Source organism: Olsenella intestinalis (genome assembly GCF_023276655.1).
GTDB lineage: Bacteria > Actinomycetota > Coriobacteriia > Coriobacteriales > Atopobiaceae > Olsenella_J > Olsenella_J intestinalis.
This window is the reverse complement of record NZ_JALGRK010000001.1, coordinates 173014-230412: the sequence shown is the minus strand read 5'-3', so window position 1 is coordinate 230412 and position 57399 is coordinate 173014. Positions and strand designations below refer to the sequence as shown.

General features: G+C 68.0%; 47 protein-coding genes (2 of these 47 cut by a window edge). 33 read left to right on the top strand and 14 right to left on the bottom strand.

Translation table 11 applies throughout. The annotated features are described in order from the left end of the window. From M5D76_RS00865 to M5D76_RS00785, 17 genes are all read left to right on the top strand, one after another. Positions 1 to 1612 carry the 3' portion of an NAD(P)H-hydrate dehydratase gene (locus M5D76_RS00865; protein ID WP_248921527.1) on the top strand. 2 nt of this gene lie to the left of the window's left edge, so only the last 1612 of its 1614 coding nucleotides appear in the window; the start codon is cut by the window's left edge — 1 of its three bases falls inside, at position 1; the stop codon is at positions 1610 to 1612. Positions 1613 to 1651: 39 nt separating this feature from the next. Beyond that, complete coding sequence (gene alr, locus M5D76_RS00860) at positions 1652 to 2812, top strand: alanine racemase (RefSeq protein WP_248921526.1); 1161 nt, start codon at positions 1652 to 1654, stop codon at positions 2810 to 2812. Positions 2813 to 2819: 7 nt separating this feature from the next. Next, complete coding sequence (locus tag M5D76_RS00855; protein WP_248921525.1) at positions 2820 to 3449, top strand: uracil-DNA glycosylase; 630 nt, start codon at positions 2820 to 2822, stop codon at positions 3447 to 3449. Positions 3450 to 3461: 12 nt separating this feature from the next. Then, positions 3462 to 3977, top strand: a complete 516-nt coding sequence (gene tsaE / locus M5D76_RS00850; protein ID WP_248921524.1) for a tRNA (adenosine(37)-N6)-threonylcarbamoyltransferase complex ATPase subunit type 1 TsaE — start codon at positions 3462 to 3464, stop codon at positions 3975 to 3977. A gap of 64 nt (positions 3978 to 4041) precedes the next feature. Continuing rightward, complete coding sequence (locus tag M5D76_RS00845; protein ID WP_248921523.1) at positions 4042 to 4695, top strand: hypothetical protein; 654 nt, start codon at positions 4042 to 4044, stop codon at positions 4693 to 4695. Between the two features lie 141 nt (positions 4696 to 4836). Continuing rightward, the gene (tsaD, locus tag M5D76_RS00840; RefSeq protein WP_248921522.1) at positions 4837 to 7329 is read left to right on the top strand and encodes a tRNA (adenosine(37)-N6)-threonylcarbamoyltransferase complex transferase subunit TsaD; all 2493 of its coding nucleotides are present in this window, start codon (positions 4837 to 4839) and stop codon (positions 7327 to 7329) included. A gap of 259 nt (positions 7330 to 7588) precedes the next feature. Next, entirely contained in the window at positions 7589 to 8551 is a 963-nt protein-coding gene (locus M5D76_RS00835; protein ID WP_248921521.1) for a transporter substrate-binding domain-containing protein, read from the top strand. Between the two features lie 125 nt (positions 8552 to 8676). Beyond that, complete coding sequence (locus M5D76_RS00830; protein ID WP_248921520.1) at positions 8677 to 9939, top strand: amino acid ABC transporter permease; 1263 nt, start codon at positions 8677 to 8679, stop codon at positions 9937 to 9939. 9 nt (positions 9940 to 9948) lie between these two features. Continuing rightward, positions 9949 to 10725 (top strand): amino acid ABC transporter ATP-binding protein, encoded by a 777-nt coding sequence (locus M5D76_RS00825; RefSeq protein ID WP_248921519.1) that lies wholly within the window; start codon positions 9949 to 9951, stop codon positions 10723 to 10725. A gap of 85 nt (positions 10726 to 10810) precedes the next feature. Further along, complete coding sequence (locus M5D76_RS00820; protein WP_248921518.1) at positions 10811 to 12436, top strand: amidohydrolase; 1626 nt, start codon at positions 10811 to 10813, stop codon at positions 12434 to 12436. A 75-nt stretch (positions 12437 to 12511) separates the two neighbouring features. Beyond that, positions 12512 to 13462: a choloylglycine hydrolase gene (gene bsh, locus M5D76_RS00815; RefSeq protein WP_248921517.1), complete on the top strand. Its 951-nt coding sequence runs from the start codon at positions 12512 to 12514 to the stop codon at positions 13460 to 13462. A gap of 107 nt (positions 13463 to 13569) precedes the next feature. Beyond that, entirely contained in the window at positions 13570 to 15501 is a 1932-nt protein-coding gene (locus tag M5D76_RS00810; protein WP_248921516.1) for an NAD(+) synthase, read from the top strand. A gap of 329 nt (positions 15502 to 15830) precedes the next feature. Further along, positions 15831 to 16121 carry a co-chaperone GroES gene (groES, locus tag M5D76_RS00805; protein ID WP_248921515.1) on the top strand — a complete coding sequence of 97 codons (291 nt, stop codon included), beginning with the start codon at positions 15831 to 15833 and terminating at the stop codon, positions 16119 to 16121. 62 nt (positions 16122 to 16183) lie between these two features. Further along, positions 16184 to 17821, top strand: coding sequence for a chaperonin GroEL (gene groL, locus M5D76_RS00800; protein WP_248921514.1), 1638 nt, complete (start codon positions 16184 to 16186; stop codon positions 17819 to 17821). A gap of 128 nt (positions 17822 to 17949) precedes the next feature. After that, complete coding sequence (locus M5D76_RS00795; protein ID WP_248921513.1) at positions 17950 to 19230, top strand: 4Fe-4S binding protein; 1281 nt, start codon at positions 17950 to 17952, stop codon at positions 19228 to 19230. Positions 19231 to 19265: 35 nt separating this feature from the next. Further along, positions 19266 to 20327 (top strand): redox-regulated ATPase YchF, encoded by a 1062-nt coding sequence (gene ychF, locus M5D76_RS00790; protein ID WP_248921512.1) that lies wholly within the window; start codon positions 19266 to 19268, stop codon positions 20325 to 20327. Between the two features lie 171 nt (positions 20328 to 20498). Next, the gene (locus tag M5D76_RS00785) at positions 20499 to 20765 is read left to right on the top strand and encodes a type II toxin-antitoxin system Phd/YefM family antitoxin (protein WP_248921511.1); all 267 of its coding nucleotides are present in this window, start codon (positions 20499 to 20501) and stop codon (positions 20763 to 20765) included. 124 nt (positions 20766 to 20889) lie between these two features. On the opposite strand, the gene M5D76_RS00780 is transcribed toward M5D76_RS00785, so the two are convergent. Beyond that, positions 20890 to 22356, bottom strand: coding sequence for an LCP family protein (locus M5D76_RS00780; protein ID WP_248921510.1), 1467 nt, complete (start codon positions 22354 to 22356; stop codon positions 20890 to 20892). Positions 22357 to 22730: 374 nt separating this feature from the next. Between M5D76_RS00780 and guaA the strand changes: the two genes are divergently transcribed. The 4 genes from guaA to M5D76_RS00760 all read left to right on the top strand — a co-directional run bounded on the left by guaA (position 22731) and on the right by M5D76_RS00760 (position 27223). Further along, positions 22731 to 24320, top strand: a complete 1590-nt coding sequence (guaA, locus tag M5D76_RS00775; RefSeq protein WP_248921509.1) for a glutamine-hydrolyzing GMP synthase — start codon at positions 22731 to 22733, stop codon at positions 24318 to 24320. A 323-nt stretch (positions 24321 to 24643) separates the two neighbouring features. Next, positions 24644 to 24853 carry an AbrB/MazE/SpoVT family DNA-binding domain-containing protein gene (locus M5D76_RS00770; RefSeq protein ID WP_248921508.1) on the top strand — a complete coding sequence of 70 codons (210 nt, stop codon included), beginning with the start codon at positions 24644 to 24646 and terminating at the stop codon, positions 24851 to 24853. Beyond that, positions 24850 to 26040 carry a macrolide family glycosyltransferase gene (locus M5D76_RS00765; protein WP_248921507.1) on the top strand — a complete coding sequence of 397 codons (1191 nt, stop codon included), beginning with the start codon at positions 24850 to 24852 and terminating at the stop codon, positions 26038 to 26040. Before M5D76_RS00770 ends, M5D76_RS00765 begins: the two co-directional genes overlap by 4 nt. A gap of 445 nt (positions 26041 to 26485) precedes the next feature. Further along, positions 26486 to 27223, top strand: a complete 738-nt coding sequence (locus M5D76_RS00760; protein WP_248921506.1) for a MerR family transcriptional regulator — start codon at positions 26486 to 26488, stop codon at positions 27221 to 27223. Positions 27224 to 27400: 177 nt separating this feature from the next. Here the strand turns inward: M5D76_RS00760 and M5D76_RS00755 are convergent, their stop codons facing one another. Further along, a complete protein-coding gene (locus M5D76_RS00755; protein ID WP_248921505.1) occupies positions 27401 to 27595 on the bottom strand; it encodes a Nif11-like leader peptide family natural product precursor in 195 nt (64 codons plus the stop codon). 367 nt (positions 27596 to 27962) lie between these two features. Between M5D76_RS00755 and M5D76_RS00750 the strand changes: the two genes are divergently transcribed. Genes M5D76_RS00750 through M5D76_RS00740 form a run of 3 tightly spaced genes read left to right on the top strand, consistent with a single transcriptional unit; the run spans position 27963 to position 31143 of the window. Continuing rightward, entirely contained in the window at positions 27963 to 29327 is a 1365-nt protein-coding gene (locus tag M5D76_RS00750; protein WP_248921504.1) for a condensation domain-containing protein, read from the top strand. Beyond that, positions 29312 to 29530, top strand: a complete 219-nt coding sequence (locus tag M5D76_RS00745; RefSeq protein WP_248921503.1) for an acyl carrier protein — start codon at positions 29312 to 29314, stop codon at positions 29528 to 29530. Before M5D76_RS00750 ends, M5D76_RS00745 begins: the two co-directional genes overlap by 16 nt. 59 nt (positions 29531 to 29589) lie before the next feature. After that, positions 29590 to 31143 (top strand): AMP-binding protein, encoded by a 1554-nt coding sequence (locus tag M5D76_RS00740; protein WP_248921502.1) that lies wholly within the window; start codon positions 29590 to 29592, stop codon positions 31141 to 31143. Positions 31144 to 31266: 123 nt separating this feature from the next. Here M5D76_RS00740 and M5D76_RS00735 read toward each other — a convergent pair whose 3' ends face one another. Next, positions 31267 to 32415, bottom strand: coding sequence for an aldo/keto reductase (locus M5D76_RS00735; RefSeq protein WP_248921501.1), 1149 nt, complete (start codon positions 32413 to 32415; stop codon positions 31267 to 31269). 183 nt (positions 32416 to 32598) lie between these two features. Between M5D76_RS00735 and M5D76_RS09080 the strand changes: the two genes are divergently transcribed. Beyond that, positions 32599 to 32901, top strand: coding sequence for a helix-turn-helix domain-containing protein (locus tag M5D76_RS09080; RefSeq protein WP_346348390.1), 303 nt, complete (start codon positions 32599 to 32601; stop codon positions 32899 to 32901). A gap of 523 nt (positions 32902 to 33424) precedes the next feature. On the opposite strand, the gene M5D76_RS00730 is transcribed toward M5D76_RS09080, so the two are convergent. Both M5D76_RS00730 and M5D76_RS00725 read right to left on the bottom strand, forming a co-directional pair. Further along, positions 33425 to 34198 carry a carboxymuconolactone decarboxylase family protein gene (locus M5D76_RS00730; RefSeq protein WP_248921500.1) on the bottom strand — a complete coding sequence of 258 codons (774 nt, stop codon included), beginning with the start codon at positions 34196 to 34198 and terminating at the stop codon, positions 33425 to 33427. 52 nt (positions 34199 to 34250) lie between these two features. After that, positions 34251 to 35231 carry an alpha/beta hydrolase gene (locus M5D76_RS00725; RefSeq protein WP_248921499.1) on the bottom strand — a complete coding sequence of 327 codons (981 nt, stop codon included), beginning with the start codon at positions 35229 to 35231 and terminating at the stop codon, positions 34251 to 34253. A gap of 99 nt (positions 35232 to 35330) precedes the next feature. Here M5D76_RS00725 and M5D76_RS00720 point away from each other — a divergent pair, with 99 nt between their 5' ends. Together M5D76_RS00720 and M5D76_RS00715 are read left to right on the top strand one after the other, a co-directional pair. After that, positions 35331 to 35801, top strand: a complete 471-nt coding sequence (locus M5D76_RS00720) for a MerR family transcriptional regulator (RefSeq protein WP_248921498.1) — start codon at positions 35331 to 35333, stop codon at positions 35799 to 35801. Positions 35802 to 35992: 191 nt separating this feature from the next. Continuing rightward, positions 35993 to 37843 (top strand): HD-GYP domain-containing protein, encoded by a 1851-nt coding sequence (locus M5D76_RS00715; RefSeq protein ID WP_248921497.1) that lies wholly within the window; start codon positions 35993 to 35995, stop codon positions 37841 to 37843. A gap of 82 nt (positions 37844 to 37925) precedes the next feature. On the opposite strand, the gene M5D76_RS00710 is transcribed toward M5D76_RS00715, so the two are convergent. From M5D76_RS00710 to M5D76_RS00690, 5 genes are all read right to left on the bottom strand, one after another. Continuing rightward, positions 37926 to 40355: a BspA family leucine-rich repeat surface protein gene (locus M5D76_RS00710; protein WP_248921496.1), complete on the bottom strand. Its 2430-nt coding sequence runs from the start codon at positions 40353 to 40355 to the stop codon at positions 37926 to 37928. 414 nt (positions 40356 to 40769) lie between these two features. Continuing rightward, positions 40770 to 42899 (bottom strand): FtsX-like permease family protein, encoded by a 2130-nt coding sequence (locus M5D76_RS00705; protein ID WP_248921495.1) that lies wholly within the window; start codon positions 42897 to 42899, stop codon positions 40770 to 40772. Further along, the gene (locus tag M5D76_RS00700) at positions 42889 to 43692 is read right to left on the bottom strand and encodes an ABC transporter ATP-binding protein (protein ID WP_248921494.1); all 804 of its coding nucleotides are present in this window, start codon (positions 43690 to 43692) and stop codon (positions 42889 to 42891) included. Before M5D76_RS00700 ends, M5D76_RS00705 begins: the two co-directional genes overlap by 11 nt. Before the next feature lie 103 nt (positions 43693 to 43795). Then, positions 43796 to 44842, bottom strand: coding sequence for a sensor histidine kinase (locus M5D76_RS00695; RefSeq protein ID WP_248921493.1), 1047 nt, complete (start codon positions 44840 to 44842; stop codon positions 43796 to 43798). Continuing rightward, positions 44839 to 45504, bottom strand: coding sequence for a response regulator transcription factor (locus M5D76_RS00690; protein ID WP_248921492.1), 666 nt, complete (start codon positions 45502 to 45504; stop codon positions 44839 to 44841). Before M5D76_RS00690 ends, M5D76_RS00695 begins: the two co-directional genes overlap by 4 nt. A gap of 156 nt (positions 45505 to 45660) precedes the next feature. Here M5D76_RS00690 and M5D76_RS00685 point away from each other — a divergent pair, with 156 nt between their 5' ends. After that, positions 45661 to 46575 carry a YecA family protein gene (locus M5D76_RS00685; protein WP_248921491.1) on the top strand — a complete coding sequence of 305 codons (915 nt, stop codon included), beginning with the start codon at positions 45661 to 45663 and terminating at the stop codon, positions 46573 to 46575. A gap of 41 nt (positions 46576 to 46616) precedes the next feature. Then, positions 46617 to 48239: a hypothetical protein gene (locus M5D76_RS00680; RefSeq protein WP_248921490.1), complete on the top strand. Its 1623-nt coding sequence runs from the start codon at positions 46617 to 46619 to the stop codon at positions 48237 to 48239. Between the two features lie 146 nt (positions 48240 to 48385). Here the strand turns inward: M5D76_RS00680 and M5D76_RS00675 are convergent, their stop codons facing one another. Next, positions 48386 to 50140, bottom strand: a complete 1755-nt coding sequence (locus M5D76_RS00675; RefSeq protein WP_248921489.1) for an ABC transporter ATP-binding protein — start codon at positions 50138 to 50140, stop codon at positions 48386 to 48388. Next, positions 50140 to 52053, bottom strand: coding sequence for an ABC transporter ATP-binding protein (locus M5D76_RS00670; protein WP_248921488.1), 1914 nt, complete (start codon positions 52051 to 52053; stop codon positions 50140 to 50142). Before M5D76_RS00670 ends, M5D76_RS00675 begins: the two co-directional genes overlap by 1 nt. A gap of 579 nt (positions 52054 to 52632) precedes the next feature. On the opposite strand from M5D76_RS00670, the gene M5D76_RS00665 reads away from it, so the two are divergent. The 3 genes from M5D76_RS00665 (at position 52633) to M5D76_RS00655 (ending at position 55214) form a co-directional block, all read left to right on the top strand. Further along, a complete protein-coding gene (locus M5D76_RS00665; protein ID WP_248921487.1) occupies positions 52633 to 54066 on the top strand; it encodes a TrpB-like pyridoxal phosphate-dependent enzyme in 1434 nt (477 codons plus the stop codon). A 148-nt stretch (positions 54067 to 54214) separates the two neighbouring features. Further along, the gene (locus M5D76_RS00660) at positions 54215 to 54631 is read left to right on the top strand and encodes a potassium channel family protein (protein ID WP_248921486.1); all 417 of its coding nucleotides are present in this window, start codon (positions 54215 to 54217) and stop codon (positions 54629 to 54631) included. 280 nt (positions 54632 to 54911) lie between these two features. After that, entirely contained in the window at positions 54912 to 55214 is a 303-nt protein-coding gene (locus M5D76_RS00655; protein WP_248921485.1) for an STAS domain-containing protein, read from the top strand. A gap of 114 nt (positions 55215 to 55328) precedes the next feature. Here M5D76_RS00655 and M5D76_RS00650 read toward each other — a convergent pair whose 3' ends face one another. After that, on the bottom strand, positions 55329 to 56324 hold the full coding sequence (locus tag M5D76_RS00650; RefSeq protein ID WP_248921484.1) for a Gfo/Idh/MocA family protein: 996 nt from the start codon (positions 56322 to 56324) through the stop codon (positions 55329 to 55331). Positions 56325 to 56419: 95 nt separating this feature from the next. Between M5D76_RS00650 and M5D76_RS00645 the strand changes: the two genes are divergently transcribed. After that, positions 56420 to 56908, top strand: a complete 489-nt coding sequence (locus tag M5D76_RS00645) for a SixA phosphatase family protein (protein ID WP_248921483.1) — start codon at positions 56420 to 56422, stop codon at positions 56906 to 56908. Positions 56909 to 57020: 112 nt separating this feature from the next. Here M5D76_RS00645 and M5D76_RS00640 read toward each other — a convergent pair whose 3' ends face one another. Beyond that, a protein-coding gene (locus M5D76_RS00640) for a CobW family GTP-binding protein (protein WP_248921482.1) crosses the window boundary here: on the bottom strand, positions 57021 to 57399 show its 3' portion. Its footprint extends 770 nt past the window's final position; 379 of the gene's 1149 nt are visible here — the last part of the coding sequence; its start codon lies off the right edge, out of view; its stop codon occupies positions 57021 to 57023.

Here is a 57399-nt window from a genome sequence, read left to right as displayed (position 1 = left end):
GCAACCAGTTCTCAACGTGGAGGACGTCAAGAGGGTCGAGGCCGGGCTGACCGAGGTCGGCGTGAGCATCTCGGAGCTCATGCACCGCGCGGGCACCGCCGCGGCCAACGAGGTCGTGCGCATGGGCGACGCGTCGCACGTCGCCATCTTCTGCGGACTGGGCAACAACGGGGGCGACGGCTGGGTCGCCGCGGAGGCGCTGCATGGCCGCGGCGTCGACGTGTGCGTCGTCACGCCGGTCGCGCCCGACGACATCCAGGGCGACCTCGCCCGCGTGGTCGCCAAGCGCGCGCAGGCCGCAGGCGTGCGCATGCTCGTGGCGCCCCACAAGGACGACGTGGACGCTCTTCTCGGCGAGAGCGACATCGTGCTCGACGCGCTTTTGGGCACGGGCTTCCACGGTGAGCCGCGCGCTCCCTTTGACATCTGGATCGACAGCATCAACGCGTCGGCGGCGCGCGTCATCTCGATCGACGTGCCGAGCGGCCTGTCCGCGCAGACCGGCCTTGCCGCCGGCGGGTGCGTGATCGCCGACATGACCGTGACGATGCTCACGCTCAAGCCGGGCCTGCTGGCCGACATGGGCCGCGACGCCTGCGGCGCGATCATCGTGGCGCCGCTCGCGGAGCAGACCGAGCGCCTCGTGCTCGACGCGGACCCCGTCGCGTGGCGCGCCGACCTGGACGACTACGTGGACGTGCTCGAGCCGCCGTCGAACGCGGTCGACAAGTTCACGCGCGGGTCGGTGCTCGTGGTGGGCGGCTCGCTGCGCTTCCCGGGCGCGCCGATGATGGCGGCCATGGCGGCAGCGCGCTCCGGTGCCGGCTACGTCACGCTCGCCGTGCCCGAGCCCGTCGCGCCGATCATCCAGTCGCAGCTGGCCGAGATCCCCGTCATGGGGCTGCCCGCCGACTCCGACGGCACGTTCTCGTCGGCTGCCGCCGACGCCGTGGCGAAGCTCGCCGCGAAGCGCACGACGACCCTCGTGGGCCCGGGCATGCGCGTGAGCGGCGGCACCGTGGGCGTGGTGTCGCGCCTGATCAACACCGACGCGCCGCTCGTGGTGGACGCCGACGGCCTGAACTGCCTGGCGCGCCTGACCTCGAACAAGCTCGACGAGTTCCCCGAGGTGCTGCGCAGGAAGGCGCCGCTCGTGCTCACGCCGCACCGTCGCGAGCTCGGCCGCCTCACGGGCCTGCAGGACCGCCCGCCCGCGTCGCTCACCGCGGCCATGGACGCCGCGCGCCGCATCGTGTGGAGCGAGGGCGGCAGCGAGATCTGCGTGGTGGCCAAGGGCTCGGCGACCGCCTGCGTCAACGTGGACGCGGCCGTGCTGCCCAAGCCCGGCCCCGCGGCACTGGCGACGGCCGGTTCCGGGGACGTGCTCGCGGGCGTGATCGCGGCTCTTCTCGCCCGCTCGAACGTGGGCAACGAGGACCTGCCGATCCTTGCGGCGCTCGCCTGCGAGGTGCACGGCTACGCGGGGTCGATCGCGGCCGAGCGGTTCGGCTCGCACGGGGTCATGGCCCGCGACATCATTGACGCGCTGGGGCTTGCCGAGGACGCGCTCGAGGAGCAGATCGCCTTCCCCGACTCCGGCGACATGAACTAGCGGACGAGAAGAGCAAGACACAAGAGAAGGAAGAGGGAGATGGCGAGCGTAGTCTATCCCGAGAGGCGATGGGCGTGGGTCGAGGTCGACCTGAACGCCATTCGCAAGAACACGCGCGCGTTCAAGTCGCTGCTGTCGCGCGGGACGAAGATGATGTGCGCGGTGAAGGCCGACGCCTACGGGCACGGCGCCGTGGAGTGCGCCAAGGCCATGGCGACCTCCGGCGCCGACCAGTTCGCGGTCGCGACCGTGGACGAGGGCATCGAGCTGCGCGAGGGAGGCGTCACCCAGCCCATCCTCATGCTCAACGAGTCGCCCGTCGAGAGCGTCGCCGCCCTTCTCGAGTACGACATCATGCCGGCCATCTACACGACCGACTTCGCGTTCGCCTACGGCGAGCAGGCCGTCCGCATGGACAAGGTCGGCAAGTACCACCTGGCCGTCGACACGGGCATGACGCGCATCGGCGTGCTGCCCGAGGAGGCCGTGGAGTTCCGCCACAGCATCGACTTCCACCGCGGGCTCGAGTGCGCAGGCACCTTCACGCACTTCGCGACCGCCGACGTCATCGGCGACTGGGACTTCAAGCAGCAGGCGAAACGCTTCGAGGACACCGTGTGCGCGCTGCGCGACGCGGGCTTCGACCCCGGCCTCGCGCACTGCGACAACACGCCAGGCACCGTGCTGCACCCCGAGTTCCACTATGACATGTGCCGCGTGGGCATCGGCCTCTACGGCCTGCAGCCCGCCGACACCACGGCGCCGCGCATCCAGCTGACGCCCGCGATGAGCGTGCGCGCCCGCGTGACGCGCGTGATCAACCCGGCCGTGGGCGAGGGCGTGGGCTACGGCCTCACCTACCGCGTGCCGAAGCCCAACATCCAGATCGCGACCGTGCCCGTGGGATATGCCGACGGCCTCGCCCGCACGCTCTCGAACAACATGGACGTCATCGTGGGCGGCGTGCGCGCCCGCCAGGTGGGTCGCATCTGCATGGACCAGTTCATGTTCGCGGTCGACGTCAACAACATTCGCGCCTACCACCCCGCCGAGCGCGTCGAGCGCGGCGACGTGGTGACGATCATCGGCCGCGACGGCGACGAGGAGATCACCGCCGACGAGATGGCCGAGCGCCGCGGAACCATCAACTACGAGGTCGTCTGCAACTTCTCGCAGCGCCTCGACCGCGTGTTCGTGTAGGCGTCTCATGGGGCGCCTGCGCATCCCCGGCCACGACCGCCCGCGTCCGCGCGAGGTGGAGCTGGGGGAGATCCGCGACGTGTTGGGCGACTGCGGCCTCTGTCCGCTCGCCCAGTCGCGCGAGCGGATCGTGTTCGGGCGCGGGAGCGCCCATGCGCGCCTGATGCTCATCGGCGAGGCGCCCTCGGCCTCCGACGAGGCGTGCGGCGAGCCCCTCTCGGGCGCGAGCGGCCGCGTGCTCGCCCGTGCGCTCGAGCAGGCCGGCATCGACGAGGCCGACGTGTACGTCACGAACGTGACCAAGTGCCGCGTGCCCTCGAACCGCCCGCCCGCGCCCGGCGAGATCTCGGCCTGCGCGCCGTTTCTTCGCGAGCAGATCCGCAGCGTCTGGCCGGACGTGATCGTGTGCCTGGGCAACGTCGCGGCCCAGTTCGTGCTCAGGTGCGACAATGGCGTCACCAAGCTGCGCGGCCGCATGCACGAGGCGGGCCACTTCCACGTGGTGGCGACCTTCCACCCGGCGGCGACGATCTACAACGAGGACTGGGCCCCGCTTCTCGTCGAGGACCTGCGGATGGCGGCCGCATGGCTGGCCGACCACCCCGCGGGGGACGATGGCGCGAGCCCGGGCGCGTGAGAGGGGACTGACATGAGCGACGTGGAGGAGAAGAGCGTGGCCTGCGAGGTCGTGACCCACTCGACGGAGGAGACCATAGCCTGCGGGCGCACGGTCGGAGGGCTTCTCGAGGAGGGCGACGTGCTCGTGCTGACGGGCGACCTCGGTGCGGGCAAGACCCAGTTCACCAAGGGCATCGCGGCGGCGCTGGGCGTCGTGGACGACGTGTGCAGCCCGACCTTCAACATCCAGATGGTCTACGAGGGCGAGCGCATGCCGCTCTACCACTTCGACCTCTACCGCCTCGACGGCGCCGACGAGCTTGAGGACACCGGGCTCTTCGACGCGCTCGACGGTGACGGCGCCTGCGTGATCGAGTGGGGCGAGCAGTTCCTCGACCAGCTGGGGGACGACCTCGTGCGCGTCACGATCACGAGGCTCGACGACGAGGTCGCGCCCGGCGAGGAGCCGCCCCGCAGGGTCGCGTTCGCGGCCTGTGGCAACCGCGCAGCCCGTCTGGTGCGCACGCTCGCAGATGATATTTCTTAGGTAACTTATTTATGGGATAGACTGAAGTCCGCACAGGTATATGCCGCAACGGACGGAGGCCATCATGCCCCTGCCACGTGTCAAGCTCGCTTGCGTGCTCTTCTCGTCCGCCCTTGTCCTGTCGCCGGTCGCGCTCGCCGGGTGCGACCGCCTTGCCGCGACGGACCCGGCCCAGGCCGCCCAGGTCGCGGCCTCGGCCTCGGCCGAGCTGGGGGTCCTCGCCGAGAAGGGCGCGGACTCCGTGGTCGTGGCCCCCACCGCTGCCGAGACGCCCCAGGCGGCCCCCGGCGAGCAGACGGTGATCCCGCCCGCCGCGAGTGCCGACGTCGCGGCCGAGGCGGCGGCGCTGTCACCCGCGGACTTCACGAACAGCATCCTCTTCGACGCCACGCGCGCCCCCAACGACAAGGTCTTCGAGGTCGACGCCCTCGGCTCGTGGAAGCTGCTCGGCGTGCTCGACGCAAACGGCACCGTCACGACCGCCGCCGAGCGCGGGGCCATGGCCCTCACGTTCAGGGGCAAGGGCGGCACGGTCGAGACCGAGCGCGAGAAGCTGCCGCTCACCTGGAGCCAGGACGACGAGACGCCGCAGCTTGCGCACGGCGACCTTGGCGACGACGTGGCCGACGTCGTGTCGATGGACCTCAACGACGACGGCCGTCTCGTGGTCAGGCAGGGCGCCATGGGGCGCGTGCTCCTGTTCGCCAAGGTGGGGTAGGGCGACGCGCGAGGCGTTCGCACGACGCGCGCAAGGCGCCCGCACTTTGCAGGTATGGTGCCCCATGGACAGGCGGCTCCACGGCGCCTGCCTGCGCGTGTACACTATTTCGCGTGAAAGCACTCCGTGGATTGGACCTACATGAGCCTCGACACCGCGCTCGCCCCCGGCGAGTCCGTCATTCTTGCGATTGACACCTCGACCGACATGCTCGCGTGCTGCGTGGGCGTGGTCGCCGGTGGCCTCTCGGGCGCGGCCGACGCAGGCGCGCGCAGCCGAGAAGTGCGCATCCTCTCGTCGGGGGACCACCTCTGCCGCAGGCACGCCAACGAGTCGCTCACACGTACGGCCCTCGCCTGCCTGGACGAGGCGAGCCTCACGATGGCCGACGTCGACGAGGTGCTCGTCGGCCGCGGTCCCGGCTCGTTCACGGGCGTGCGCATCGGCATCGCCACGGCCAAGGGCCTCTCGTGCGGCCTGGCCAGGCCGCTCCTCGGCGCGTCGACCCTCGACGCCGTCGCGTGGAGCGCCTGGGGCGCGGGCGTCCGCGGCCGCCTCGCCGTCATCGGAGACGCCATGCGCCGCGAGGTCTACCCCGGCATCTACGAGCTCGACGAGGCCGGGGCGCATCGCGCCTTCGACGTCGAGCGCGTCGTGAAGGCCGACGCGTGCGTGGCCGAGCTCGCCGCGCGCTCCGACGCCGGCGAGCTCATCCTCACCGGCGACGGCCTCAAGAAGTACCGCGAGTCCTTCTCCGCGGCCGGCTTCGCGCGCTTCGTCGACGAGTCGTCGTGGTACCCCACCGGCGAGGGGCTCCTGCGCGCCGCCGCATCCGCCGACGCGCCCGGGCTCGGCAGCGGCGACCCGGCCCTCGTGCTGCCCATCTACACGCGCCTCTCCGACGCGGAGGAGGCCGAGCGCCAGCGCCTCGGCATGAGGGAGCCCGCGAGCGTGCGCACCACCGGCGTCGACGACCTGCTCGCCGGCGTCCACTCGCAGCTGCGCCCCATGACCGTAAACGACCTCGACGCCGTCGCCGAGCTCGAGGCCGAGGTCTACGCCGACGCCGCGCACACCGCGTGGTCTCGCCGCCTCTTCGAGGAGGACCTCGCCGGAAGCGGCCGCTCCTGGTGGGTCGCGCACGACCGCGGCCGCGTGATCGGCTTCGCGGGAGGCCGCGTCTGCGGCGACGACTTCGAGGTCGCCGACGTCGTGGTCGCCCCCGAGCGCCGCCGCGAGGGCCTGGCCGCGCGCCTCTTCGCGCGCATCGCCTACGACGCACAGACCCTCGGCGCCAAGACCGCATCGCTCGAGGTCGAGCGCGACAACGCCGGCGCCCGCGCCCTCTACGAGGGCCTCGGCCTCACCCAGGCCGGCGAGCGCCCCAACTACTACGGACCGGGCGCCGACGCCCTGATCATGACCGTCGACCTGCCCCTCGACGCCGCGCGCCTCAAGACCTCGCGCGTCGAGCCCGCCGCGTCGCTTCGCCCCTGGCCCATTCACGCGGGCGAGAGGAGCGCATCCACGCTCGAGGCCCTCGCGGCTGCCGGCGACCTCGTCCTCTCCGTCGAGTCGTCGTGCGACGAGACGGCCATGGCGATCATCGACTCGCACGGCGTCGTCTGCGCCAACGTGGTCGCCACCTCGATCGACTTCCACGCCCGCTTCGGCGGCGTCGTCCCCGAGATCGCCTCGCGCAAGCACGTCGAGGCCATCGTCGGCGTGTTCGAGGAGGTCCTCGCCCAGGCCGGCGAGCACTTCGGCTGCGACACGCTGACGCCCGCCGACCTCGCCTGCGTCGGCGTGACGGCCGGCCCCGGCCTCGTCGGCGCCCTCGTCGTCGGCGTCGCCTTCGCCAAGGGCGTCTGCGCCGCGACGGGCCTGCCCCTCACGGCCGTCAACCACCTCGAGGGCCACCTGCTCGCCAACCTCTTCGAGACGCCCGACCTCGAGCCGCCCTTCGTCGCGAGCCTCGTCTCGGGCGGCAACACCATGCTCGTCCACGTGCGCGACTGGGGCGACTACGAGGTGCTCGGCGCCACGATCGACGACGCCGTGGGCGAGGCCTTCGACAAGGTGGCCAAGGCCCTCGGCCTCGGCTACCCCGGCGGCCCGATCATCTCCAAGCTCGCCGCACGCGGCAACAAGAAGGCGATTCACTTCCCGCGCGCCATGATGCACAGCCACGACTTCCGCTTCTCGCTCTCTGGCCTCAAGACCGCGGTCATCACCTACATCGAGGGCGAGAACCGCGCCGGGCGCCCCATCGACCTGCCCGACCTCGCGGCCTCCTTCGAGGCGGCCGTCATCGACGTCCAGGTGGCCAAGGCCGCCGAGGCCGTCGACCAGACCGGCGTCTCCGACTTCTGCGTGGGCGGCGGCGTGGCCGCCAACCCCGAGCTGCGCGCGGCCTACCGCAAGCGCTTCTCGCGCATGGGCGTGCGCGTCACGGTCCCGCCGATGGTCGTCTGCGGCGACAACGGCGCCATGATCGCCGTCGCCGCTCTGCGCAACCACCACGCGAACGTCCACATGGACCTGACCCTCGACGCAAACCCCAACGCCAAGCTCGGCTGCTGGTCGAGCGACCAGGCCCCCGTCGTGGGAGAGGGCTGGCCCGAGCGCGCCTAGCCCCGATCACGGTGCTGCCGAGAGGAGCGTACGGCCATGGCCGCGCGCTCCTCTCGCCTTCGTTTCCTCCCGCCCGTCGCCGGTTGCGTGCTTGTTACCAACAACGACGGTGGCAGGGCGCCCTCGTTGCCGTACCCTATGTTGGGTACGTGCACGTAACTTTCTCGCATTAGGTTGCAAGGGGGAGGGGAATGGGTCCCCTCCGGTTGCGGGGCACGAAAGGGGAACACGAAGAGCACTGCCTGAAAGAGGGAACCAGATGACCACGCACGACTACAGCCCTAGCCATAGCCCTATCACGCGCATACCGCACGGTACGCCTCCCGTGAGCTCCCTCTCGCGCCGCTCGTTTATCAAGCTCTCCGCCACGGCCGCCCTCGGTGTCTGCGCCACGAGCGCGCTTGCGGCCTGCGGCCCGGCCGCCCCGGGCGTCACGCCCGTCGCCGGCTCCGGCTCCTCGTCGTCCGCGGGCGGCTCCGTCCTCGGCGACGGCAAGACCCTGCGCGTCGGCATGGAGGCCGCCTATGCGCCCTTCAACTGGCAGGCCACCGAGGCGAGCGACACCACGATCCCCATCCAGAACGTGGCCGGCGCCTACGCGGACGGCTACGACGTCCAGTTCGCGAAGGTCATCGCCAAGGCCCTCGGCATGGAGCCCGTCGCCGTCAAGATGAGCTTCTCGGGCCTGATCGACTCGCTCAACAACGGCCAGATCGACATCATCCTCGCGGGCATGTCCGCCACCGACGAGCGTCGCCAGGCCATCGATTTCTCCGACCCCTACTTCATCGGCCACTTCGGCCTGCTCGTGAAGAAGGGCTCGCGCTTCGAGGGCGCAACGGAGCTCTCCGACTTCGCGGGGTCGGCGGTCCTCGGCCAGAAGGACACCCTGCTCGACTCCGTCATCGACGAGATCCCCAACGTGACGCACCTCACGCCGGTCGACTCCGTGCCCTCGCAGATCTCGCAGCTCACGCAGGGCACCTGTGACGCCATCACCTACAACACCGAGAACACCGACGGCTTCCTCAAGGCCAACCCCGGCCTCGTCGCCATCCAGTTCGAGGACGGCAGGGGCTTCTCCCAGGTGGTCCCCGTCAACGCCGGCCTCGCGAAGGGCAAGCCGGAGGTCCTCAAGCGCGTCAACGACGCGATCGCGGCCGTGCCCGAGGAGGAGCGCACCTCGATGTTCGACGCCGTCATCGCACGGCAGCCTGCCTAAGCTGGGCCTTCTCACAATTGTCACCCCCGTGCCCCGATTTGCGCTATGGTTTTAGCGTTGCGGGCACGTCCCGTTCCATTTGCCGCGCCGTCGTGGCGCACCGAAATCTCTTAGGGAGGATGCGCATGGGCATCGCTCAAGGGGACCCCGCTGGGTCTTCCCGCTCTGGCAACAGGCTCACCCGCTTCGTTGCCGCTGACCACCGCTACGTCTTTCTCGGCACGAGCGCGATCGCGCTCGTCGGCATGTGGCTCTCGTCACAGCCGCGCACCGAGATGAGCTTCCTCGCCGGCGTCTACGCCCTCGAGGTCGTCATGTATTACCTGCTGTTCGCCTGGGTCGTCGTCTCCGGCGTGGCCCTCCTGAACAAGCTGATCAAGTGGCGCGACTACGCCAGCACGTCGCCCTTCGTGCGCCCGGGCGCGCGCAAGGCCGAGAGGATCGCGTCGTACGTGGTCGTGGGCATCACGGCGGTGCTCTTCGTCGACCGCGTCGTCATGGGGTTCATCGCCGTGGCCCAGGCGGCCGCCCTCTCCGAGACGAACCCGCAGGGGTTCCTTCCCGGCATGGTCTACATGCTCTTCGCCGGCAAGGACATCTTCATCAAGGGCATCGCGACCACGGTGCAGCTCGCCGTCTTCGGCACCGTCATCGCCTTCTTCCTCGCGCTGCTCCTCGTCTTCCTGCGCCTTCAGCAGATTGACCGCCCCGACAACGACCTCGTCCGCTTCCTCAAGGTCGTCGGCTGCGGCTTCGCCAAGTTCTACTCCGCGGTCGTGCGCGGCACGCCGATGATGGTTCAGTCCCTCCTCATCTACTTCGCGGGGTTCGCCGCCCTGCGCGGCACGGGCATGTCGACGACCGAGATCTCCGGCATCTGGTCCACGTTCGTCGCGGGCCTCGTGACCATCTCGCTCAACTCGACGGCCTACATGATGGAGGTGCTGCGCGGCGGCATCGAGGCCGTCGACGGCGGCCAGGCCGAGGCCGCGCGCTCGCTCGGCCTCTCGCAGTGGCAGGCCATGACCAAGGTCGTCTTCCCGCAGGGCATCAAGAACGCCGTGCCCGCCCTCTCCAACGAGCTCGTCGTCAACATCAAGGACTCCTCGGTCCTCTCGGTCATCGGCGTCTTCGACCTCATGTTCTCGACGACCACGGTCGCGGGCATCTACTACCGCCAGCTCGAGGTCTACGTCATCGCGACGATCTGCTACCTCATCCTCACGATGATCGCCTCCAAGCTGCTCTCGATGCTCGCCAAGCGACTGGACGCCCCTGCCAAGGGCCCCGTGCTCTCGACCTCCGACGTCGCGGTCACCATGGGCGTCACCGACTCGGTGCGCCCGGCCGGCGCCAACGCAAGCCACAACAACAAGCAGGAACGGTAGGTGTGAGCCATGGCTGAGAGTGCTCAAGAGCCCGTCATCAGGATCGAGGGCCTGCGCAAGAGCTTCGGCTCGCACGAGGTCCTCAAGAACATCGACTTCGAGATCATGCCCGGCGAGGTCGTCACCATCATCGGCGCATCGGGGTCGGGCAAGTCGACCCTGCTGCGCTGCCTGAACCTCCTCGAGACCCCCGACGCGGGCCACGTGTGGTTCCGCGGCGAGGACCTTGCCGCGCAGCACGTGAACGTGAACCGCCTGCGCGAGAAGATCGGCATGGTCTTCCAGGGATTCAACCTCTTCAACAACATGAACGTGCTCGACAACTGCACGCTCGCCCCCGTCACGCTCAAGAAGGCGAGCAAGGCCGAGGCCGAGGCTGAGGCCATGCGTCACCTCGAGGCCGTCGGCCTCGCGGAGTTCGCGAAGGCGAGCGTCACCTCGCTCTCCGGCGGCCAGAAGCAGCGCGTCGCCATCGCCCGCGCGCTCTGCATGAAGCCCGACCTCATGCTCTTCGACGAGCCGACCAGCGCCCTCGACCCCGAGATCGTCGGCGAGGTCCTCTCCGTCATGCGCAACCTCGCCGACGAGGGAATGACGATGGCGGTCGTCACGCACGAGATGGACTTTGCCAAGAACGTCTCCGACAAGGTCGTCTTCATGGACCAGGGCGTCATCGCCGAGATGGGCGAGCCCAACCGCCTCTTCACCAACCCGGAGCACCCGCGCACCCGCGAGTTCCTCTCTCGCTACCTCGAAGACACCCAGGGCGCAAGCGCGACTGCCTAGCCGCCGCGCCGCCCGCCCGCGCCAACCCCGCACGTCCCGCGGCCGCCGACGACAGTCGAGCGGCCGCTTCCCTTGAGGAGAACCCATGGCCCCGCTCAGCGTCATCACGTCGAACCACGTCTATCTCGACCGCGCCCACCCGGACGTCCGCGCGGCCGTCGTCATCGAGGGCACGCGCGTCCGTGCGGTCTGCGCGCCGGAGGACGTCTCGCGCGTCGCCGGCGACGACGCCCGCGTGCGCGACTTTGGCGACGCCTTCGTCTGTCCCGGCTTCCATGACGCCCACCAGCATGTCTTTCACACGGCGCTCGTCGACTCCGACCTCGCGCTGACCTGCCCGGGCACGAGCGAGGCCGACTGCGTCGAGCAGATGCGCGCCTTCGCCGGGCGCTCGCGCGCCGGTCGCTGGCTCATCGGCCAGGGCTGGCGCCAGGACCTGTGGGACCCGGCCGTCGCGCCCACGCGCGCGTCGCTCGACGCGGCCTTCCCCGACCGACCCGTGGCCATGTACTCCGGCGACCTGCACACGCTCTGGGTCAACACGCGCGGCCTCGAGGAACTCGACATCACGGCAGACACCGTCCCGCCCGCGGGCGGCTCCTTCGAGCGCGACGCCGATGGGCGACTCACGGGAGTCCTGCGTGAGGCGGCGGGCATGGTCTACGTTGCGAAGGTGTTCCAGACCCTGCCGCGCGACGGCGTGATGCGCGCCTACCGAGACTACTTCGAGAGGAGCCTCGGCCAGGGCATCACGAGCGTCTGTGACATGGCGCTCTCCGCGATCCCCGGCGCCGACTACGTCAACGAGGACGTATACGAGGCTCTTCTCGCCCAGGGCGCCCTTCCCGTGCGCGCCCACCTGTTCCCGCAGAACGTGGGACGCTACGAGCGCATCGAGGCGCTGCAGGCGCGCCTGACGGGCGAGCTGCTGCGCGCTCCCGGCACCAAGCAGTTCTTCGACGGCGTCTCGAGCGCGCACACGGCGTGGATGCTCGACGAGTACGCCAACGCGCGCTTCGCCGGCGACTGCGGACGCCCCACGGTCGCGCCCGAGCTCATGCGCTCGTACGTGATGGCCGCCGCCGAACGCGGCATCGCCACGCGTATCCACACGATCGGCGACCGCTCGATCCGCACCGCAATCGACATCTTCCGCGAGGCCCGCGAGCGCTTTGGCGCGCCGCGGCAGGGCGCCAACACGATCGAGCACGTGGAGGGGCTCTGGCCCGAGGACGTGCGCGCGATGGCAGAGATCGGGCTCGTGGCGTCGGTGCAGCCGCAGCACGCAGTGATCGATGTGACCCAGCCGGAGCGCGACCTGGGCGCCGAGCGAGCGGCCTTCATGTGGCCGTTCGCGAGCTTCGCCCGAGCGGGCGTGACGATGGCGTTCGGGACCGACTCGCCGTGCGTGCCCAACCGCTCGATGCAGGTGCTGAGCTGCGCCGTGACGCGCGAGGTGCCCGAGACGTGCGAGCCCAGGGGCGGGTGGCTGCCCGCCGAGCGAATCGGCATGGCCGAGGCGATCGACGCCTACACGCGCGGCAGCGCCGTGGCCTGCGGGCGCGAGGGCGAGCTCGGGACGCTCTCGGCGGGGAGGCTCGCCGACATCGCCGTTCTCGACACGAACCTCATGGAGGCCGACCCCGAGCAGATCCAGGGCGTCCGCACGCTCGCCGCGTACGTGGGAGGCAGCCTCGCCTGGGAGGCCTAGAATCAAGGGTGCAACGGTCTGGTCCTTGGCGCGGCCGTCTGGAGGCGGTCGTGCATGCGCGGGAGGGGGATATCCATGTGCACGGGGATTCGATTTGATGACGGCCTTGGCCACATGTACTTCGGCCGCAATCTCGACTGGAGCTGCGGCTACGGCGAGCGCGTGACCATCACTCCCACCGGATGGAAGCCGAACTCGCCCTTCGGCGCGATCGGCGCGATGGGGCACCCGGTCTATGGCATGGGCATCGTCTGCGAGGGCACGCCGCTCTACTTCGACTGCGCCAACGACGCCGGCCTCGCCGTGGCGGGGCTCAACTTCCCGGGATACGCGAGCTACGAGCCCGCGCCCGTGCAAGGCAAGGTGAACGTGTGCGCATGGGAGTTCCCCTTGTGGGTCGCCGCGCTCTTCTCGTCCGTGGACGAGGTGGAGGAGGCGCTCGCGAACGTGGCGATCGTCGACCGTCCCGTGAGCGAGAAGTACGCATGCTCGCTGCTGCACTGGATCATCGGCGACGCGACGCGCAGCATCGTGGTGGAGCACATGGCCGACGGGCTGCACGTCTACCACGACGGCTTTGACGTCCTGGCGAACCAGCCGACCTTCGCGTACCACGAGGAGAACGTGCGCAACTACCTTGCGTGCACGCCCGAGGTCGCCGGCCCCGTCTCGTGGCGGGGCAGCGAGATGAGCGCGTTCGGCTCCGGCAGCAGCATGCGCGGGATCCCCGGCGACTGCTACTCGCCGTCGCGCTTCGTGCGCGCCGCCTACCACAACGCGCACTACCCGCAGAAGGACAGCGAGGCCGAGAACGTGAGCCGGCTGTTCCACACGCTCGGGGCCGTGTCGATGGTCGACGGGGCGGCCAGGATGGGCGACGGAGCGTTCGAGGTCACGGTCTACACCGGCGGCGTCTCGACGCGCACGAACACCTACTACTACAACACCTACGACGACCCCGCGATCAGAAGCGTCGCGCTCGCGGACTTCGACGCGGCTGGGACCGAGGTCATCCAGGCGAGCTAGGGGAGGCTCTTCTCGGCGGCGATGGCGATGCGAGTTGCGTGCGATGGGTGCGCCATCGGCGCAATTCGGATAGCATCGAGGGAAATGGACGGCGAGGAGGAGGACCCATGCAGGACGGATTCGTAGGCGTTGCGGCGAGGAGCCCGCAGGTGCGCGTGGCGGACGTCGACTTCAACGTGGATGCGTGCCTGCACGAGGCGACCGACGCCGCGAAGTTCGACGGCGCGCGCGTGGTGGTGCTGCCGGAGCTCTGCGTGACGGGCTACACCTGCGCGGACCTGTTCTGGCAGGACGCGCTTCTGGACGCCGCGGAGGCGGGCGTCGCGCGGCTCGCCGAGGGCCTTGCGGACCTGGACGCGATCGTGCTCGTGGGCGCGCCCGTGCGCGTGGGCGCCAAGCTCTACAACTGCGCGGTCGCCCTTGCCGGCGGCGAGGTGCTGGGCATCGTGCCCAAGACGCACATCCCCAACTACAACGAGTTCTACGAGGCGCGCCACTTCTGCGCGGGCCCCGAGGAGATCTCCTACGTCGACTTCGCGGGCGCGCGGGGCGTGCCGTTCGGCACGAGGCAGCTCTTCTCGTGCGAGGAGATGCCCAACCTCGTGGTGGCCGCCGAGATCTGCGAGGACCTGTGGGTCGCCGCGCCGCCCTCGATCGACCACGCCCGCGCGGGCGCGACCGTGGTGTGCAACCTCTCGGCGTCGAACGCCGTGGTGGGGAAGGCTGCCTATCGCCGCGACCTCGTGCGCGGGCAGAGCGCGCGCCTCGTGTGCGGCTACGTGTACGCGAGCGCGGGGTGGGGCGAGTCGAGCCAGGACGTGGTCTTCTCGGCGCACGACATGGTCGCCGAGAACGGGAGCCTGCTGGCCGAGGGCGCGCCCTTCGGCGACGCGCGCGCGGCGAGCGAGATCGACGTCGACATGCTTGCGGCCGAGAGGCGCAGGCTGTCGACCTTCGAGGTCGCGCCGTCCGCAGAGAACCTGGGCTACGAGGTCACGCCCTTCTCGCTGGCGGTGCGCGAGACGCGCCTGACGCGCCGCGTGAACGCGCACCCCTTCGTCCCGGCGAGCGTCTCGAGGCGCAACGAGCGCTGCGAGGACGTGCTTGCGATCCAGGCGCACGGCCTTGCGAAGAGGCTCGCGCACACGCACTCGCAGACGGCCGTCATCGGCGTGTCGGGCGGGCTTGACTCGACGCTCGCGCTGCTCGTCTGCGCGCGGGCCTTCGACATCCTGGGGCTCGACCGCTCCGGCATCATCGCGGTGACCATGCCCGGCTTCGGCACGACCGACCGCACGCACGGCAACGCGACGGTCATGGCCGACGCGCTGGGCGCGACGCTGCGCGAGGTGAGCATCGTGGACGCGGTGCGCCAGCACTTCGCCGACATCGGGCACGACGAGCGCACCCACGACGTGACCTACGAGAACGCGCAGGCGCGCGAGCGCACGCAGATCCTGATGGACGTCGCAAACCAGGAGGGCGGCCTCGTGGTGGGCACCGGCGACCTCTCCGAGCTCGCGCTGGGGTGGGCCACCTATAACGCCGACCACATGAGCATGTACGGCGTGAACGCCTCGGTGCCCAAGACGCTCGTGCGCCACCTGGTGCGCTACGTCGCCGACACCACCGACTCCGACGAGCTCTCCGACGTCCTTGTGGACGTGCTCGAGACGCCGGTCTCGCCCGAGCTTCTGCCCGCCGAGGACGACGGAACGATCGCACAGAGGACCGAGGACCTGGTCGGCCCCTACGAGTTGCACGACTTCGTGCTGTACCAGGTGCTGCGCCGCGGCTTCGCGCCGCGCAAGGTGCTGCGCCTCGCGCGCTACGCCCTCGGCGACACCTACGACGACGAGACGATCCTCAAGTGGATCCGCGTCTTCTACCGTCGCTTCTTCTCGCAGCAGTTCAAGCGCAGCTGCCTGCCAGACGGCCCCAAGGTGGGCTCGGTCGCGGTGTCGCCCCGCGGCGACCTGCGCATGCCCTCCGACGCGTGCGCCACGACGTGGCTGCGTGAGCTCGAGGGGCTCAGGTAGGCGGCTTTCGCCTCGGGCCGGAGCCCCGCATGTGACTGTGGACCCCAATGGGCGCGCCTGCCCATTGGGGTTGCATGCTCTTGGGGCGGTAGGCGCGCGCCGTGCCCGTGCGTGCTGCAGGGGAGTGCCAGGCTCTTCTCGCCTGCGTGCGCCCTCTACTAGCACTTCATTTCGATGCCTCAGAAAATCTAAGCGTCCGTTGTAAGATTTTTTCAATTGCGTTGTATAAGCCTGAGGTTCTGGGTATCATTCACAACGTTGGAACAACGGGGCGGCCCGCCGCCTCGCACACGTCGTGCACGCTGTTGCATGCTACTAGGAGGTTCACTATGACTCTCAAGCCTTTGGGCGACCGCGTCCTCGTCAAGCCTGCTCCCAAGGAGGAGAAGACCGCTTCCGGCCTCTACATCTCCTCTGGCGCGCAGGAGAAGCCGCAGCGCGGCGAGGTCGTCGCCGTGGGCGCCGGCAAGATGAACGACAAGGGCGAGCGCATCGCCATCGACGTCAAGGTGGGCGACCAGGTCTACTACGGCAAGTTCGGCGGCAACGAGGTCAAGGTCGACGGCGAGGACTTCCTGCTCCTCCGCGCCGATGACATCTACGCCATCATCACCGACTAGCTTCGACTCGCTTCGCGGCGCCGAGCGCCGCGTGAGAACCAACCAATTGGAGGATCAGAACAATGGCTAAGGATATTGCTTTCGGCACCGACGCCCGCGCCAAGCTCGCCAAGGGCGTGAACACGCTGGCCGACGCCGTCACCACCACCATGGGCCCCAAGGGCCGCTACGTCGCCCTCGAGCGCTCGTTCGGCGCCCCCACGATCACCAACGACGGCGTCTCCGTCGCCAAGGAGATCGAGCTCAAGGACCCCGTCGAGAACATGGGTGCCCAGCTCGTGAAGGAGGTCGCCACCAAGACCAACGACACCGTCGGTGACGGCACCACCACCGCGACCCTGCTCGCCCAGGTCATCGTCAACGAGGGCCTCCGCAACGTCGCCGCTGGCGCCAACCCCATCGCCATTCGTCGTGGCGTCGACAAGGCCGTCAACGCCGCCGTCGAGCAGATGAAGGCCGCCTCCCGCGAGGTCTCCACCTCCGAGCAGATTGCCTCCGTCGGCACCATCTCCGCCGGCGAGCAGGCCATCGGCCAGAAGATCTCCGAGGCCATGGAGGTCGTCGGCAAGGACGGCGTCATTACCGTCGAGGACTCCCAGACCTTCGGCATCGATATCGAGACCGTCGAGGGCATGCAGTTCGACAAGGGCTACATCTCCCCGTACTTCGCCACCAACAACGAGAACATGACGGCCGAGCTCCAGAACCCCTACATTCTGATGACCGATCAGAAGATCTCGAACATCCAGGACATCCTCCCCGTCCTCGAGGCCATCCAGAAGAGCGGCTCCCCGCTGCTCCTCATCGCCGAGGACGTTGACGGCGAGGCCCTCGCGACCCTGATCCTCAACAAGCTCCGCGGCACCCTCAACATCGCCGCGGTCAAGGCCCCCGGCTACGGCGACCGCCGCAAGCGCATGCTCGAGGACATCGCCGTCCTCACCGGCGGCCAGCCCGCGATGAAGGAGCTCGGCATCGAGCTCACCGACATCACCGCCGAGATGCTCGGCCGTGCCAAGTCGGTCAAGATCACCAAGGACAACACCACGATCGTCGACGGCGCCGGCTCCAAGGAGGCCATCGAGGACCGCATCAACCAGATCAACAACGAGATCGAGGTCACCGACTCGGACTTCGACCGCGAGAAGCTTCAGGAGCGCAAGGCGAAGCTCGCTGGCGGCGTTGCCGTCATCAAGGTCGGCGCTGCCACCGAGGTCGAGCTCAAGGAGGTCAAGCACCGCATCGAGGACGCGCTGCAGGCCACCCGCGCCGCCGTCGAGGAGGGCATCGTCGCCGGTGGCGGCGTCGCCTTCCTGGAGGCCTCCAAGGCCCTCGACTCCGTCGAGTGCGCTGACGCCGACGAGAAGATCGGCGTGGAGATCATCCGCAAGGCCCTCGCCGCTCCCGTGAGGACCATCGCCCAGAACGCCGGCTTCGAGGGCTCCGTCGTGGTCGAGAAGATCAAGAGCCTCCCCGAGGGCGAGGGTCTCAACTCCGCCAACGGCGAGTGGGGCGACATGATCGGCATGGGCGTCCTCGACCCCGTCAAGGTCACCCGCACCACGCTCCAGAACGCCGCCTCCGTCGCGTCACTGATCCTCATCACCGAGGCCACCGTCTCCGACGAGCCCAAGAACACCAGCATCGAGGAGGCCATCTCCGCTGCTGCTGCACAGGGCGGCCAGGGCGGCATGTACTAAGGCCTGCACCACGTGCGACCATAGCGGATTGACGTAATCCGTCCTTTTCGGGACCCGGGCGTTTTTACGAGCGCCCGGGTCCCCTTCATCTACAATGGACGTTGGCTGCAACGAGGCAAGGGGGAACCGTGGCCAAGAAGCGTGACATGATCGACGACATCATCGACATCCAGCGAGACTGGCAGGCGGTCTCCAACCCGCTTGGCAACATCGCCGGCACTCTTGCCCAGGACCCCAACGAGGTCAAGGTTTTCAACCCCGCCGACTACAAGAGCCGCCCTCGTTCGAACTCCATCTTCTGCGCGCGCGTCTCGTCCGAGAATCATGACGTGTGCAGCAAGTGCCTCGACGTCTGTCCCGTCGACGCCATCACGATCGAGGGCGCCTCGGTCAAGGTCTCCGACGACTGCCGCAAGTGCGGTCTGTGCACGGCCGTCTGCCCGACCGAGGTGTTCCTGGTCCAGAAGATCATGGCCAACAGCCTCTACGACCAGATCGGCCGCATCGCGAATGCCTACGAGCAGTGCTACGTCACCTGCACCCGCGCCATGGGCAGGCTCCACCGTATGCCTAAGGAGAACGAGGTCGTGCTTCCCTGTGTGGGCGCCATCTCGCGCGAGCTCTGGTTCTCGCTCCTGGCTGACTTCGGCAACGTGAGCGTCTACCTGCCGTTGGGCATCTGCGACAAGTGCCGCACCACCACGGGCGAGGAGTTCCTCTCCGAGCAGATCGCCCAGGCCGAGGAGTGGGCTGAGCGAGGTGCGGGCCTCGAGGTCGAGGAGTCCGAGCTTGACCACGAGCTCTCGCGCGCGTTCAAGCGCAGCCAGTTCATGGGCAGCGTCGCGCGTGCGGGCCAGACGCTGGTCGCCGCATCGAACCCCGCCCTCGGCGGAGCTGCGGCCATCGCGAAGAAGCTCCAGGAGCACTCCGAGCGCGTCTTCGACATGCAGCGCGCGCTCGAGCAGACCGCGGGCGAGAAGACCACGGCCAACCGCCGACGCATCCTCACGCAGGACCGCAAGGCCCTGCTCGCGACGCTCCAGCAGCGCCCCGAGCTCGCCCAGAACTTCAAGCTCGAGGTGCCCACCTGTGACACCTCGCGTTGCACCATGTGCGGCAAGTGCCTCGACGCCTGCCCGCAGCATGCCTGCGACCTCGACCGCGGCGGGCGCTTCTCGGTCGAGGCGGCCTACTGCGTCAACTGCGGCGCGTGCGCCGTCGCCTGCCCCGAGAACGCGCTCGAGATGCGCCCGTGCGACCCTGCCGAGCTCGTGATCGTGGACGAGGAGGCCGAGCGCAAGAAGCGCGCCGCGGAGAAGCAGCGCGCGAAGCTGCGCGAGGGCAAGGCCGAGGCGAAGAAGCAACTCAAGAGGGGCCTCGATGCGATCGAGCGCCTCGCTGACGAATAGGAACAGACGACCAACCGAGATCAGGAGATGAGGACGTGTCGCTTTCGATCGGAATCGTAGGACTGCCCAACGTCGGCAAGTCCACGCTGTTTACGGCCCTTACCAAGAAGGGCGGCCTCGCCGCGAACTACCCCTTCGCGACCATCGACCCCAACGTGGGCATCGTCGACGTGCCTGACGAGCGCATCAACAAGCTCGCCGAGATGGTCAATCCCGCCAAGGTCGTGCCCGCAGCCGTCGAGTTCGTCGACATCGCAGGCCTGGTGAAGGGTGCCAACGAGGGCGAGGGCCTGGGCAACCAGTTCCTGGCGAACATCCGCAACTGCGACGCGATCTGCGAGGTCGTGCGCTTCTTCCAGGACCCCGACGTCGTGCACGTCGACGGTCGCGTCGACCCGGCTGCCGACGCCGACACGATCCAGACCGAGCTCATCCTCGCCGACCTCGGCTCCCTCGAGCGCTCCATCCCCAAGCTCGAGAAGGAGGCCAAGCGCGACAAGAGCATGCAGCCGCGCCTTGACATCGCGCGTCGCCTGCAGGCCCACCTCAACGAGGGCAACCGCGCCGCGACGCTCGAGATGACCGACGACGAGCGTGCCGCCGCCCACGACCTCTTTCTGCTCACGATGAAGCCGATGCTCTACGTCGCCAACTGCGACGAGGACCAGCTCCACGACGAGCACGAGATCGACGGCGAGAAGACCATCGCCATCTGCGCCAAGGTCGAGGCAGAGCTCTCCGAGCTCGACGCCGACGAGGCGGCCGAGTACCTCGAGTCGCTCGGCCTCGAGCGCTCGGGCCTCGAGACGCTCGCGCAGGCCGCCTATCACCTGCTCGGGCTGCAGTCCTTCTTCACCGCCGGTCCCAAGGAGGTCCGTGCGTGGACGGTGCGCATCGGCGCCAAGGCGCCCGAGGCCGCCGGCGTCATCCACTCCGACTTCGAGCGCGGCTTCATCAAGGCCGAGACCATCTCCTACGACGACTACGTCACGCTCGGGGGAGAGCAGGGCGCGCGCGAGGCCGGCCGCCTGCGCATGGAGGGCAAGGACTACGTCGTCCAGGACGGCGACGTCATGGTCTTCCGCTTCAACGTCTAGACCGCCGCGAACATACCGCTGACGAGAAGAGCGCCCCCTCCAATCGGAGAGGGCGCTCCTGCGTTTTGCAAAGCCTTCGGGCGGAACAACTGAACAGGGTCGGACAGGATTATGGGATAATTAGCACCGAATCATGGTACGGTGGCGACAATGAAATCGAAAGGAGCTGCCATGCAGATGGTCCCGGTAAAGGAGCTGAAGGATGCGTCCAGGATCTCAAGGCTATGCCATGAGTCCGGCGAGCCCGTTCATGTAACAAAGAACGGATGCGCCGACATGGTCATCATGAGCACCGAAGTCTATGAGGCCATGGAAAAGCAGGCGAGAGTGGGTCGCACGGTTGCCCTCGTCCAGGAGGGGATTGACGCCGTTGAACGCGGCGAATGCAGGGATGCATTTGAGGCGGTCGCGCAACTGAGGGAAAAGTATGCCCTATAAGGTCCAGATCGCCGCTTCGGCCGAGCGCGCACGTCATCCTAGACCGCCGCGAACATACTGCTGACGAGAAGAGCGCCCCCTCCGATCGGAGAGGGCGCTCCTGCGTTCGCTCTGTCTCTTCTCGTTAGCTCGCCTTGTAGTCCGAGCCGAGGACGACCACGACGTCGACCACGGAGTTGTAGCTGCCGTCGTTTGCGGCCGGGGTCACGTTGAGGCCGAGCTTCTCGGCCACGCCCGCGGCCTTCGCCGCACCGTCGCCGTTGTAGACGATGACCGTCGTCGGGGTCGAGGCGGGCGCGTTGTCGGCGGCCGCGGTGAAGCCGGAGCCGTTGAGCTTGTTCGCGACGTTGGATGCGACGCCTGACTCGCCCGTGCCGTTGAGCACCGACACGTTGCCCGAGTAGACGGGCGTGATGGTGCCGTCGGCGCCCTTGGTGGACTGGCCCACCGAGCCCGCGACGCCTGCGGTGAAGTCCTGTGCGCCGTCGGCGTAGGGCGGCTCGCCCGCGTTCACGCGCTGCATGATGGACTGCCAGGCGGTGGTATCGCAGATCTCGTACCAGGTGTTGTTGACGTACTGCGAGATCGTGGGGCACTGGCCCGAGTAGATGTCGTTGTTGACGTCGATGCCGGCGAACTGGCTCGCGAGCGAGACGATGGTTCCCACGTCGAGGTCGGTGGTGACGTAGCCGGCCAGGGTGGAGATGGTGCTGGCGATGGTCACGGCGTTGGAGCCCATGACCTTGTCGACGACCGAGCCGATCAGCATGCGCTGGTTCGCCTCGCGGTAGAAGTCGCCTCCGCCGTACTCGTCGTAGCCGTGGCGGCAGCGGCCAAGCAGGCCGGCCGTCGTGCCGTCGAGGTGCTGCTTGCCCGCGGGCAGGTCGAGGCCCGTGTAGTCGGGGTCGACGACAGGCACCGGCAGGTCGACGTCGACGCCGCCGATGGCATCCACGATCGCGGCGAAGCCGTCCATGTCGATCTCGGCGTAGTGGCTGATCTTGACGCCGGCAAACTCCTCTACGACCTGCGTGGCGTAGGCCGCGCCGCCCAGCGAGTACGCGCCGTTGATCTTCTGCTCGCCGTTCGAGCCCATGCTGACCATGACGTCACGCGGGATCGAGACGAGCGTGACCTTCTTCTTGGTGGGGTCGACGCGCGCCAGGATGATCGTGTCGGTGCGGAAGCCCGAGTAGTCGGTGCTGCCGGCCTCGGCCGCGCGGTCCTCGTCGCGGTCGATGCCCAGCAGCAGCATGTAGAACGGCTCGGTAACCTTGGTCTCGGTCAGCACGCTGCGCAGGTTGCTGTCGACGTTCTTGGTGATCTTGCTGTTGATGTTTGCGATGTAGGCCGCGGCCGCGACGCCGCCCCCGACCACGAGGGCGAGAAGAGCGATCAGTACCGTGCGGATGACCCTGGACTTCCTGCGCGCCTTCTTGCGCTTGGAGACGTAGTGGGAGAGGCCACCCGACCTCGAGTAGCGAGACGCCTCGTCCTCCTGTGCAAAGCGGCTGTTGGAAGAGTAGGCGGCAGCCGAGCGAGCCCTCTGCTCGGCCTTCGACATCGCCGCGTGCTTGCTGTGGGAACCCAAGATACCTCCCAGCGGTTCGGGCGCCAGGGCGCCTCACCGTAGAAAAATCGTCGTGCACGGGCGCTGGGGTGCGACGCGCCGTGCCTCTGAGTCACGCAGGTTGTGACACGTGCAAATGGCGTTTACAACCCATACATTGTAGTTTGTTCGCGCCCGCGCCGCATGAAGTCCATAAACTGCCTCGATTTGCTTGTGCGACCAGTGCGAATGCTCCCCCAAGCGGCACGTTCGGACCCGTCTCGTGCGCACGTCCGCCCACGTTTATCGCACGTGCTTTGTACTTATTTGGCGACGCTTGCGCACGAGGCGGCACGCGCGGTCGTGAGCAGGTAGAATTTTCCAAACTTTGGCTCGAAACACCCGCGGAGGAACAGATGCAGAATTCCAGGCCCCAGCAGTTCGTCGCCGTGCTCGACTTCGGCGCGCAGTACGGTCAGCTCATCGCGCGTCGCGTGCGTGACCTCAACGTCTACTCCGAGATCGTCCCCTGCGACATCCCGGCCGACGAGCTCGCCGCCATGGGCCCCTCCGCGATCATCCTCTCCGGCGGCCCCGCGTCCGTCTACGCCGACGACGCCCCCGACATGGACGAGAAGATCTTCTCCCTCGGCCTGCCGGTCCTCGGCTTCTGCTACGGCCAGCAGATCATGGCGGTCAAGCTGGGCGGCAAGGTCGGCCACACCGAGAAGGGCGAGTATGGTCCCGCGCAGCTCACGCGCAAGGGCGAGAGCCGCCTGCTCGACGGCACGCCCGACGCGCAGACCGTCTGGATGAGCCACCGCGACGCCGTCAGCGAGGTACCCGAGGGCTTCTCGATCACCTCGGTCACCGAGACCTGCCCCGTCGCCTCCATGGAGGACGCGAGCCGCAACCTCTACGCGACGCAGTTCCATCCCGAGGTGCGCCACTCCGTCCACGGCAACGAGATGCTGAGCAACTTCCTCTTCAACGTCTGCGGCCTGGACAAGACCTGGACCATGGAGGGCATCATCGACGAGAAGGTCGCAGAGATCCGCGCCGAGGTCGGCTCGCGCAAGGTCATCCTCGCGCTCTCCGGCGGCGTCGACTCCTCGGTCGTGGCCGCCCTCGTGCACCGCGCCATCGGTGACCAGCTGACCTGCGTCTTCGTGAACCACGGGATGCTGCGCAAGGGCGAGCCCGAGATGGTCGAGGAGGTCTTCCGCGACCAGTTCAACGTGCCCCTGGTCCACGTCCACGCCGAGGAGCGATACGCCAAGCTCCTCTCGGGCGTCACCGACCCCGAGCAGAAGCGCCGCCTGATCGGCAGCGAGTTCTGGAAGGTCTTCTTCGACGAGGCCCAGAAGATCGGCGGCGTCGAGATGCTCGCCCAGGGCACCATCTACCCCGACATCATCGAGTCCGGCGCGCGCAAGACCGGCGGCAAGGCCTCGACCATCAAGAGCCACCACAACCTGATCCCGTTCCCCGACGGCGTCCACTTCGACCTCATCGAGCCGCTCGACCACTTCTTCAAGGACGAGGTCCGCGAGCTCGGCATCGCGCTCGGCCTGCCCGCCAAGATGGTCTGGCGCCAGCCGTTCCCGGGTCCCGGTCTGGCCATCCGCATCATCGGCGACGTCACGCCCGAGAAGCTCGAGATTCTGAAGAACGCCGATGCCATCGTGCGCGAGGAGCTCGACGCCTACAACCAGGACCTCTTCGAGAAGACCGGCGATCGCAACTCCGAGCACAGCTGCTGGCAGTACTTCGCCGTCCTTCCCGACATCAAGTCCGTTGGCGTCATGGGAGACGAGCGTACCTACCAGCGTCCGGTGATCGTCCGTGCCGTCGAGTCCTCCGACGCCATGACCGCCGACTGGGCGAAGCTGCCCTATGAGGTGCTCGGCAGGATCTCGAGCCGCATTGTCGACGAGGTCGAGGGCATCAACCGCGTCGTCTACGACGTCACGCCCAAGCCTCCTGCGACCATCGAGTGGGAGTAAAATTCGGGACAAAACGGTATTTCATACTCCACCCCGAAACACAACAAAACCGCAGGTCAGAAGTGGTGCGTTTGAGAAATCGGCGCACCACTTTTCTACACTAGAAAACGCTTCTTTCCAGATTATTTGTAGCGGAATAGGTAGCGCCCCAGGATTGCCCAAGGGCGACTCGTGCACTCGTGGGTTATGTGCGTCCTCCCCGTCAGGACGACGTGGCTGTTCTTGTGGTACAGCGGCACTTGGCGCCAAACACGCTTCCCTTGTCTGTCGAATTACTCGATAGTATGATTAGTATAACTAGTTATACCGTGGAGGAGGATACCATGGAGATGCCTGAGGGCAGGGGAGCTTGGACGGCGACGGTTGGTGCCAAGGGGCAGATCGTCATTCCCAAAGAGGCGCGCGACATGTTCGGCATCAAGCCGGGTGATACGCTCGTTATCCTAGGCGATGCCGAGCGCGGCCTCGCCATCCCACCCAAGGAAAAGTTCGGCGAGTGGATCAGCGCGGTGTTCGACGGAGGTGCGCGATGAGGGCGCTCTGGTTCTGCATCCCGGCATACGGCCACACCAACCCCACCATCGAGGTCGTGCGCGAGCTCACAAGGCGTGGCCATGAGGTTCGCTATTACTCGTTCGAGGAGTTTCGCGAGAGAATCGAGGACGCAGGAGCCCAGTTCGTCGCCTGCGACTCCTTCTTGCCGCCTATTGACAAGAAAGCCGAGAAGCGGCTCCGCAGTGTGTCCACCACCGAGATGAGCGTGCAGTCGTTTCGCACGGTCGCGAACCTCGACCCGGTCGTGTCCGAAGATGTCGCGTCCTGGCGCCCCGACGTGGTGGTGACCGACTCGGCGTGCTTCTGGGGCAAGCTGGCCGCGGCCAAGCATGGCCTGCCCTGGGTATGCTCCACAACCACGTTCGCGTTCAACGAGCACTCTTCCAAGTACATGAGCCACAGCGCCACCGAGCTGGCCGACCTGATCCTGGGCCTGCCGCGCCTCAACCGCGAAATCCGCAGACTACGTCCTCTGGGCTACCACGTGAAAAGCGCTCTCGACATCGTGAGAAACAAGCCTGACGACGACACCATCGTCTACACCTCACGGACGTTCCAGCCGTGCTCCGAGACGTTCGACGAGGGGCACTACCGGTTCGTGGGTCCCTCGGTGCGCGACGTGGCCCCCAAGGAGAAGGCCGGCCGACCGTTCGTGTACGCCTCGCTCGGCACGGTGATCAACGACCACCCGGGTTTCTATCGCACGCTCATCGAAGCGCTGCGCGACACCGACGTGGACCTTCTTATCTCATGCGGGAAGGCGTTTGACCCGGCGCGGCTGGGAGAGCTGCCTGGCAACGTGCGCGTGGAGCAATACGTTGACCAGATGGAGGTGCTCTCGCGAGCGAGCCTGTTCGTTACCCACTGCGGCATGAATAGCGCTTCGGAGGGCATGTGGATGGGCGTGCCCGAGCTGCTCTTCCCGCTGACTGGCGAGCAACGTGCCGTGGCGAGACGTGTCGCGGAGGTTGGTGCAGGCACGATGCTCGAGGAAGAGGCGGCACGGAATGGCGCTGCGCTACGCCATGCAGTGCTCGCCGCCTTGGAGGACGAGCGGCTCATTGAGGGCTCTACGCGAATGCGCGACGACTTGCGCTCATGCGTAGGCCCAGCTGGCGCTGCGGACTTCATCGAGCAGGTGGCACGTCGTCATGTGGGGGCTTAAGACCATGCGGCACATCAAAGTGGTGCGTCGATTATTTCGGCGCACCACTTTGCATCACTGGAAAACGTTCCTTTCGGGATAATTCTTCCATGAATTCTTCCATGCGCCGACAGAGCACGCCGAGGGCTCGGCGGGGGAGGAGCCGTAGGCGCGACCGTTCGTGAGCCATGGGGCCGACGCCCGCCGCGGGCGAATTCCGCGAGCGTCGGCGCCGGAGCTCCCCCGCGGTGCGAATTAGCCAAGCTTCAATTCGTGGGCGACGGAGACCCGATCTAACGCGAGTTCGAGCCGCTGCTGTAGTCTCGAGCCCAAGCAATACGAAGGAGGCCGTCTATCGAGTTGATAGGCGGCCTTTTAGCTGTTGCGGGCAATTTGGAAAAGCCACTTGACCCTCACGTTACGTCATAGCTTAGAGTAGCCTTCGTACGGAAGGAAGGAGGCCACGATGAAAACCGTGCACGAGGTGAGCGAGCTGGCGCACGTGAGCGTTCGCACACTGCACCATTACGACCAGATCGGGCTGCTGCAACCAAGCGCCCGAAGCGAGGCGGGATACAGGCTCTACAGCGACGAGGACCTTGCACGCCTGCAGCAGATCATGCTGTTCCGCGAGCTGGAGTTCCCGCTGGCGGACATCCGGGCCATCTTGGACAGCCTGGACTACGACCAGGGCCGCGCGCTCGAGCAGCAGATCGAGCTGCTCGAGCTGCGCCGCGAGCACATAGACAACCTGATAGACATGGCGAAGACCATGAAGACAATGGGGGCGAGGGCATTGAGCTTCAAGCCGTTCGACACGAGCAAGTTGGATGAGTACATGGCAGCCGCGCGGGAGGCGTGGGGCAAGACGCCGCAGTGGGCAGAGTACGAGCAGAAATGGGCCGGCAAGACAAAGGAGGACGAGGCGGTCATGGGAGAGCGTCTGATGAGGTTGTTCGTGCCGTTCGGGAAGCTGGCGGCCGAGGGTGCCGATCCCGCCTGCGAGGAGGCCTGGGCGCAGGTCGCCGCCATCCAGGCGTTCATCACCGAGAACGCCTACAACTGCACGAACGAGATTCTGGCGGGCCTGGGCCGCGCATACGGCAGCGGTGGCGACTTCACGCGCAACATCAATGAGGCCGCAGGTCCCGGTGCCGCCGAGTTCGCCGCCGCCGCGATTGAGGCGTACTGCGCAGGAGCGTGACGAACCGCATGGCATGAAGGGAGGCCGCTCGTCAAAGCTGACAAGCGGCCTTCCGCGTTACTTGTCCTCCAAGGCCCTGCGGATGTCGTCGTAGAGTGGGAATAACGATCGGCACAAATAGAGTCTGTTTAAGGGGCATATTCTCTCATTTTTCTAAAACTACCCCGATAACATGCGTTACACGCCCCAATTGTGACTGTCGCACGGATCGTAGGGACGCCCATTGCTATTGCCCCATCCGCCTGAAATGCCCTCGAGCTCAGAGTCGGAGAGCTCGTAACCCTCCTCCTGGGCGAGGGTGCGTATTTCCTCGGGTGTCTCGCAGCCCTTGAGCTTCGCCTTTACCGCCGGATCCAGTTTCTCGATGTCCATGTTGTCTCCTATTGTGGCGAGCACTCGGACTCTCGCTTCGCCATTTCGTGGCGCGTGGTCGTTCCCTGGTCATCCTGCCGGGTTTCGTACGTCCCAGGCCGTTGGTGGTCGTGGGTGCGCTCGACTACGACCAGGCGAGGTGAGCTTTCCCTTTCTTTCTGCGTCTTGGCTCGCTGCGACCTCAGGAGTCCAGATTGGCAGGACACGAGGGCGTCGACGTCAGTCGCCGCTGCTCAGCGAGGCTCAGCCAGTCAGGCGAGACGTGGCCGCTCGGACCTCGTACGTCCCTTATCGTGGGTTACATTAGGGAGACGGTGCCCGCATCAAGCAATTCACGCCCGTCCGAAGCCAAGCCGTGAGGACCGACATGTTTGAGCTAAGCGACAGCCAGCTGTTCATGCATGCCCTGCAGAAGGCTGGGCTTGCGCAGGAGATCACGCTGTGCGGGAGCGTCCTCATCCCCGAGAGGGTGGACGACGAGAGGCTCCAGGCGGCGGCGAATAAGGTGCTTGAGGCGAACGACGTGCTGCGCTCGTACTTCATCGAGAAGGACGGCAAGACCTACCAGGACTTCGAGCCATATGAGGAGCGGGTCTTCGAGGTCATGCGCTTCGAGAGTGCCGAGGACATGGAGGCGTGGGCCGCGCTCTACGCCACGGTGCCCCTCGACTACCGCGTCGTGCGCGAGGGTGCGGGCCAGTCGTTCGAGGGCGTCGGAAGGCCCGGGCCCAGGCTGGCGTTCAACGTCTGGCGGCAGCAGAGGAAGGTTGCCAGTCGCAGGAGGGAGCTTGGACTCGAGGGCAGGAAGCAAACGTGCTTCGAGCTCACGCTCGTGCAGCTTCCCGAGGCATCAGGTGCCGTTATCAAGATGAGCCACATCATCTCCGACGGCTGGTCGATGGTCCTCGTGGGCAACCAGTTCCTGCATGCGCTGAGGGGCGAGTCGTTCAGGGCATACGGGTACCAGGACTTCCTCGAGGGCGACAAGGCGTACAAGCAGAGCGAGCGCGCGCGGGCCGACAGGGAGTTCTTCAGGGGCGAATGGCTCAGGCACCCAGAGCCGAGCATCTGCTTCCCCGGCAAGCTCTTCTCGTTCGAGGGAAAGAGGAACAGCCTCGACCTCGATGCGGGGCTGTCCGAGAGGGTCCACGCGTATTGCGAGGAGCGGCGCGTGTCGGGGATGAACGTCTTCCTGGCCGCCATCGGGGTCTGCGTGGGCGAGAGGCTTGGCGGCGACCGCTTCCACCTGGGGTCGCTCTCGATCAACCGGACGGGCGTGGCGGAGAAGAACACGGTCGGGCTCTTCGTGAGCACGCTGCCGATGCTCATGGAGGTGCCGGCGGACGTCAGCTTCGGGCGGCTCGTGCTCGACACGAGGGAGCGGGCGTTCTCCGCGATCAGGCACGCCAGGGGCTACGCCAACCCGACCGAGGTGTACGGGAACTACTTCGACCTGTTCGTGAGCTATCGCAGGGAGGTCCTCGATGCCGACCCCAGGGCCGAGATCCGGGAGTACTTCCCGGGGGCGTTCGCGGACTTCGTCGAGCTGTCCATCGTGGAGCACTCGAGCGAGGGCGCGCTCACGATGTACCTTGACCATAACTGCAAGGTGAGCGATGGCGAGGCCATGGGCCTCTTGCGCGACGTCGAGTCCGTCGTGGAGCGGGGCATCGCGAACGACGGCCTGCCTGCGCGACCTCCGTCGAGGGGAGAGTCATGTTTGAGAGCGTGAAGGGCATACTCGAGAAGTACACGGAGAGCGAGGTGCGCGAGGACTCGTCGCTTATGGGCGACCTGGGCCTGACGTCGTTCGACCTCGCGGTCATCGTGAGCGAGTTCGAGGAGAAGTTCTCCATCTCGGTCGAGGATCGCGACGTGGTGGGCCTCGTCACCGTGAAGGACGTCGTCGAGTATCTGGAGAAGAAGGTCGGCTGACCGAGCGGCGATGCGCCCCGGGCGCATTGCTGCTGCGTAAGGATGCGTGAGGTCTGGGCGTGCTGACGACCGAGCAATGGCAGAGGCTCTACCGGCAGATCGACTCGGTCGATCTGAGGTCGATGCTCGAGGTGCGGGTCAAGGGTGACCCCGAGGGCATCGCCTTCGTCTATGGCGTCGGCGACGATCGTACCGAGAAGAGCTGCAGCCAGTTCTTGGGCGACGTCCTGGCGCTCGCCTCGCATCTGCATGACAGGTACCAGCACGAGAAGATCGCTCTTATCGGCGAGAACAGCTACGAGTGGATCGTCGGCTTCTTCGCGACGATCATCTCGGATAACGTCGTCGTCCCGCTTGACAAGGACCTGCCCGTCACGGACCTGGACGAGCTCGTCGAGCGCTGTGGCTGCGCTCTTCTCGTCCACTCGCGTACCTACGCCGACGTGGCCGAGGCGCTTGGCGAGGGTCGCGCGCTCGAGACGCTGTCGATGGCGGACGTCGCCGAGATGCTTGCCGGCCGCGGCGAGGTCGAGTTCGCGCATCGGCGGGATCCCGACGACGTGTGCGCGATCTTCTTCACGTCGGGCACGACCGGCAGCCCCAAGGGCGTCATGCTCTCCGAGAGGAACATCAGCCACGACAGCTACTACTCCATCTTCGACCTGTGGCTGGAGGGCGACTCGGTCCTGACGCTGCCGCTGCACCACACCTTCAGCCTCGCCGTCGGCGTCATCGGCGCGTACGTCTGCGGCCACGCCATCTACATCTCGCGGGGTCTGCGCCACTTTGCCGCGGACCTCGTGCGACACCGGCCCGCCAGCCTCTGCGTCGTCCCCCTCTACCTGGAGACGCTCCACAAGCGCATATGGCAACAGGCCAAGGCCGACGGGCGCGAGGGCAGGCTGAGGCGGGCCCTGCGCCTCAGCAGGGTCCTGAGGAGGCTCGGCATCGACGTGCGCCGGCGGCTCTTCGGGCAGATCCACGAGGGGCTTGGTGGCCGGCTGACCGACGTCATCTGCGGCGGCGCGTACCTCGACCAGGACTATGTCGACTTCTTTGGCGACATCGGCATCAACATCTACAACGGCTACGGGATCACCGAGTGCTCGCCGATCGTGTCGGTGAACAGGGCCGAGAAGAGCGTGGCGCACTCGGTCGGCAGGCCGGTCTCGTGCCTCGAGGTCGCCACGCTCGGCGGGGAGATCTGCGTGCGGGGCGACGCCGTCATGCTTGGCTACTATGACGACGCCGCCGCGACCCGCGAGGCCCTTGCGGACGGGTGGTTCCACACCGGGGACCTGGGATACGTGAGCGACGACGGCTACGTTTTCATGACCGGGCGGAAGAAGAACCTCATCATCCTCTCCAACGGGAAGAACGTCTCGCCCGAGGAGCTCGAGGGGCGCCTCGCGCGCATCGACGGCGTGAGCGAGGTCGTCGTGACGGGCGAGGGCGACCGCATCGTGGCGGAGGTCTACTCCAAGGAGGGGCGCACCGTCGACGCCGACGTCGAGGATCTCAACCGCAGGCTTCCGCCGTACAAGCGCATCGCCGAGGTGCGTTACCGCGACACCGAGTTCCCGAAGACGACGACGCAGAAGATCAAGAGGTAGCGCGCCTGCGGCGCACGCCTGCTGGCTTCGCGATGGGCCATGTCTGTCCGACGAAACATTACCGCCAATGGCGGTATAGATGTGGCGGTATTGGTACGAGTGGTGGGAGGTCACGGGGTAAGGCTAGAAGCTATTCTCGGCGAGCCAACGCTCGGCGCGTGCGACGAGATCGGTCTCGTCGGTGCCATCCGCGAGGATCACGCGCTCGGCGGGCAGGTCGCCGAAGAGGTCGAGGTGGGCGTTCTCGGCGACGGTGTTCTTGAGGTAGTTGTGGTCGGCGCAGAACGTGGGGTCGGGCATGAGGCGGCAGATGTTGTAGGCCTCGAGGATCGTCGTGACCGGCGCGCCGTGGTAGGTGAGCCCCGCGAAGCGCGAGAGGTCGGCGCCGATCTCGCCGGCGTCGCGGTAGGCGCGGGCGACGTCGTGCAGGAAGGCGAAGTCGTCTGCTTCGAGGGGCTCGAGCGTCTGGGTGGAGCGGACGTTCTCGCGGACCTGCTCGATGGTCGACATGCCCGAGAGCGTTGCCATGACGCCGTCGAAGCTGCCGGCGTAGCGCAGCGCCCACTCGGCGGGCGTGGCCTGGGGGTCGCGCGCGCGGAGCATGGCCGCGACCTGGGGCGGGACCTGCGAGAGGCCGCCGCCCTTGACGGGCTGCATGATGACGACGCGCCGGCCGTGGCGGCGGACGGTGTCGTAGACGGCGCGTCCCTGGATGAGCTCGCTGTCGGCGTCGATGTAGTTGAGGGCGATCTGGACGAACTCGATCTCGGGGTGCTCGGTGAGGATGCGGTCGAGCAGCGCGGCCGAGCTGTGGAACGAGATGCCGAGGTGGCGCACCTTGCCCTGCTCGAGCCAGCGCCGCGCGTGGTCGAAGAGCCGGTAGCGCCTGACCGTGCCGCCGCGCCCGTCGATCCCGTCGTAGTTGATGGTGTGCACGTTGTGCAGGAGGTAGTAGTCGACGTAGTCGACACCGAGGTTCTCGAGCTGGCTTGCGAAGACGGGTTCGATCTCGGCCTCGCCCGACATGTGGAAGGTCGGGTACTTGGTGGCCACGGTGAAGCTGTCGCGCGCGTGGCGCTCGACGACGGCCTTGCGGGTGGCCTCCTCGCTTCTGCCCTCGTGGTAGATGTGGCTCGTGTCGAAGTACGTGAAGCCGGCCGCCATGAACTCGTCGACCATCTGGCAGATCTGCTCGTAGTCGAAGTCGGTGGGGTCGCCGCCCCTCACGGGCAGGCGCATCATCCCGAACCCGAGGGGGCCCTTGAGCGCCACGCGCTCCTCCTTTCGGCAGCCGTGACGCGCGCGGCCGCAGGGGATACCTGTCAGGCTTGATGCTAGCAGGACGCCTGCGGCTGCGAGTGGCAAATGGACGACGTGCGCCCCTGCGTCGGCGCGCGTAGAGTTTCAAGTTCATCGAGAAACACATCCCGCACCCATCGAAACATGTCCGGCTGAGTGCTGGGCCAGGCGCCGCAACCCCCAATCTGTTGCCGAGGGCCGGAGAGGCCGTACTCGAGGCTGGCGAGGCACGAGCGCAACTCCATCGAGAGGATGCTCGACCGGGGCACCTCGTGCCGCGAGATCGCGCGCGAGCCGGGCAGGGCGCCGTCGACGGTGGCGGGCCAGGTGGCGCGGCACCGCTTCGCCACGGCGCCGAGGGCCCGCCACGGGGAGCCCGCGCCCGGGAGGCTGCGCCCGCTCGAGGCGGTCGTGCATGCGGGCGGGAGGCAGCCCCGCCCCTCGTGCGCTCCGCGATGATTGCGGTATTGCATATTCTTCGCGGTTACGTGCTGCGATGCCGATGTCTATGCATCCTGATTGCGCGTGTCCCTCCGAGGGCGTCCGTGAGGGGCGTCCGGTGCGCAAAAACAATGCTCCGTGGCAATCTGGTGCACGCATATGCCAGGCGGTTGCCAGGCGTATGTGCATAGTTTCTCTCTTGTATATGGGAGTTCGTGGTTCTTTATGCAACGCCTGTCGGCGCGGGCGGTATGCAGTCGCTATAACCTTGCCACGGGGCGCCCGAATTGCATGGCCACCCTTCGAATCTTTCCACGGAGGCATGCTTTTGCACCGTTCGCGCGACCCCCGAAGTCCCGTATCATGCGACTAACGCCTCCATGCATTTGTTCTTGGCTTTAGACCGGCAAATAGAAGCATTCCCATAGAACGAGCGAGGGCAGGCACTACAGGTCGATGTCGGAGTCCACCTGCACGTAGATGTCGTGGCCGGGATAGAGCTCGCCGAGCTCGCCCTTGATAGCGGAGACGACCGCCTCGCCTAGGACAGCGCGGCGTAGTCGGCGTCGGCGACCGGTTCGAGCCAGACGTTCACGGTGTTCTCGCCCGGGACCTCGATGGCGAGGTGGGAGAACCACGAGTCGGGCGCGGCGCCGTGCCAGTGCTTGACGCCGGTGGGGATGTTGACGACCGAGCCGGGCGTGAGCTCGACGGCCGGCTTGCCCTCCTCCTGGTAGTAGCCGCGTCCGGCAACGCAGACCAGGATCTGGCCGCCGCCGGAGGTCGCGTTGTGGACGTGCCAGTTGTTGCGGCAGCCCGGCTCGAAGGTCACGTTGTAGACGCCGACCTGCTCGGTCGAGACGGGCGCGAGGTAGCTCTGGCCCACGAAGTACTGCGCGAAGGCGTCGTTGGGCTCGCCGATGGGGAAGACCATCTGGGCGGCGTGGGCGCGCATCGCGGCGTCGGCGCCGTCGGCGTCGGCCGTGTCGTCGTCGGCCCATACCTCCTTGGCGAGGTTGAAGGTTGCCCAGGCCTTGGGCCAGCCGGCGTAGAAGGCGGCGTGCGTGACGATGGCGGCGATCTCCTCGCGGGTGACGCCGTGGGCCTTCGCGTTCTGCAGGTGGTAGGCGAGCGACGAGTCGGTCATGCCCTGCGCCATGAGCGCGACGACGGTGACGATGCAACGCTCTTTGGTGTCGATGCCGGCGGCGTTCCAGTTCTCGCCGAAGAGGACGTCGTCGTTGAAGTGGGCGAAGTCGGGGGCGAAGGCGCCAAGCTGGTCGCGGCCCGCGGTCTGGGTGATCCTGTCTGCCATGCGGTGCTTCCTTTTCGATGTGGGCGTAAGCGGTGGCGTGGGCTCTTCTCGGCTAGCGCAGTCCCTTCTCGAAGAAGTCCTGGAGCCTGTCGAAGGGGATGGCGTCGAAGTTGTCGTAGAGGTCGACGTGGTTGGCGCCCGGTATGATCATGAGCTCCTTGTTGTCGCCCGTGAGCTGCTCGAAGGCTCCTTCGCTAAAGTAGCGCGAGTGGGCCTTTTCGCCGTGGACGAGAAGGACGGGGCTGGCGATCTCGGGCGCCATCGCCAGGAGCGGCTGGTTCAGGAAGGACATCGTGCCCGTCGCGTTCCAGCCGTCGGTCGAGTTGCCCGAGCGCTCGTGGTAGCCGCGCTCGGTCTTGTAGTAGTCGTGGTAGTCGCGGACGAACTGGGGCGCGTCGTCGGGCAGGGGGTCGACGACGCCGCCGGCGCGCACGGGCTCGCCGCTTGCGAAGTCGGCCGTGCGCTGGGCGGCCCAGGCCGCGCGCTGGCGGTCGCGGGCCTCGCGGGTGTCGTCGGCGCCGAAGTAGCCCTCGCGCGCGATGCGGCTCATGTCGTACATGGTCATCGCGGCGGTCGCCTTGATGCGCGGGTCGAGCGCCGCGGCGTTGATCGCCATGCCGCCCCAGCCGCAGATGCCGATGATGCCGATGCGCTCGGCGGCGACGTCGTCGCGGCAGGAGAGGTAGTCCACGGCGGCGCAGAAGTCCTCGGTGTTGATGTCGGGGGAGGCCACGCGGCGCGGCTCGCCCGCGCTCTCGCCGGTGAACGACGGGTCGAAGGCAACGGTCAGAAACCCGCGCGCGGCCATCTCCTGCGCGTAGAGGCCGCTGGACTGCTCCTTCACGGCGCCGAACGGGCCGCTCACGGCAAGGGCGGGCAGGGGCTCCGCCGCGCCACGGGGCTTGTAGAGGTCGGCTGCCAGCGTGATGCCGTAGCGGTTGGCGAAGGTCACCTTGCAGTGGTCGACGCGCTCGTCGCGCGGGAACACCTTGTCCCACTCGCTCGTGAGGTTGAGGTTCTTGGTAGGGTTCATGCTCTTCTCCTCTGCATTCGTGTCGTCTGTGGTACGGTATGCGTCGGACGATAGAACCTAAACCTAACTTTAGGTCAAGAGATTCACAGGAGCATCATCATGTACACCATCGGCCAGGTATCCGAGATGTTCGACATCCCCGTCTCGACGCTGCGCTACTACGACAAGGAGGGGCTGTTCCCCTCGATGGAGCGCAAGAACGGCATCCGCCGCTTTGGCGAGGCGGAGGTGGAGGCGCTGCACGTGATCGAGTGCCTGAAGGCGTCGGGCCTCGAGATTCGCGACATCAAGCAGTTCATGCAGTGGTGCTCCGAGGGGCCGGCGACCTACGGCGTGCGCCGTGAGCTCTTCGAGCGTCGGCGCGAGGCCGTGCTCGAGGAGATGGCGCGCCTGCGCCGGACGCTTGCGATGCTCGAGTTCAAGTGCTGGTACTACGACACGGCGATCGCCGACGGGGGAGAGGAGCGCATCGCCTCGCTGATGCCCGACCGGCTGCCGGCAAAGGTGCAGGGGCTCTATGACTATGCCCATGGGCTCGAGTCGCGCGAGGCCGAGCCGACGCCGGCATAGCGGGGCCATAACGCGGCGACGGCCATCCGCCGCGCCTGCCGCGCCCGATTCGCCCACGACCGCCGATTGGTGCCCCATGCGGCCGCGGCCCCACGTGCGCGCTCATATAGACTCTGCCTTGAATGCCAGTTGAGCGGGGTGTCGTCGGCACCTCGCCCGGGGGTCGCCGCGCGCGGCCGGACGGGTGTCCTATGGACGACAAGGCAAGGGCCACGGCTCAATCCGAGGCACGGCAGCGCCTCAGGCGAACCGGCGGGCGAGGGCGCCGTCGGTCGCGTCGTTCGGTGCGCGAGCAGGCGCTCTTCCTCTTCTTTCTCCTCCTGTTCGCCGTCGCCTCCATGTGGCTCGACCGTGGCTCGGAGGCGCGCTACGCGGGGCTGGTCGAGCCTGTCGGCTCTGGCTGGACCGCGACGGATGGCTCGACCGTCGACCTTGCGGCCCTGCCGACCGGCTCGCATGACCTGGCGAAGGACATCACCAGGCTCGTCTCGACCGACCGGTCGCTCTGCTTCAAGAGCGTCGACACCGTCTTCGACGTCTACGCCGACGATCGGCTCATCTACAGCTACCGTCCCGAACTCGTCAGGCGGCTCGGTGCGTCGTACGGCATGTACGTGCACACCATCGCGATACCCGAGGGGACGCACACGCTGAGCCTGCGCGTCGATCCCGTCTTCCCCACTACGCCCGCGGCCCTCGACGACGTCTCGATCGAGGACGGCGGCCAGTACATGACGACTCTGTTCAGAAGCAACTTGCCCGCCTTCGGCTACTCGACGCTCATCGTGATCGTGGGCCTGGTGTTCCTCTCGGTCGCCATCTTCTGGCGCCCGGTCGCAAACAGCTTCGAGCTCGACTTCCTCTCGCTCGGAATGCTGTTCATCCTCATTGGCATCGTCGGGCTCAACGACACGCTGCTCCTGCAGGTCCTGACGAGGCATCCCGCCTTCGTGCGCGTCATCTCCTACGTGTGCCTGATGCTTTTGCCCTACCCGGCGATTGCGTTCTTTGCGAGCGCGACGGGCAGGGGGTACTCTCGGCTCGCCACGGCCTCCCTCGTGGTCTGCCTCGCCAACTTCGGCTTCCAGGTCTTCATGACGCATCGCGGGATATCGGACTACTTTTACCTCGTCAGCGTGAGCCACGTGATCATCCTGCTGTCGTTCGTCGTCTGCGCCTACATGCTGGTCCGTGCGATCCGCGAGAAGGCGATCAGCGAGGAGCTCATCCGCTGCCTGCTCATCGGCCTTTCGGCGGTCGCGGTGGGCGGCGTGGTGGACGTGCTGCTCTACCACTCGTCGCAGAGCTTTGGCTCGACCAGCTGCTCTCGCATCGGCGTGATGATCTTCGCGGTCCTGATCTCCCTCTTCCTCGTGCGCGAGCAGAACCGCTCGATCAAGCTCAAGCAGCAGGAGGACTCCGTGTTCGTCAGCGAGCTCACTACCGCCTTCGCGCGCCTGATCGACATGAAGGACCGCTACACCAACGGCCACTCCTTCCGCGTCGCCCAGTACACCGCCATGCTCGCGCGCGAGCTCGGCTGCGACGACGACACGGTCGAGAAGTACTACCGTATCGCGCTCCTGCACGACGTCGGCAAGATCGCCATCCCGCGCGAGGTGCTCAACAAGCCCGGCGCGCTCACCGACGAGGAGTTCGAGCAAATCAAGTCGCACACGACCAAGGGCTACGACGCCCTCAAGGACATCAGCGTCATGCCCGAGCTCGCCACCGGCGCCCAGTCTCACCACGAGCGCCCCGACGGCAGGGGCTATCCCAGCCACCTCAAGGGGTCCGAGATCCCGCGCGTCGCGCAGATCATCGCCGTCGCCGACGCCTTCGACGCCATGTACTCCAACCGTCCCTACCGCAGTCGCATGAACTTCGAGGTCGTCGTCTCGATCATTCGCGGCGCATCCGGCACCCAGCTCACCCCCGACGTCGTGGACGCCTTCCTTCGCCTGGTCGAGAAGGGCGAGTTCCGTGCTCGCGACGACGACGGGGGTGGTTGTACCACGGAGATCGACAACGCCGGACGCTAGCGTCGCCAGTCCCCCTTGACCAAGGTCGGCCCCTTGCAGCGGAGGTGGCAAGGGGCCGACAAGTCCACTCGATTCGAAGGTGCTAGGCCGCGTACCAGGCAACGCCCTCGTCATGCCAGCCAAGGCCGACGAGCGCGCCGTGCTCGGCCGCCGAGGTGGTGAAGTTGTGCGCGCCCGTCGCGGCGTAGGGGTTGTACTCGCGAAGGACGGGGGTGCCGGTGGCGTCGGCGCTGTGCCAGCCCACGCCCTCGCTCTGCCAGCCGGCCGCCACGAGGCAGTCGCGCTCGAAAGCGCTTACGGTGTAGTGGTGGTCTCCGGCGCAGGGGTTGTACAGGCGGTAGACCGGCTCGCCCGTGACGGGCGCCGACCACCCCACGCCCTCGGACATCCAGCCGAGGGCCGCGAGCGCGTCACGCTCGTAGGCGCTCTCGGTGTAGAAGTGCTCCCCGGAGTAGGGGTTGTACAGGCGATACATCGGCACCGTGTTCATGGGCGCGATCGTGAACGGCACCTCGGCCGAGAGGCCCTCGTAGGTGTCGCTCGCCTCGACGGTCGCGCGCATGACGTAGGAGCCCTCGCGCGTCGGCTGCTCGGCAGACCATGCGTCGGCGGAGCCGGCCTTGCGATACGAGAAGAGCGTGGCCCCGTGGGCGGCGCGGGCAACGGGCGCCGCGCTCCTCTCGCCCTCGCTCCAGCTGTCGATCGAGGGGCCCTCGAGCCACTCGTTGCCCATCTTCTGGACGGTGAGGTGCACGGTCTTGGGCAGGGCGTAGGCGAAGTCGCCGTCCGCGTGCGGCGTCACGGTCGCGGTGTAGGTGCCGGGCGCCACAAGCTCACCCGCGGGCTTGCCAGCGGCGTCGGTCCAGGCGACGTCGACCTCGCTGGCGGCGACTGCGGTGCCGTCCCATGCGGTGAGCGCGAGCGTGGGGGTGTGGTCGGTCCCGTCGAAGGTGACCGGCGGCGGCTCGGCGACCGTGAAGTCGTTCGCGTCGTAGGTCGCGAAGAGCGTCATGCTCTCCTGGGGCGCGACGTGCGCGCCCAGGGCGTAGGTCGGCTCGACGTGCGCCATGCCCGGTTCGATGACGGTCGGGGCGCCGTCCTCGGTCCAGCCCGTCTGGTGGACGCCGCGCGCGTGCGTGAAGCCGCGACCGTCGCTCAGGTCGATCGCGTGCTGGTGCATGCTGGTGCCGGCCCACTCGGTGAGCGCGAGGGTCTCGCCCGTGCCGTCGTACACGTCGAGGTCGACGACGATGTCGTCGTCGGTCGCCTCGTGGGCGACCCAGGTGCCGGCCGTGGCGTCGCTGTCCCAGAGCGCCACCAGTTCGCTCGCCCCCAGGACGCTGCCGACGGGGTAGGTCAGGGTCGTTCCCTCGGCCTCGCCCTCGGGCGCGATGCGGCTGGCAAAGCGCCAGCGCGCGGGCGCCTCCGGCAGCGCGACGCGCGTCTCGCCCGCGCCTGAGAGCGACGAGTTCGCCCCGAGCCTGAGCTCGCGAAGGCCCTCGACGCCCGCGAACACATCATCCGCGTTCGTGCACGATGCGGGCGCGAGGCTCGCCAGGTCGACGCGCTCGAGGCTCGAGCACCCCGAGAAGAGCCCCCCGATGGTCGTCGCGCTTCCGGCGGTGAACCCCGCGGGGAAGCTGACGCCCGTCAGGCCCGTGCAGCCCGAGAAGAGCCCGTCCAGCGCCGTGGCCTTGTCGAGGGTGAAGGCGCTCGGGAGCGCGAGGGTGCCCGAAAGCGACGTGCATCCGGCGAACATCTCGCTCGCCGAGGTCAGGCTCGCGGAGCTGAAGCTTCCGCCCATCGTGACCGACGTCAGGCCGGTCGCGCCGGCGAACATGCGGTCCATGGAGGTGGCGGCGGACGTGTCCCAGACACTCAGGTCGAGCGCGAGCCTGGCAGGTACGTCCTGCGGCTCTCCTCCCTTCTCCACGTGGATCGTGCCCGTCGCCACGCCCGCGAAGGTTTCGGAGAAGTCGGTGACGTGCGACGTGTCAAGGCGGTTCGCGTCGTAGAGCGCCGTGAGGTCGGTCGCGCCCGCGAACCAGTCCCTCATGCTGAGCGGTGCCATTCTCTCGCCAGGGACGGACACCCCGAACTTGACGGACCTGACCCCGCCAGGCGCCAGGACCTCCTTCCACGGCACCTCGTCGGCCGAGGCGATGGAGCTCGGGACCTTCCAGCTCTGCGGGGCGTCCTCCCAGGTGGACGAGTCGGTCCCCTCAAAGCGAGGAACGCCTCCCGGCGAGTAGACGAAGAACAGCTGGTGGTCCTGCATGAACGTGATGTGCGACGCGTCGTCCGTCCCGGGGCTCGACTGCCCGTGGACCATTCCGGTGACCTCGCTGTAGACGGCGTAGAAGGCGCCCGTCCCCGCATCCTGCGTCCCGGCGTCGTCCGCCCATGCCGGCCGTGCCGCTGCCGAGAAGAGCGCCGCCGCGACCGCAAGGGTGATCGCGAGGGCGCGGCGTGTCCTGGGTCGCCGCGCTGGCCCCGTGTGCCGGAGAGTCATAAATGTCCCCCTTCGGTATCAATTCACGTTGGCACGATAGTCTAGCAGCGCAGACGCCCCATATCGTTCGCAGCGCACCGCAGGTGGCGGACGGCGTGATCGTGTCGCCCGTCGGTTCTGCGCCCGTGACCTGCACACTTATGCTTCCCTGCGGGACGCTGGGGGCTCACGGCGGCAATCCCAAGAGTTCAGGCGATGGAAACAGGCCTGTAAACAGCGGCGCGACCCGCCGACGTCCGTCGGGCGGGCCGCGCGAGGGGAGGGGGGGTGCGGCTGCTGCGGCCGCGCGGGAGGTGCTGGCAAGGCCGGGCTCCGGTGGGCGCGGCGCCCCAGGCGCCAGGCGAGTTCGCGGGGTCCCGCGCTGTTCGAGCCTGGCGCCTGGGGGTCGTGCCGGCGAGGGCACGCTCTTCTCGGCTACTCGCTGCGGCGGGGCCTGAGCGAGGCGAGCACGATTCCCCTCGAGAGCTGGTAGGTCGCGACGAGGTAGAGGGCGTAGACGCCTGCGATGGAGCCTGCCGCGATCGCGATGAGGCCGCTGGGGTTGGTGCCGAGGGGCTCGAAGAGCGAGCCCGAGAGGACGAGCACGGCGCAGGCGGTGTGGCAGGCCGCGAGCACGAGCGGCGCGCAGAAGTAGATGACGGTCTGCGTGCGCAGCGAGCGGGCGATGGTGCGCGGCTCGCAGCCGAGGTCGAACAGGCGGCGGTAGCGCTCGAGGCTGTCGGACGTCTCGGAGAGCTGCTGGATCGCGAGGACCGCGGCCGTCGCGACGAGCATGATGAAGCCGATGTAGAGCGCGACGTAGACGATGACCATCCTGAGGCCGGTTGCCTGGTCGCGCATCTGGTTGGCCGTGGCTGCTGACGTGACGGGCCAGGGCGCGGGCTCGAACTGGTCCTCGATCGCGTCGCTTGCGGGCGTGGCGCCGTCCGCGAGCGGCAGGGCCTGGGAGAGGAGCTGGGCGAGGCGCCTGTCGCCGGCCTCGCGGTCCGAGGCGTAGGCCAGGTTGAGGTGGCTCGAGGCGACGGCGTCCCCCCTCAGGCGGATCCCCGCCGCGACGTCGTCTCCGATGACGACGACGAGGGGCGTGTCGGGTATGGCCGAGGTGTCGAGCGAGACGTGGCGGGCGCCCCGGGCGGCGTGGAGGTCGTGTCCCGCGACGCTGATCCGGACGGCGGGGTCGGCCAGGGCGTCGGCGAGGGCGTTGGTGCTCGCGAACGTGTTGTCGACGGCGAACTCGTCGGGGGCGAGGTCGAGGCTCTTCTCGCCGATGAGGGCGACCGAGGCGTTGTACTGGGACTGGGAGACGAACCACACCTGCGAGCGCTTGACGCGATCGAGCACGGAGGCGTCCATCAGGCGCGAGGCGTCCCTCACCTGGTCGGTGAGGGTCTGGTAGGTGAGGTCGCAGGCGAGGTAGTCCACCTGCGCGGAGGCGCGAACGAGGTCGCCGAAGCCCGCGGCCCGGCCCGACAGGTAGGCGGCGATGTCGCCTCGCGCGGCCTCGAGCTCGCCCTGTGCGGGGTCGCCCTCGGCAAAGGAGCAGCTTGCGGTCAGCGTCGCATCGTAGCGGGTGGCCTCGCGGATGTTGCCCGAGAAGAGCTCGAGCAGGCCCATGCCGACCGACGCCGTGGTGAGCGCGAAGAACAGCATCACGCAGACCACGCCCATGCTGGCGAAGGCCGTGTTGATCTTGCTCGAGAGCTGGCGCACCGTGAAGGCGCGGATGCCCCTGAGGTAGGCCGAGCGCGAGCGGCTCAGCACGAGGACGGCAAAGCCCGCGGCCGACCAGAAGAAGAGGAAGGTGCCGACGAGCATGAGCGCGGTGGCCGCCCAGAAGTGGGGGTCAGCCTCCTGCAGGCCGTTGACCTTGAGCTGCCAGTAGGCGCAGGCGAGAAGGGCGAGCGACGCGACGAAGGCGGCCGCGCGCACGCCGACGTGCCGGATGCCGGCGCGCTCGCTCGCCTGGTGGGGCGAGCAGAGGTCGACGAGCCTGCAGCGGCGGATGTAGATGACGTCGACGAGGCTCGAGACGGCGAAGATCGCGAGCAGGCAGACGGTCGTGAAGGCGATGGCGTCGGTCGAGACCACGAAGCGGTAGCGCGTCATGGTGGTGCCCATGAGGGCGGCCGTCGCGAACGAGAGCCCCTGCGAGATGGCGATGCCGAGGACGAGTCCCGCCGCCAGCGACGCAAGCCCCACGAGGGCGGTCTCGATGAGCAGGACGCGGCTGACGCGGCCCGCGCTCATGCCCAGGAGCAGGTAGGTCCCGAACTCGCGGCGCCTCCTCCTGATGAGGAAGCGGTTCGCGTAGACCACGAGGAACCCCAGGACGCAGGCGACGACGACCGAGAAGAGCTTCACGAACATGTCGAGGAGCTCGACCATGCGCGCGGCGTCCGCCGAGAGCGCGTCGAGCAGGGCGGCCTGGCCACGGACGGCGTTGAACGCGTAGAACATGGCGATGCCGAGCGCCACCGTGATGAAGTAGATGGCGTAGTCGCGCCCGGCGCGCCGGACGTTGCGCAGGGCGAGCCTAGCGAGCATCGAGATCGCCTCCCAGGAACGCCATGACCTCCATGATGCGCTGGTAGTAGTCGTTCACGGTCGACTCGCCGCGGCGGAGCTCGTTGAAGAGGCGCCCGTCGCGCACGAAGACCGTGCGCGTGGAGTGCGCCGCGGCGTAGGCGTCGTGGGTGACCATGAGGATGGTCGCGCCCATGTCGCGGTTCATCTGGTCGAGCACGTCGAGGAGGACGGCCGTGTTCTTGGAGTCGAGCGCGCCCGTGGGCTCGTCTGCGAGGATCAGCTTCGGCGAGCCGACGATGGCGCGGCACGCGGCGACGCGCTGGCGCTGGCCGCCGGACATCTGGCCGGGGAACTTGTCGAGCACGCCCTCGACCTCGAGGCGGCTTGCGCAGGCGCGCACGCGCTCGTCGACCTCGTGCGGGGCCACGCCGCGCAGGGTGAGCGCGAGCGCGATGTTCTCGAAGCCGGTCAGGGTGTCCAGGAGGTTCGAGTCCTGGAACACGAAGCCAAGCTCTTCTCGGCGGAACTGGGCGAGGTCGGCGCGGCGCAGGCGCGTGACGTCGCGGCCGTCGAGCTCGATGGTGCCCGACGTGGGCGTGTCGATCGTGGCGACGCAGTTGAGCAGCGTCGACTTGCCGGAGCCCGAGGGCCCCATGATGGCGACGAACTCGCCGGTGCGAACGGCGAGCGAGACGTCGTCGAGCGCGCAGGTGAGCGCACCCTTGGACCCGTACACCTTGCCGACGTGCGTGAGTTCGAGAAGAGCGTTCGACGCGGTCGCGACAGAGGCGCTGGCCTTCGTTCTGGTCATGGTTGTCTCCTTGTCCTTCTGCCCCGTGGGGCGTGTGTTCTGGGGTGTCTTCGAGACGGTGACCATGCTAGGAGGGCGTCTGCGCGCCTGCCATCGATTGGGCTTACGTGTGCCTTACAACCCTGTCACGTTCGGCGTCGAGGCGGCGGCGGTCGAGGGGGAAGGTGAGGGTCGCGCGGCAGCCGTCACCCTCGTCGCTCTCGATCTCGAGCTCGAGGCCGAGCTGGTCGCAGAGGCGCGCGGCCAGGAAGAGCCCCATGCCCGTGGACGCCGCGTGCTCGCGGCCGCGCGTGCCGGTGAATCCGCGCTCGAAGACGCGGCCGACCTCGGCGGCGGGGATCCCCAGGCCATCGTCCTCGACGACGAGCGACACGCTGCCGGCGGCCTCGTCCCCTCGCGCGTCCGCGAAGATGCGCAGGTGGCTCGCGCCGTACTTCGCGGCGTTCTCGACCAGCTGCGAGACGATGAAGACGGCCTGCTTGCGGTCGGTGAGGACCGTGAGGCCGCCTGCGACGTCGATCTGGGGCACGCAGCCGTGCTCGATGAGGAAGCGGGCGTTGTCGCGGCAGGCCGCGCGGGGGATGGACGCGAGCGCCACCTCGCGGATGGCGTAGTCGCGTCCGGCGCAGTCGGCGCGCGCGTACCAGAGGGCGCTGGCGACCTTGCGGTCGATGCGGTCGAGCTCCCGCTCGAGCTGGCTGCGCTCGGGCTCCGCGACGCGCTTGGCGACGAGCTCGCACGAGGCGAGGGGCGCCTTCACGTCGTGCACCCAGCCCTCCACGAACGAGCGGTGATCGTCGGCGCGCTGCTTGGCCAGGGCCACCTCGCGTGCCGAGGCGCGCCCCATGGCACGCAGGGCGTCGAGCACGATCTCCTGGTCGGCGCCGGCGGGCTCGCCCATGAGGGAGTGGAGCTGCCAGGGCTGCTCGAGCGTCTGGGCGAGGTCGTCGAGCTCGTGGAGGAAGCGCCTCGAGCGCAGGTAGTCCGTCGTGAGCGCAAGGGCGCCGGCGAGCGCGAGGGTTGCCGCCATGAGCCAGACCGCGTCTGGGGCGCAGCCGCAGACCGAGGCTATGGTGCAGGCGAATGCGCACCCGATTGTGCCAAGCGTCACGGGCGCGCGCCGTGTCGCAAGGTAGTCGAGGGCGCTCACAGCGAGTATCCCTGGCCGCGGTGGGTCTTGAGGGCGCCCTTGGGTGCGCCGAGCGACTCGAGCGTCCGGCGCAGGCGGTTCACGTTGACCGTGAGGGTGTTGTCGTCGAGGAACTCGTCGGTCTGCCAGAGCGCGACCATGAGGTCCTGTCGCGAGACGATCTTCCCGCGGGCGCGGACGAGCTCCGCGAGGATGCAGGTCTCGTTGCGGGTGAGTTCGACGGTGCGCTCTCCGAAGGAGGCGGTCGAGCGGCCCGCGTCGAGGCTGATGCCCGCGTACTCGATGGTGGGGGAGCTGCCCTGGCCGGCTCGCTCGACGAGGCGGGCGACGTGCGCGAGCAGCACCGCGGGGCGGTAGGGCTTCGCCACGTAGTCGTCGGCGCCGAGTCGCATGCTCATGACCTCGTCGAACTCGTCGTCCGAGGAGGTGAGCACGAGGATGGGGACCTCGCTCTCCCGGCGGATGGCACGGCAGATCGCAAGGCCGCTCGCCTGTGGCAGGCGCAGGTCGAGGACCACGAGGTCGGCCTCGGCGGCGAGAGCCTCCACGTCCGCGTGCTCGAAGTCGGAGCAGCTGGCGCTCTCGTACCCGTCGAGCTCGAGCAGGCTCGAGAGCTCCCTCAGGAGCGCCCTGTCGTCCTCGATGATGAACACCTTGCTCACGGGTCCTCCTCTCTCGGGTGCGCCTTGTGCGCGTTGCCTCGCAACAGTATATGGGTGTGTCGCCCGCGTGGTCGCGTGATGGCGTGCGGCCGCGCGGGCGCCCCGTCCTTTTGCCGAACGCCTCGGTAGAATGAGGGGCAGCAAAAAGGAGGACACATGCTCTTGTACACCGTGCACGCCGCCGAGCCCCTGCCCGGACTGGGTTCGGTAGCCGACTCGTCGGGGCTCTCGCAACGTCTGGGTTACCGTCCCCTGTTCTGCACGCTGCTCGACCCTGGCTCGCTTGCCGACGCCTGGTTTCGCGTCTATGCCGCCTCGCCGAGCTACGTCCAGGTGATCGACGTATACGAGGTCGACGACGCTGTCGCGGTCCCCATGGACGTCGTCACGTGGTGCGACGAGTGCCTGGGGAGGACCGCTCCCGACGACGATGCTCTGACGCGTGCGCTGAGCCCGAGCGACGCGGCGTACACGGACTATCTCCTGGACCCTGGCGCGACGGTGCGGCGCACGTGGCGCTTCGACGTGCTCGACATCCTCAACGGGAGGCTGGACGGCCTCGCCCTCGGCGAGCGCGAGCGCGCCCTGGTCGCGCGCTCCATGGCGGCCGTGCGCGCCCTCCCGCAGCGGCCGGACGTCTCGATCGGCTCGTCGCTCGGGGGAGGGTACGACTCGATCACCCTCGAGGTGTGGTACCGCCTCATGCTGACGGCGTCCCTCATGCCCCTCGTGTGGTCGCGCGTCACGGGGGTGGCTCTTCTCGGCGAGCTTCTTGCCCTCAAGCCCGACGTGCTCGCGACGACGCCCGGCTTTGTGGAGGCGCAGGCGCACGTGAGTGCGTGGGACCGCTCCGTCGGTTGCGGCGAGCCCTTTGGCCACGAGCGGTTCGGCGTCATGCGCGCGAGCTTCGTGAGGGGGCTTGACCAGATGGCTGCGCAGGTCGCGGGCGAGCGCGCGCGAGCGGAGGGCGTGGGGCGCAACGACGCGTGCTTTTGCGGTAGCGGTCGCAAGTTCAAACGTTGCTGTTCGCGAAAAAGTCTCGATCAGCTGGCGCTCGGGCTGGCATACTGACGGCGACTGTCTAAATTGCATCGCCTGAGCTGGGAGGAACCATGAGCACTCTCAACCCCAAGACGAGAAGGACCGTTGCGGCCGGGCTCGTGGTCGCCCTTGGTCTGATGGCGCCCGTGGGCGCCGCCGTCGCCGACGACACCGTCGCGCCGCCGCCCGTGCTGGAGCCCCAGGCCGCAAGCCACGTCTACGTTGACGTCGCTGGCACCGGCGCGCCCGACACCTACGCCACGATCCAGGAAGCACTCCAGAACGTGAGCGAGGACGGCATCATCGAGCTTGCCTCTGACGTTGAGATGAGCCAGGGGCTGTACGTCGAGAAGGACGTCTCGCTCGACCTCGCCGGCCACTCCGTCGTGGGACCGACGAACGCCGCCTACTCCCACGCCGCGATTCAGGTCAGCGAGGGGCACTCGCTCACCATTGACGGCGGCGGACGCGTCACGGGCAGGCACGAGCACGCGATCATCGCGATCGGCTCGGTCATGCTGGGTGACTGCACGATCGATCGAGAGGCCGAGGGCACCTATCCCTCGATCATGGTCACGGGAACTGCCGGCTCGGCCGTTATTGATGGGGCGACCATCGTGAACACGAACGGCCCCGCCGTGAAGCTCATAACGGATGGCTCCACGCTTGGGGTGACTGGCGGATATCTTGAGGGGTCTTCCGAATTTGGTGACGTGATCGCGCCCGAGGGAGCGAGCGTCAGCGTCTCCGGGGGCATCTTCAGCCAGCCGGTGCGCGCCGACTGGTGCGCGCCTGGCTACCTGCCGCGCATGGTGACCTACGACGTCGCTGACGACGGCTACACCGTGGGTGCTGCCATCGCCCGCCCGACGGCGGTGAGGCGCACCTTCGACGGCACGGCCCAGTTCGGCGTCGAAGAGAGCGAGGGCTACGCCCTGTCGGGTTCCGCCCGGGATGCGGGCACGCACACGACCACGGTCACGCTTGCGGACGGCTACGCATGGGAGGGGCTCCTCGAGGGCGAGTCGGACGCTCTTCTCGTCCAGCTACGCGGGGGCGACGCGGAGTCGCGCGAGAACACGGCCCCGGTCGAGCTGACGTGGACCATGGACCCGCGGGCGCTCGACCCCTCGATGGCCACGGCGCCCGACCAGACCTTCACCGGCTCGGCGCTCACGCCGCTGTCGCTCACGATTGGCGACGCGGAGCTTGTCGAGGGCACGGACTATGAGGTCAGCTACGCCGACAACGTGGCGGCCGGCCAGGCGAGCTGGAAGGCCACGGGCAAGGGGAACTGCACGGGCACGATCGAGGGGACGTTCCAGGTCGCGCCCGCCGACATTGCCGATGTGACGTTCGGCGACATTGCCGACCAGGCGTTCACCGGCTCGGCGATCGAGCCCGCGCCCACGGCGACCCTTGATGGCTACGGGCTTGAGCTCGGTCGCGACTACACGGTCTCCTACAAGAACAACGTCCAGGTGGGCGAGGCGACCGTCGTCGTCTCCGGCATCGGCTCGTTTACCGGGACGCGCGAGCTGACCTTCAAGATCGTCGCGTCCGAGGCGGCGCCTTCGGCGGCGCGCAGCTCCGGGACGCCGAAGACGGCCGACCCGACCTCGACGCAGGGCCTGGCGCAGCTTGCGCTGGCGGGCCTCTCTGCGCTGGGCCTCGGCGTGCGTCGCCGTCGCTAGCACCGGCTCAAGCTGCCCTGCACGAGGAACTGCGGGACGAGTCCACCGTGTGGCTCCCGTGTGAGCCCCAGCGCAAGAGGGGGTGCACCACGTCGTCGGTGCACCCCCTCCAATGAGCCAGCCGAGAAGAGCCTACCCCGTCCCCGCTACGCGCTCCTGAGGCTCCAGAGCTCGCCGGCGCGCTGCAGCTCCCGCATGCGAGCGAAGGCGCCGTTCTCTCGTTTGAGAAGCTCGGATGGCGCGCCCTCCTCTACGATGCGCCCGCCGTCGAGGACCACGATCTTGTCGGCGGCCTCGACCGTGCGCATGCGGTGCGCGATCACGAGCACCGTCTTGCCGGCAAGCAATCGCGAGAGCGCCGCCTGGACCTCGGTCTCGTTCTCGACGTCGAGCGAGGCCGTGGCCTCGTCGAGCACGACGATTGGCGCGTCCTTCAAGAGCGCCCGGGCGATCGAGATGCGCTGGCGCTCGCCGCCGGAGAGGCGTGCACCGTTCTCGCCGATGGGCGTCTCGAGGCCCTGCGGCAGCCGCTCGACGAACTCGTCGCAGTTGGCCGCCGTCGCCGCCGCGCGGACCTCGTCGTCGGTGGCCCCGCTCCTGCCGAGGCGGATGTTCTCCATCACGGTGTCGTCGAAGAGGGTCACGTCCTGGAAGACCACCGCGTAGTCGCCGAGCAGCACCTCGGGGTCGACGGTCGAGACGTCGACGCCGCCCACCGAGACCGTGCCCTCGTCGGCGTCCCAGAGCCGCGCGGCCAGGCGCGCCACCGTGCTCTTGCCGCTGCCCGAGGCGCCGACCAGCGCCGTGACCTCGCCCTCGCGCGCGGTGAATGTCACGTCGTCGAGCACCCGCTCGTCCTGGTAGGCGAAGCCGACGCCCTCGAAGCGGACGTCGTGGCCCTGCGGCTCGAAGCGCGCCTCGCCGGTCGCGGTCGGGGTCTCGTAGACCTCCATGAGGCGCTCGACCGAGATCTTGGTCATGAAGACCTCGGCGATGAGCGCGAGGCTCTGGTCGAACGGCGCGTAGATACGCGTGATCGCCAGCAGGAACATGAAGAGCAGCATGAAGTCGATCTCGCCCGCAAGGATGAGGCTCGCGCCCGTGAGCACCGTGGTCGCCACGCCGAGGCGCATGATCACGCTCGCGGCGTTCACGAAGATGCCGCACGCGAGCTCGCCGGAGCGCATGACGCGCTCGTGCTCGTCGATCTTGGCGTCGAGCTCGGCCAGGTAGCGCCCCTCCTGGTTCGTCGCGTGGATCTCGCGCACGCACTCGATGGTCTCCTGTATGCCGTCGGCGACCACGAGCGCGGCGGCCCGGGTGCGCTCGGCCTTGCGCTCGGAGAGGCGTCGGCTGCCAAAGAGCAGCGCGAACGCGACGGGCACGCCCCAGAGGCAGGCGATGGCCATGCGCCAGTCGCAGGCGAGAAGAGCCACGGCCACGATCGCGGTCGAGATCGCGGAGCCGTAGAGGTAGCCGAGGACGTGGGACCAGACGTGCTCCATGCGGTTGACGTCGCTCATGATCGTGTCCGTCAGGTCGGCGAGGTCGCGTCCGGCGAAGAAGCTGAGGGGCAGCCTGCGCAGGTGCTCGGCGAGCCCGATGCGCATGGTGCGCACCTCGTCGTACACGAGGCCGTAGGTGCAGGCGTACTGCCGGACGTGGGTGGCGAGCGATAGGATGACGAAGCCCGCGAGGATCGCGACGTAGATGGCAAGGCCCGGCAGCGGCGCGCCGTGCACGAGGGTGTCCATGAGCTGGCTCATCGCGAGGCAGAGGATGCCCACCGAGCCCATGACCACGAGGTTCACGACGACCGTCCACGCCGTGCCCCGCTTGATGCCGGCCACGCCCTGGTCGCTGAGGGCGTAACGGCGCTTGAATGATTCGTCGAACAGCATTACTGCCTCCTCTCGCCGGCGGCCGCGCAGGCTCGCTCGGCCGTGGCGTGCGTGGTGGTGTCGGTCGGTGCGCCCTCGGCGCCGCGCCCGTCGGGCACCCGCGCCCCGTCGTGCGCGTGGTCGGCGGAGCCGGAGATGCGCCAGGCGACCGACTGGTTGTAGTCGGCCCACATGCGCGCGTAGAGCCCGCCGGCGCCGGCAAGCTCGTCGTGCGTGCCCTGCTCGACGACGCGACCCTCGTCGAGAACGACGATCCGGTCGGCGCCGACGACGGTCGAGAGCCGGTGGGCGATCAAGACCGTGGTGCGCCCCTCGGTGAGCCGGGTGAGCGCCCGCTGGATGAGCACCTCGTTCTCGGGGTCGGCGAAGGCCGTCGCCTCGTCGAGCACGACGATGGGCGCGTCCTTCAGGATCGCGCGCGCCAGCGCCACGCGCTGCTGCTCGCCGCCGGAGAGGTACGTGCCACCCGCGCCGATCATGGTGTCGACGCCCTCGGGCAGCTTCTCGACGATGTCGTCGCACTGGGCCGCCGAGAGGGCCGCCATCACCTCCTCGCGGGACGCCTCGGGGCGCGCGGCCCGCACGTTCTCGAGGACCGACGCCTTGAACAGGCGGCTGTCCTGGAACACGAAGGCGACCTGCTCCATGAGGACGTGGGGGTCGACGTCGCGCACGTCGGCGCCGCCGACGGTCACGCGGCCGGCGTCCACGTCCCAGAAGCGGGGGATGAGGCTCGCGGCCGTGGTCTTGCCGCCGCCCGAGGGCCCCACGAGGGCGACGGTCTGTCCGGGCTCGATCGCGAAGGTCACGTCGTCGAGCGCGGGTCGCGACGCGCCGGGGTAGGAGAACGTGACGTCCTCGAAGGCGATGCGGTTGTCGCCGGGACGCACGCTCTTCTCGGCGACGGCGAGCGTGGGCGCCTCGGTCACGCCCTTGATGCGCGCCACGGCGTTGCTCGCCATCATCGCGCCGCTCGCGGCGAACATGACGCGGGCGAGCGCCGTCGACATGATTGCCGAGAAGATCAGGTAGAACGCGAAGTTGGTGAGGAAGCCGGCGAAGTCGCCCGCGGCGAGCGCCCCGGGCGCGATCACGATGGCAACCGGCACGAGGAAGACGAACGCGCCCTCGGTGAAGGTGAGGTTGATCGACTGCGGCATGCGGCAGATGTCGCCGGTGTAGAGGTGCGCCTTGTCGCTGTAGTCGTCGATCGCGCGCTTGAACGCCTTGAACGAGTCGACGGTCTGCTGGAAGACCTTGACCACGGGGATGCCGCGGACGTACTCGACGCCGGCCTTGCTCATGGCGTCCTGCGCGGCCTGGTACTCTGCCATGATCTTCGCGTTCTTTCCGCCCATCATGGCGAACATCGTCGCGACGGAGATCGCGCCGCACAGGAGGCACGAGAGGCCCATGCGCCAGTCGAAGGCGAACATGATGGCGACCATCGAGACGAACATGACGACGGCGCCGGTGATGTCGGCCAGGTTGTGGGCGAGCAGGGTCTCGGTCTCTGCGGCGGCGCCGTCGAGCCTGTTGCGCAGGAGGCCCGACGCGTTGGCGTCGAAGAACCCGATGGGTGCCTCCATCAGGTGGGCCATGCCCTGCTTGCGGATGTTGGACGCCGTGCGGAACGCCGCCAGGTGCGTGCACATGAGGGCCGCGAAGTACACGAGGATGCTTGCCACGCCGAGGCCGAAGGCCGCCCAGCCGTAGCCGATGATGCCCGTCGCCCGCGTCCAGTCGGGCGCGACCGCAATCAGGTCGCGCACCGCCAGCCAGATGCAGACGTAGGGCAGCATGCCCAGGACCATGGCCACGCCCGAGAGCGCGCACCCCACGACCGTGAGCCACTTGTAGCTTCCGGCGAAGTCAAGCAGGTAGCCGACGTCGCCCTTCTTTCTTGCTTCCATATTGCTCCTCCTCGGGGAATCGCTGCTGACTGGGCGGCAGTGTAGTACATATGTTAGACATGGCTAACACCCGAGAAGAGCTACGGCTCCGATTGGACGTCTTCGTGGGGTTCGCAGGCGCACTCGCGCCGCGGCGGGTACCCGATGCCGTTCGCGGGCGATTTGTTTCCCTCTGGTGAACTGTGGCGCAGGGCGCGTGCGCGTCATGGCATACTTCCGCGCAAGCCCGACCCCAAGCGGGTCCCACGTGGACCGCAATCGGAGGTTTGCCCCATGACCAGGAGCCAGATGACAGAGCTCGCAAGCGCGGCGCTCGTGCGCTGCGTTGGTCGATGGTGGCGCGGCGTGGCCTGATTCGGGGTATCTGAGGTCGTCGCCATCGCGCGCGTGGAGGCTCTCGGTATCCCGGGGGCTTTTTTCATGCCGCGAGGGCGGGTCGCCGGAAGGCGGGACCATACCCACAGCCAAGGAGCAAGCTCTTCTCCGCTATCCCTTACTCGCACCGCGGCATGTCTCGTGTAGAGCGCGCAGTCGTGTGCCGGCTCGAGGACGTGCCGGTTCGAGAAGAAGGGAAGCACCATGATGGAGAAGCAGCCGTATCGCACCTACCTGTCCGAGTCCGAGATCCCGACCTCCTGGTACAACCTTCGCGCCGACATGGCCGTGAAGCCCGGGCGCATGCTCCTGCCGAACGGCGTGGAGGCGCGCGTGGAGGACGTGGCGCCGGTGTTCGCCGAGGAGCTGTGCCGCCAGGAGCTTGACGACGACACGCCCGAGTTCGAGATTCCCGCGGGCGTGCGCGAGATGTACAAGGTCTACCGACCGAGCCCCCTGTGTCGCGCCTACAACCTGGAGCGGGCGCTGGGGACGCCCGCGCGCATCTACTACAAGTTCGAGGGCAACAACACGAGCGGCTCGCACAAGCTGAACTCGGCGCTCGCGCAGGCGTACTACGCGCACGAGCAGGGGCTCTCGACGATCACGACCGAGACCGGCGCCGGCCAGTGGGGCACCGCGCTCTCGGAGGCGGCCGCGCACTTCGGACTCGACTGCGACGTGTTCATGGTGCGCGCGAGCTACGAGCAGAAGCCGTTCAGGCGCTCGGTCATGCAGACCTTCGGCGCCAACGTGACGCCATCGCCGAGCGACACCACCGAGATCGGCCGCAAGATGCTCGAGAACCCGGCGAACTACACGGGCTCGCTCGGGACCGCGATCTCGGAGGCCGTGGAGCGCGCGCTGCACGTGCCCGAGAACCGCGGCCGCTACCAGCTGGGCTCGGTCCTCAACCAGGTCGTGCTGCACCAGTCGATCATCGGCCTGGAGAGCATGGCGGCGCTCGAGAAGCTCGGGGAGTACCCCGACGTGGTCGTCGGCTGCGCCGGCGGCGGCTCGAACTTGGGCGGCCTGATCGCGCCGTTCATGCGCGACAAGCTGCGCGGCGTGAGGCCGGACACGCGCTTCGTGGCGGTCGAGCCGGCGAGCTGCCCGTCGCTCACGCGCGGCCGCTTCGCCTACGACTTCGCCGACACCGGCCGCACCTGCCCGCTCTGCAAGATGTACACGCTGGGCAACGGATTCATCCCGAGCCCCGACCACGCCGGCGGACTTCGCTACCACGGCATGAGCCCCGTGATCAGCCAGCTCAAGCATGACGGGTACCTCGAGGCGGTGGCCGTGCGCCAGACGGACGTCTTCGCGGCGGCCGAGGAGTTCGCGCGGCTCGAGACGATCCTGCCGGCGCCCGAGAGCGCGCACGCGATCTTCCAGGCGATGGAGGAGGCGCGCCGCTGCGCCGAGACGGGCGAGGAGAAGGTCATCCTCTTCGGGCTCACGGGCACGGGCTACTTCGACATGACCGCGTACGAGTCGTTCAACCGCGGCGACATGGTCGACCACATCCCGACCGACGAGGAGCTCGAGGCAGGCTTCGCGACGATCCCGGCGGTGCCGGGCATCCAGGGCGAGGGCGGGCTCGCGCTCGGCGAGGGCGCCGTGCGCGCGAGCGCGTAGGCGGGGCCTCGGTCCCAGGCATGGCTTGGAGCATGGCGGCGCGCCCCGCGGGGCGCGCCGCGCTCTTCTCGGCGGTTGCCGTCGCGTGGGGGAGGGGCGATGCGCGATACTGGAGGGCGTCGTCCGGACGTGGTGAGAGTGAGGTCGCATGAGAAGGATTCGCCTGTTCCTGGTCGTGCTGCGCCGCAACGGCGGGCTGCCGCTGCTGGGCGGCCTGGTGGTGCTGACGCTGGTGGCGGCGCTTGTGGTGCTCGCGTTCGAGCCCGGCGTGACGAACCTGGGCGACGCGCTCTGGTACTGCTGGGAGGTTGCGACAACGATCGGGCTTGGCGACGTGTTCGCGGTGTCGCCGGTGGGGCGCATCGCGAGCGTGGTGCTGTCGCTCTACGCCATCGTGGTGACCGCGATCGTGACCGGCGTCATCGTCACGTTCTACCAGGAGCGTCGCGACGCGCAGCTCAAGCAGTCCGTCGCCGAGCTGCTCGACAAGCTCGAGCGGCTGCCGGAGCTCGACGAGGAGGAGCTGCGCCAGATCTCGGAGTCGGTGCGGCGCTATCGCGTGTAGCGCCTGGGCCCGCGCGCCCGCGTCGCGCATGAGACGGGTGCGCGCATCGGTCGCGCCCTCGGGGCGGTTTGCGCGCAGATGAGGCCGTGGGGAGCAGGCGGGAGACCCTTGCCCGATTAGGTGGATGTCTTGGGCGTCGGCACGTTTGTTTGGGGTATCATCACAGGCGTTAGTTTCATGTGCCATGGCGCCGCCGTGGTCGACGGACCTGGATGAGAGATCTTGCGCATGCCAGATCGGGTCGCACGACGCGCGCATGTATTCCGCTTGGAGGATGAACATGGAAGTCAAGGTTGACGTTACTGACACGAAGGCCACCGTCACGGTGGACGGCAAGCTGACCGTCCAGACGGCCCCGGACCTCGAGACCGCAATCAACGAGATCGACCCCCAGGTCACCAACCTCGACATCGACCTCGCCAACGTCGACTACATCTCGTCCGCAGGCCTGCGCGTGCTCGTCGCCGCCCAGAAGAAGGTCACCGCCGCCGCCGGCAACATGCGCCTTCTCTCGCCCAACGACGAGGTCTTCGAGGTCTTCGAGATGACCGGCCTCTCCGACATCTTCACCGTCGAGCGCTAGTCGCGGCTCGCAGGGAGCCGCGCCCGCTCGCGGCACATCGCACGCAACGCAATCGCCCCGCCACGTTCGTGACGGGGCGATTTTCCTTGCGCGTCTGGGGTGCGGCGAAGGGGCTTACTTCTCGTCCGCCGGGAAGCGCACGCCGGCGGACAGGCGCGCCTCGGTCTGAACGCGGCTCACGAGCAGCGACTGGTCGAGCAGCTCGTAGCAGTGGTCGGTCGAGCCGGACTCGAGGTCGGCCTTGAAGCTTGCGAACTCCGCGTCCCACACCTTCTCGAACTCGGTGAAGCCGTTCTCGTCGAAGGTCTCCTCGGTGCCGTCGTTGAGGTGCAGCGTGATGGCGCCGCAGGCGTTGGGCGCGCTGTCCTGGCGCAGGTAGCCCTTCTCGCCCTGGATGAGGCAGAAGGTGGGCGCGCCGCAGTCCTTGGCGGCGACGCTGACGGCCTTGAAGTCTCCGTAGTCGAGGGTGACGACGCCCGAGGTGTCGATGCCGCGCTTGACGTTGGCCTGGTAGCCGACGGCCTGGGGCTCGCCGAAGAGGCCGAGGATGTAGTGCAGGTTGTAGAGGCCCAGGTCCATGAGGGCGCCGCCGGACTTGGTGGGGTCGAACGCCGGCTGGACGACGCCCTCGCGGAAGGCGTCGAAGCGGCTCGAGTACTGGCTGAAGTTGACGTGCACGATGCGCACGTTGCCCACGCGGGGCAGAAGCTCGTGCAGCTTCGCGAAGTTGGGCAGGTAGATGGTCGAGACGGCCTCCCAGAGGAAGAGGTTGCGGCTGCGCGCGAGGTCGGCCATGGCCTTGGCCTCGGCGTAGTTGCTCGCGACGGGCTTCTCGCAGATGACGTGCTTGCCCGCCTCGAGCGCGGCGGTGCACGCCTCGAGGTGCAGCGCGTTGGGGATGCCGACGTAGACCGTGTCGATGTCGGCCTCGGCGATCATCTTGCGGTAGTCGGTGTAGCGCTTGGGCACGCCGTTGGCCTCTGCCAGGGCCTCGACCTTCTCGGCGGAGCGGGGCGTGCCGGCAAGGGCGCCGACCTCGATGCCGCGGCCGCGCATCTGCGGCAGCTGTCGTTGGACGATCCAACCGGTTCCAATGAGTCCGAGCTTCATGGGGTCTCCTTCGACGGGGTCGTGTCTCGCGCATATGATAGCCGATAAGGGATAGCATGAGCTGGATGCAAAGGCCAACCGACGGAAGGATTCCCATGGCAGTGAACCTCGTACTCGTGCGCCACGGACAGGCCGCCGCGAAGCAGCTCGGCCAGACCGATGCCGAGCGACCGCTGACGCCCGAGGGCCTTGCGGCCATTCGCGCGGCGTTCCCCAAGACTATGTCGCTCGTGGAGGTGAGCGAGAAGACCGAGCTTTGGGTGAGCCCCGCGCTGCGCGCCCGCCAGACGGCCGAGGTCGCCAACGAGACGCTCGGCATCCCCGCGGAGCGCCAGCAGGAGTGCATCGAGCTCTACGCGCAGGAGGAGGACGAGTTCCTGTCGCTCGCGTGCGCAAGCGACGCCGACACGATCGTGTGCGTGGGCCACGTGCCGTTCATGAACCGCATGGTCGAGTACCTGTCCGGGCAGCCGGTGCAGTTCGACACCGCCGGCGTCGCGGCGCTGAGGATCGACCACGACGTGCACGACATGTGCCGCCTGCCGGCGCGCCTGCTCTGGTTCGTGCAGGGGCCGGAGGTCTAGGGCGCAGTAGCGCCGGGCGGTGCGGCGCAGAAGGACGCGTAATAAGGAAGGCGACCCTCCAGGAGGGCCGCCTTCTCGTTTGCCGAAGCTGTGTCTGCCGTGGGGGCACGCTCTACTCGGCGTCCTCCCACTCGGTCAGGCAGGAGTCGAAGCCGGCCTCGATCTGGGCGCGGTCGATCTGGCGCCCGATGATGCAGAGCTTGGTCATGCGGTCGCCGCAGACGGGGTCCCAGTCGTTCATGATCTCGGGGTTGTCGGCGATGATGCGCTCGCGCTCGTCGTCGGGCGCCGAGCCGACGAAGAGGCCGTTCTCGGAGATGTGCAGCTGGTGGCCGGCCTGCTCGAGCACGTAGCACATGTCGGGGTCCTGGGCGATCCAGACCATGCCCTTGGTGCGGATGACGCCGTCGGGCCAGTTCTGCGCGAACTCGGAGAGGGCGTCGAGGTCGAAGGGCTTGCGGCGCTGGTAGACGAAGGTCTGGATGCCGTAC

What these genes read in the sequence shown, in the direction of transcription:
- M5D76_RS00760 (WP_248921506.1), top strand. Translation starts at nt 26,486, where the DNA reads ATGAAAACCGTGCACGAGGTGAGCGAGCTGGCGCACGTGAGCGTTCGC.
- M5D76_RS00665 (WP_248921487.1), top strand. Translation starts at nt 52,633, where the DNA reads ATGATGGAGAAGCAGCCGTATCGCACCTACCTGTCCGAGTCCGAGATC.
- M5D76_RS00770 (WP_248921508.1), top strand. Translation starts at nt 24,644, where the DNA reads ATGGAGATGCCTGAGGGCAGGGGAGCTTGGACGGCGACGGTTGGTGCC.
- groES (WP_248921515.1), top strand. Translation starts at nt 15,831, where the DNA reads ATGACTCTCAAGCCTTTGGGCGACCGCGTCCTCGTCAAGCCTGCTCCC.
- groL (WP_248921514.1), top strand. Translation starts at nt 16,184, where the DNA reads ATGGCTAAGGATATTGCTTTCGGCACCGACGCCCGCGCCAAGCTCGCC.
- M5D76_RS00755 (WP_248921505.1), bottom strand. Translation starts at nt 27,595, where the DNA reads ATGGACATCGAGAAACTGGATCCGGCGGTAAAGGCGAAGCTCAAGGGC.
- M5D76_RS00660 (WP_248921486.1), top strand. Translation starts at nt 54,215, where the DNA reads ATGAGAAGGATTCGCCTGTTCCTGGTCGTGCTGCGCCGCAACGGCGGG.
- M5D76_RS00700 (WP_248921494.1), bottom strand. Translation starts at nt 43,692, where the DNA reads ATGACCAGAACGAAGGCCAGCGCCTCTGTCGCGACCGCGTCGAACGCT.
- M5D76_RS00750 (WP_248921504.1), top strand. Translation starts at nt 27,963, where the DNA reads ATGTTTGAGCTAAGCGACAGCCAGCTGTTCATGCATGCCCTGCAGAAG.
- tsaD (WP_248921522.1), top strand. Translation starts at nt 4,837, where the DNA reads ATGAGCCTCGACACCGCGCTCGCCCCCGGCGAGTCCGTCATTCTTGCG.
- M5D76_RS00715 (WP_248921497.1), top strand. Translation starts at nt 35,993, where the DNA reads ATGGACGACAAGGCAAGGGCCACGGCTCAATCCGAGGCACGGCAGCGC.
- M5D76_RS00810 (WP_248921516.1), top strand. Translation starts at nt 13,570, where the DNA reads ATGCAGGACGGATTCGTAGGCGTTGCGGCGAGGAGCCCGCAGGTGCGC.
- M5D76_RS00720 (WP_248921498.1), top strand. Translation starts at nt 35,331, where the DNA reads ATGTACACCATCGGCCAGGTATCCGAGATGTTCGACATCCCCGTCTCG.
- M5D76_RS00835 (WP_248921521.1), top strand. Translation starts at nt 7,589, where the DNA reads ATGACCACGCACGACTACAGCCCTAGCCATAGCCCTATCACGCGCATA.
- M5D76_RS00645 (WP_248921483.1), top strand. Translation starts at nt 56,420, where the DNA reads ATGGCAGTGAACCTCGTACTCGTGCGCCACGGACAGGCCGCCGCGAAG.
- tsaE (WP_248921524.1), top strand. Translation starts at nt 3,462, where the DNA reads ATGAGCGACGTGGAGGAGAAGAGCGTGGCCTGCGAGGTCGTGACCCAC.
- M5D76_RS00680 (WP_248921490.1), top strand. Translation starts at nt 46,617, where the DNA reads ATGAGCACTCTCAACCCCAAGACGAGAAGGACCGTTGCGGCCGGGCTC.
- M5D76_RS00855 (WP_248921525.1), top strand. Translation starts at nt 2,820, where the DNA reads ATGGGGCGCCTGCGCATCCCCGGCCACGACCGCCCGCGTCCGCGCGAG.
- M5D76_RS00725 (WP_248921499.1), bottom strand. Translation starts at nt 35,231, where the DNA reads ATGAACCCTACCAAGAACCTCAACCTCACGAGCGAGTGGGACAAGGTG.
- M5D76_RS00825 (WP_248921519.1), top strand. Translation starts at nt 9,949, where the DNA reads ATGGCTGAGAGTGCTCAAGAGCCCGTCATCAGGATCGAGGGCCTGCGC.
- alr (WP_248921526.1), top strand. Translation starts at nt 1,652, where the DNA reads ATGGCGAGCGTAGTCTATCCCGAGAGGCGATGGGCGTGGGTCGAGGTC.
- M5D76_RS00730 (WP_248921500.1), bottom strand. Translation starts at nt 34,198, where the DNA reads ATGGCAGACAGGATCACCCAGACCGCGGGCCGCGACCAGCTTGGCGCC.
- M5D76_RS00785 (WP_248921511.1), top strand. Translation starts at nt 20,499, where the DNA reads ATGCAGATGGTCCCGGTAAAGGAGCTGAAGGATGCGTCCAGGATCTCA.
- M5D76_RS00745 (WP_248921503.1), top strand. Translation starts at nt 29,312, where the DNA reads ATGTTTGAGAGCGTGAAGGGCATACTCGAGAAGTACACGGAGAGCGAG.
- M5D76_RS00670 (WP_248921488.1), bottom strand. Translation starts at nt 52,053, where the DNA reads ATGGAAGCAAGAAAGAAGGGCGACGTCGGCTACCTGCTTGACTTCGCC.
- M5D76_RS00655 (WP_248921485.1), top strand. Translation starts at nt 54,912, where the DNA reads ATGGAAGTCAAGGTTGACGTTACTGACACGAAGGCCACCGTCACGGTG.
- M5D76_RS00705 (WP_248921495.1), bottom strand. Translation starts at nt 42,899, where the DNA reads ATGCTCGCTAGGCTCGCCCTGCGCAACGTCCGGCGCGCCGGGCGCGAC.
- M5D76_RS00830 (WP_248921520.1), top strand. Translation starts at nt 8,677, where the DNA reads ATGGGCATCGCTCAAGGGGACCCCGCTGGGTCTTCCCGCTCTGGCAAC.
- guaA (WP_248921509.1), top strand. Translation starts at nt 22,731, where the DNA reads ATGCAGAATTCCAGGCCCCAGCAGTTCGTCGCCGTGCTCGACTTCGGC.
- M5D76_RS00845 (WP_248921523.1), top strand. Translation starts at nt 4,042, where the DNA reads ATGCCCCTGCCACGTGTCAAGCTCGCTTGCGTGCTCTTCTCGTCCGCC.
- M5D76_RS00650 (WP_248921484.1), bottom strand. Translation starts at nt 56,324, where the DNA reads ATGAAGCTCGGACTCATTGGAACCGGTTGGATCGTCCAACGACAGCTG.
- M5D76_RS00685 (WP_248921491.1), top strand. Translation starts at nt 45,661, where the DNA reads ATGCTCTTGTACACCGTGCACGCCGCCGAGCCCCTGCCCGGACTGGGT.
- M5D76_RS00710 (WP_248921496.1), bottom strand. Translation starts at nt 40,355, where the DNA reads ATGACTCTCCGGCACACGGGGCCAGCGCGGCGACCCAGGACACGCCGC.
- bsh (WP_248921517.1), top strand. Translation starts at nt 12,512, where the DNA reads ATGTGCACGGGGATTCGATTTGATGACGGCCTTGGCCACATGTACTTC.
- M5D76_RS00820 (WP_248921518.1), top strand. Translation starts at nt 10,811, where the DNA reads ATGGCCCCGCTCAGCGTCATCACGTCGAACCACGTCTATCTCGACCGC.
- M5D76_RS00765 (WP_248921507.1), top strand. Translation starts at nt 24,850, where the DNA reads ATGAGGGCGCTCTGGTTCTGCATCCCGGCATACGGCCACACCAACCCC.
- M5D76_RS00675 (WP_248921489.1), bottom strand. Translation starts at nt 50,140, where the DNA reads ATGCTGTTCGACGAATCATTCAAGCGCCGTTACGCCCTCAGCGACCAG.